Annotated in this window: 46 protein-coding genes (2 of these 46 cut by a window edge); 37 read left to right on the forward strand and 9 right to left on the reverse strand. The window is 39.2% G+C overall.

All coding sequences use genetic code 11. From position 1 onward, the window contains the following. Together pyrB and BLS20_RS08040 are read right to left on the reverse strand one after the other, a co-directional pair. Positions 1-124: the 5' end (the start) of an aspartate carbamoyltransferase gene (gene pyrB / locus BLS20_RS08035; protein WP_090173856.1), read on the reverse strand. The gene continues 797 nt to the left of window position 1, outside the view; 124 of the gene's 921 nt are visible here — the first part of the coding sequence; it begins with the start codon at positions 122-124; its stop codon lies off the left edge, out of view. A gap of 80 nt (positions 125-204) precedes the next feature. Beyond that, the gene (locus tag BLS20_RS08040; RefSeq protein WP_090173857.1) at positions 205-1488 is read right to left on the reverse strand and encodes a class II aldolase/adducin family protein; all 1284 of its coding nucleotides are present in this window, start codon (positions 1486-1488) and stop codon (positions 205-207) included. Between the two features lie 77 nt (positions 1489-1565). On the opposite strand from BLS20_RS08040, the gene BLS20_RS08045 reads away from it, so the two are divergent. Next, positions 1566-2849 carry a chloride channel protein gene (locus tag BLS20_RS08045; RefSeq protein WP_242870550.1) on the forward strand — a complete coding sequence of 428 codons (1284 nt, stop codon included), beginning with the start codon at positions 1566-1568 and terminating at the stop codon, positions 2847-2849. A gap of 49 nt (positions 2850-2898) precedes the next feature. Here the strand turns inward: BLS20_RS08045 and BLS20_RS08050 are convergent, their stop codons facing one another. The 3 genes from BLS20_RS08050 to BLS20_RS08060 form a co-directional block, all read right to left on the reverse strand. Then, on the reverse strand, positions 2899-3720 hold the full coding sequence (locus BLS20_RS08050; RefSeq protein WP_176762342.1) for a hypothetical protein: 822 nt from the start codon (positions 3718-3720) through the stop codon (positions 2899-2901). Between the two features lie 93 nt (positions 3721-3813). Next, on the reverse strand, positions 3814-4485 hold the full coding sequence (locus BLS20_RS08055; protein WP_143010242.1) for a DUF6320 domain-containing protein: 672 nt from the start codon (positions 4483-4485) through the stop codon (positions 3814-3816). After that, a complete protein-coding gene (locus tag BLS20_RS08060; protein WP_242870551.1) occupies positions 4478-6007 on the reverse strand; it encodes a hypothetical protein in 1530 nt (509 codons plus the stop codon). Before BLS20_RS08060 ends, BLS20_RS08055 begins: the two co-directional genes overlap by 8 nt. Before the next feature lie 190 nt (positions 6008-6197). Between BLS20_RS08060 and BLS20_RS08065 the strand changes: the two genes are divergently transcribed. The 7 genes from BLS20_RS08065 to BLS20_RS08095 all read left to right on the forward strand — a co-directional run bounded on the left by BLS20_RS08065 (position 6198) and on the right by BLS20_RS08095 (position 18144). Further along, a complete protein-coding gene (locus BLS20_RS08065; RefSeq protein WP_090173860.1) occupies positions 6198-9536 on the forward strand; it encodes a PD-(D/E)XK nuclease family protein in 3339 nt (1112 codons plus the stop codon). Further along, entirely contained in the window at positions 9517-13158 is a 3642-nt protein-coding gene (gene addA, locus BLS20_RS08070) for a helicase-exonuclease AddAB subunit AddA (RefSeq protein ID WP_090173861.1), read from the forward strand. Before BLS20_RS08065 ends, addA begins: the two co-directional genes overlap by 20 nt. A gap of 28 nt (positions 13159-13186) precedes the next feature. Beyond that, the gene (locus BLS20_RS08075) at positions 13187-13756 is read left to right on the forward strand and encodes a Maf family protein (protein ID WP_090173862.1); all 570 of its coding nucleotides are present in this window, start codon (positions 13187-13189) and stop codon (positions 13754-13756) included. A 60-nt stretch (positions 13757-13816) separates the two neighbouring features. Then, on the forward strand, positions 13817-14077 hold the full coding sequence (locus BLS20_RS08080; RefSeq protein ID WP_090173863.1) for a glyoxalase: 261 nt from the start codon (positions 13817-13819) through the stop codon (positions 14075-14077). A 20-nt stretch (positions 14078-14097) separates the two neighbouring features. After that, complete coding sequence (locus BLS20_RS08085; protein ID WP_090173864.1) at positions 14098-15075, forward strand: peptidylprolyl isomerase; 978 nt, start codon at positions 14098-14100, stop codon at positions 15073-15075. 92 nt (positions 15076-15167) lie between these two features. Continuing rightward, on the forward strand, positions 15168-16316 hold the full coding sequence (locus tag BLS20_RS08090; protein ID WP_090173865.1) for a hypothetical protein: 1149 nt from the start codon (positions 15168-15170) through the stop codon (positions 16314-16316). 499 nt (positions 16317-16815) lie between these two features. Then, positions 16816-18144 carry an MFS transporter gene (locus BLS20_RS08095; protein ID WP_090173866.1) on the forward strand — a complete coding sequence of 443 codons (1329 nt, stop codon included), beginning with the start codon at positions 16816-16818 and terminating at the stop codon, positions 18142-18144. 106 nt (positions 18145-18250) lie between these two features. On the opposite strand, the gene htpG is transcribed toward BLS20_RS08095, so the two are convergent. Next, positions 18251-20296, reverse strand: a complete 2046-nt coding sequence (gene htpG, locus BLS20_RS08100; RefSeq protein WP_090173867.1) for a molecular chaperone HtpG — start codon at positions 20294-20296, stop codon at positions 18251-18253. A 198-nt stretch (positions 20297-20494) separates the two neighbouring features. Here htpG and BLS20_RS08105 point away from each other — a divergent pair, with 198 nt between their 5' ends. The 7 genes from BLS20_RS08105 (at position 20495) to BLS20_RS08135 (ending at position 28019) form a co-directional block, all read left to right on the forward strand. Further along, positions 20495-21625, forward strand: coding sequence for a glycosyltransferase (locus tag BLS20_RS08105; protein ID WP_176762343.1), 1131 nt, complete (start codon positions 20495-20497; stop codon positions 21623-21625). Between the two features lie 13 nt (positions 21626-21638). Further along, positions 21639-22634 carry a glycosyltransferase gene (locus tag BLS20_RS08110; RefSeq protein WP_090173869.1) on the forward strand — a complete coding sequence of 332 codons (996 nt, stop codon included), beginning with the start codon at positions 21639-21641 and terminating at the stop codon, positions 22632-22634. After that, entirely contained in the window at positions 22627-23685 is a 1059-nt protein-coding gene (locus BLS20_RS08115) for a glycosyltransferase family 2 protein (RefSeq protein ID WP_090173870.1), read from the forward strand. Before BLS20_RS08110 ends, BLS20_RS08115 begins: the two co-directional genes overlap by 8 nt. Before the next feature lies 1 nt (position 23686). Next, a complete protein-coding gene (locus tag BLS20_RS08120; protein WP_176762344.1) occupies positions 23687-24802 on the forward strand; it encodes a glycosyltransferase family 1 protein in 1116 nt (371 codons plus the stop codon). Next, positions 24792-25718 carry a glycosyltransferase family 2 protein gene (locus BLS20_RS08125; RefSeq protein ID WP_242870552.1) on the forward strand — a complete coding sequence of 309 codons (927 nt, stop codon included), beginning with the start codon at positions 24792-24794 and terminating at the stop codon, positions 25716-25718. The genes BLS20_RS08120 and BLS20_RS08125 overlap by 11 nt, the downstream gene beginning before the upstream one ends. Positions 25719-25991: 273 nt before the next feature. Then, positions 25992-26765 carry an SDR family oxidoreductase gene (locus BLS20_RS08130; protein WP_090173871.1) on the forward strand — a complete coding sequence of 258 codons (774 nt, stop codon included), beginning with the start codon at positions 25992-25994 and terminating at the stop codon, positions 26763-26765. 357 nt (positions 26766-27122) lie between these two features. Then, complete coding sequence (locus BLS20_RS08135) at positions 27123-28019, forward strand: hypothetical protein (protein WP_090173872.1); 897 nt, start codon at positions 27123-27125, stop codon at positions 28017-28019. An 83-nt stretch (positions 28020-28102) separates the two neighbouring features. Here BLS20_RS08135 and BLS20_RS08140 read toward each other — a convergent pair whose 3' ends face one another. Beyond that, the gene (locus tag BLS20_RS08140; RefSeq protein WP_090173873.1) at positions 28103-29494 is read right to left on the reverse strand and encodes a hypothetical protein; all 1392 of its coding nucleotides are present in this window, start codon (positions 29492-29494) and stop codon (positions 28103-28105) included. A gap of 105 nt (positions 29495-29599) precedes the next feature. Between BLS20_RS08140 and BLS20_RS08145 the strand changes: the two genes are divergently transcribed. Both BLS20_RS08145 and BLS20_RS08150 read left to right on the forward strand, forming a co-directional pair. Next, the gene (locus BLS20_RS08145; protein ID WP_090173874.1) at positions 29600-30880 is read left to right on the forward strand and encodes an O-acetylhomoserine aminocarboxypropyltransferase/cysteine synthase family protein; all 1281 of its coding nucleotides are present in this window, start codon (positions 29600-29602) and stop codon (positions 30878-30880) included. 172 nt (positions 30881-31052) lie between these two features. Next, on the forward strand, positions 31053-32705 hold the full coding sequence (locus BLS20_RS08150) for a Na+/H+ antiporter NhaC family protein (protein WP_176762345.1): 1653 nt from the start codon (positions 31053-31055) through the stop codon (positions 32703-32705). Between the two features lie 50 nt (positions 32706-32755). Here BLS20_RS08150 and BLS20_RS08155 read toward each other — a convergent pair whose 3' ends face one another. After that, on the reverse strand, positions 32756-33649 hold the full coding sequence (locus BLS20_RS08155) for a DMT family transporter (RefSeq protein ID WP_090173875.1): 894 nt from the start codon (positions 33647-33649) through the stop codon (positions 32756-32758). Between the two features lie 285 nt (positions 33650-33934). Between BLS20_RS08155 and lysA the strand changes: the two genes are divergently transcribed. The 8 genes from lysA to BLS20_RS08195 all read left to right on the forward strand — a co-directional run bounded on the left by lysA (position 33935) and on the right by BLS20_RS08195 (position 41845). After that, on the forward strand, positions 33935-35239 hold the full coding sequence (lysA, locus tag BLS20_RS08160; RefSeq protein WP_090173876.1) for a diaminopimelate decarboxylase: 1305 nt from the start codon (positions 33935-33937) through the stop codon (positions 35237-35239). Positions 35240-35278: 39 nt separating this feature from the next. After that, positions 35279-35836, forward strand: a complete 558-nt coding sequence (locus BLS20_RS08165) for a TetR/AcrR family transcriptional regulator (RefSeq protein ID WP_090173877.1) — start codon at positions 35279-35281, stop codon at positions 35834-35836. A 188-nt stretch (positions 35837-36024) separates the two neighbouring features. Next, entirely contained in the window at positions 36025-36237 is a 213-nt protein-coding gene (locus BLS20_RS08170) for a FeoA family protein (protein WP_090173878.1), read from the forward strand. A 13-nt stretch (positions 36238-36250) separates the two neighbouring features. Next, positions 36251-36472 (forward strand): FeoA family protein, encoded by a 222-nt coding sequence (locus tag BLS20_RS08175; protein WP_090173879.1) that lies wholly within the window; start codon positions 36251-36253, stop codon positions 36470-36472. 41 nt (positions 36473-36513) lie between these two features. After that, a complete protein-coding gene (feoB, locus tag BLS20_RS08180; RefSeq protein ID WP_090173880.1) occupies positions 36514-38796 on the forward strand; it encodes a ferrous iron transport protein B in 2283 nt (760 codons plus the stop codon). Between the two features lie 17 nt (positions 38797-38813). Next, positions 38814-39212, forward strand: coding sequence for a cation transporter (locus BLS20_RS13930; protein ID WP_242870553.1), 399 nt, complete (start codon positions 38814-38816; stop codon positions 39210-39212). A gap of 114 nt (positions 39213-39326) precedes the next feature. After that, positions 39327-40673 carry a glutathionylspermidine synthase family protein gene (locus tag BLS20_RS08190; RefSeq protein WP_090173881.1) on the forward strand — a complete coding sequence of 449 codons (1347 nt, stop codon included), beginning with the start codon at positions 39327-39329 and terminating at the stop codon, positions 40671-40673. A gap of 119 nt (positions 40674-40792) precedes the next feature. Beyond that, on the forward strand, positions 40793-41845 hold the full coding sequence (locus tag BLS20_RS08195; RefSeq protein ID WP_090173882.1) for a zinc-dependent alcohol dehydrogenase: 1053 nt from the start codon (positions 40793-40795) through the stop codon (positions 41843-41845). A gap of 52 nt (positions 41846-41897) precedes the next feature. Here the strand turns inward: BLS20_RS08195 and BLS20_RS08200 are convergent, their stop codons facing one another. Next, positions 41898-43097: a helix-turn-helix domain-containing protein gene (locus BLS20_RS08200; RefSeq protein WP_090173883.1), complete on the reverse strand. Its 1200-nt coding sequence runs from the start codon at positions 43095-43097 to the stop codon at positions 41898-41900. A gap of 180 nt (positions 43098-43277) precedes the next feature. Between BLS20_RS08200 and BLS20_RS08205 the strand changes: the two genes are divergently transcribed. The 12 genes from BLS20_RS08205 to BLS20_RS08260 all read left to right on the forward strand — a co-directional run. Beyond that, on the forward strand, positions 43278-44681 hold the full coding sequence (locus BLS20_RS08205) for a hypothetical protein (RefSeq protein WP_090173884.1): 1404 nt from the start codon (positions 43278-43280) through the stop codon (positions 44679-44681). A gap of 121 nt (positions 44682-44802) precedes the next feature. Beyond that, complete coding sequence (locus tag BLS20_RS08210) at positions 44803-45600, forward strand: carbon-nitrogen hydrolase family protein (protein ID WP_176762346.1); 798 nt, start codon at positions 44803-44805, stop codon at positions 45598-45600. Between the two features lie 17 nt (positions 45601-45617). Then, positions 45618-47312: a phospho-sugar mutase gene (locus BLS20_RS08215; RefSeq protein WP_090173886.1), complete on the forward strand. Its 1695-nt coding sequence runs from the start codon at positions 45618-45620 to the stop codon at positions 47310-47312. 22 nt (positions 47313-47334) lie between these two features. Continuing rightward, positions 47335-48723 (forward strand): AmmeMemoRadiSam system protein A, encoded by a 1389-nt coding sequence (gene amrA, locus BLS20_RS08220; protein ID WP_090173887.1) that lies wholly within the window; start codon positions 47335-47337, stop codon positions 48721-48723. A 9-nt stretch (positions 48724-48732) separates the two neighbouring features. Continuing rightward, positions 48733-49593, forward strand: a complete 861-nt coding sequence (gene amrS / locus BLS20_RS08225; protein ID WP_090173888.1) for an AmmeMemoRadiSam system radical SAM enzyme — start codon at positions 48733-48735, stop codon at positions 49591-49593. 47 nt (positions 49594-49640) lie between these two features. Continuing rightward, entirely contained in the window at positions 49641-50810 is a 1170-nt protein-coding gene (locus BLS20_RS08230) for a GGDEF domain-containing protein (protein WP_090173889.1), read from the forward strand. A 113-nt stretch (positions 50811-50923) separates the two neighbouring features. Next, positions 50924-52426 carry a leucine-rich repeat domain-containing protein gene (locus BLS20_RS08235; RefSeq protein WP_090173890.1) on the forward strand — a complete coding sequence of 501 codons (1503 nt, stop codon included), beginning with the start codon at positions 50924-50926 and terminating at the stop codon, positions 52424-52426. Between the two features lie 12 nt (positions 52427-52438). Then, positions 52439-53779, forward strand: coding sequence for a vWA domain-containing protein (locus BLS20_RS08240; RefSeq protein ID WP_090173891.1), 1341 nt, complete (start codon positions 52439-52441; stop codon positions 53777-53779). Further along, complete coding sequence (locus BLS20_RS08245) at positions 53769-55280, forward strand: ATP-binding protein (RefSeq protein ID WP_090173892.1); 1512 nt, start codon at positions 53769-53771, stop codon at positions 55278-55280. Before BLS20_RS08240 ends, BLS20_RS08245 begins: the two co-directional genes overlap by 11 nt. A gap of 12 nt (positions 55281-55292) precedes the next feature. Next, positions 55293-56504, forward strand: a complete 1212-nt coding sequence (locus BLS20_RS08250; protein WP_090173893.1) for a MalY/PatB family protein — start codon at positions 55293-55295, stop codon at positions 56502-56504. Next, positions 56501-56929 (forward strand): potassium channel family protein, encoded by a 429-nt coding sequence (locus tag BLS20_RS08255; protein ID WP_090173894.1) that lies wholly within the window; start codon positions 56501-56503, stop codon positions 56927-56929. Before BLS20_RS08250 ends, BLS20_RS08255 begins: the two co-directional genes overlap by 4 nt. Positions 56930-57023: 94 nt before the next feature. Continuing rightward, positions 57024-57671: the 5' portion of a molybdopterin molybdotransferase MoeA gene (locus BLS20_RS08260; protein ID WP_090173895.1), read on the forward strand. 615 nt of this gene lie beyond the right edge of the window; only the first 648 of its 1263 coding nucleotides appear in the window; its start codon is at positions 57024-57026; the stop codon falls past the right edge of the window.

Raw genomic sequence — 57671 nt, forward strand, 5'->3', positions numbered from 1 at the left:
CAAGCTTCTTGCCTTCACAGGCGTGTGCGTATTTAGCCGGATTGTTTTCGATATCATTTGCCAAATCTAAGAGCTGGTCAAGTTCTTCGGTAGACAAATCCATCGGACTCATTAAATGTCGCATGTTAGTCCTCCTAATATATGTACTTATTTATCTTATTCAATTTTAATATACCCACCATTCATTTTCAATAAACGAATGGGCTAGCGGATATGAAATTTGTCACGAAGTTCTTGAATCTGATGATGGTTGATTTCAACAATTTCACCAAGAGAGCGTGCGCTTAAGATGGCTTTTGCAGAGTATTCGGCAACTTCGAGACGATCAAAAGCGCGAAGCAGTGTAGGACCGACGGCAACGGCAGCATCATTTTTGAGAAGCAAGAGTGTTTCGTCATGGTTCATACAAGCAGCTACCTTTTGCGGTTTGGCAAAATAACTGTCAAAGTCGTATTCGGACAAATCTTGCAATACCATGTAACTTTCCGGAATCAGACGCGTATTCATTGGGGTGTCGGTTACCGCAAAGGCCATGAGAGATTGTGGTTGTCCGATCAAAATACTTTTGACTTCGGGATGCTTTTTATAGATTTCCATGTGAAGACAAGCGTATTCGTCGGCAATTTTATTTTCTTCTATACATAAGTCGGATACATAAATCAAATCCTGCGGCTCTATGGTCATGCGATCGACATCCTTTGGTGTTAGGACAAAAGATGTTTCATCTAGACGGATAGAAGCAGAGCCCCAGGCTCCGCAGATGAGTTTTTGTCGATAAGCGCGATGGAGAAAATCGCAGATTTGATTGCGGGCATCCATTTCCTTAGAAGAAAGTGGTGGTTTTATGGTGCCTGTAAATATGCGAACCGCTTGTTTGTTGGCAAGTTCGTGGTTCATAGGATGGTTGAGTTTGCCAAGCGTTAAGCCGCGTCGCTCAATTTCAGCACCAAATTCTAATGCTTCAAATTTTAAATAGGCATCCTCCATGGAAGTACCGCCGGCAACAAGACCATGATTTTCAAGAATCGTAATGTCACAGCCTTTTTTAAACTGTGCGGCGATAATTTCACCGAGCTCATCGCTTCCGGTCAAAGCGTAATCAGCCATAGTGACAACGCCGCACTTGTTATAGACGGCAGGAAAAAGATCCGTGGAAGGAATACGACGGACAACACTAAATGCAATTAAAGCAGGAGAGTGTGCATGAAGAACAGCATTAAAATCCGGATTGGCTTCATAGATTTTTCGATGAAAGGATAGTTCGCTAGATGGTTTATGTATCCCGTCTATTGTACCGTCGGGATGGACACAGACAATGTCGCGTCGCGTTAAAGAACCTTTATCATATCCACCGGGAGTTATGTAGATATCTCCGTTTGTATCTTTTATAGACAGGTTACCACCTGAAGTAGTTGTAAGATTAGCCTCGTAGATACGAGACATATAGGCGACCAACTGGTCAGCCGGATGCATATATGTTATTTGCATAAAGAACCTCCAAAAAATACTTTTTTTCAGTATATCCCAGTGCGAAAAACTTGTAAAGAAAAGGGGAATTTGGTAGCATGAAATTTATGGAAGAAAAAGCAAAATATTTTATTGATAACTTGAGCAAGGGATCTGTCCGCCGTTTTAAAATGATGATAAAGTGGATGATACTTGCATTGATTTGCGGAGTCGGGATAGGATTTGTTGGAATTGCTTTTTTGTATAGCGTTCGGCAAGTCACGGATTTTCGAATGGCACATGGCTGGATCATCTGGCTTTTGCCATTTTGTGGTCTATTGATTATGCTGATTTATGATAAATTTGCAAATGATGATCATGACAGAGGAACTAATCTGGTGCTTATGGCAATTTTGACAGAAGAAAAGATTCCACTGAATATGACACCGATTATATTTGTGTCTACCATACTTACGCATTTGTTTGGAGGTTCTGCGGGACGGGAAGGAGCTGCTTTACAAATAGGAGGAAGTCTCGGTGAATTTTTCGGACGGTTGCTACGCTTTGATGAGGCGGATCGCAAGATTGCCATTATGTGTGGCATGAGCGCTGCATTTTCTGCGCTTTTGGGAACTCCGCTTGCAGCGACAATCTTTGCCATGGAAGTGGTGACGGTTGGAATAATGCAATATACGGCGCTTGTGCCATGTGCCATTTCAGCATTAACAGCGCATTACCTGGCAGTGCATTTTGGGTTTGAATCCATGCATTTTACAATTACGGATATTCCGGGGGCATCGATTCCGACTTTTATTATAATTGGAATTTTGGGGATTCTTTGTGCAGTGCTTAGTATGGTATTTTGTTCCTTGTTGCAGCAATCACATACCGTGTTTGTAAATGTGATAAAAAGAAAATATCGAAGGATTTTTTTGGGGGGGCTTGTAATTGCAGTTCTTACCTGGCTCATTGGCAATCAGGATTATAATGGTGCAGGTGTCGAAGTGATAGCAAGAGCACTGCAAGGAGATGTGGTGTGGTATGTGTTCATTCTTAAAATTATTTTTACGGTTATTACCCTTAGCGCCGGATATAAAGGGGGAGAAATTATACCGACACTGTATGTTGGAGCAACCTTTGGATGTGCATTTGGTACAATTACCGGATTTTCGCCGACGCTTAGTGCCGCTGTTGCAATGGGAGCAGTATTTTGCGGAGTTACCAATTCGCCAATTACGTCTATTTTGATTTGTTTTGAATTATTTGGATTAGAAGCATTGCCATATTATCTGATTGCAATTGCAATCAGTTATATGCTAAGCGGGTATTTTGGATTATACCGGGCGCAGAAGTTTGTTTATTCGAAATATAAAGCAGATTATTTGCAAGATCGAAAGAAATAAAGAAAAGGACAATGGGATGTGTAAGGTATTGCCTTAACAACCATTGTCCTTATTTTGTATGGATTACGCGAAACAGCGTTTCGGTCATAGCCAGAAGGCTGGTTCGCTCTGTTGTGTGTATAACGAGAGGAATTCCGTCAGGGGTGGCTCTTTGAATATATGGGTAGAGATAAGCGTTTCTGGCATCATCAAGACCGTCCATCGCAAGGTAGGCCCGGTGAAAGAACACTTCGCGAAATATTTCTTCCATTTTGTCTTGAATGATTTCCGGCTTAATCTTTTGAAAATTGATATAAACCGTGTCATGTTCTAGATTTCGGCAAGCAGCTTTTAAGGTTTCGAAGAAATGAAAATCCCCAATCAGCCAGATATTGTCTCGAGGAATCATTTCATGGAATAAGGAAACCGAGGAAAGCGGCATATCAGAGGCGGGATAATGTGTCTTCGCGCGAAGAATCTCACCGTAGGAGCGAAAGTCTGTGCTAGGCAAATCAGAGCCGCATAGGTATTCGATAAAACGATTATCCATTGTGAATTCAGCATCAAAAAATGGCATAGCATTGCGATTTCCTTCAAATACACGACATAAATAATCAAAGGTCTTTTTCATTTCCGGAAAAGTCGGCGATGTGTTGCCGGAAAACAAATAAGCATTTCGGACAGTGCAGGCATGACCGGTTGCAAATTTTAGGTAATCAGCGAGTTTTGGAAAAAGTCGCATAGCGATAACGGCACTAAGCGCGTCGCAAGCAGCCCGGTCTCCTTCAAAAATGCGATTAAAGATGTGCCCGATTCGCTCCGGTACAATTGGAAATGCACGTGCCATGAGCGTTTTGGCTTCTGTATTCAGTTCGTCGCATGCCGGTTTCATATCAGGTTGAACGAATAAAATACTGTCAATGATGACCTGAGTGAAACGCAGAAATTCAAATTCACCAATTCGCAATAAAAGACACCTCGATAATTAGTTTACGTGAAATCTTCGGGATAACTCGGCATTAGAACGAGGCCCTCCGATAATTAATGTACCAATAAAAAGGATTCCGGATGCAATTAAAGCAAAGAGTGCAAGCGGAAGAATATGGGTTAAATTCACAATATAAAAGAGAAGCGGAATAACACTTAAGGCTATAAGCAAAATCTCCATAACCATATATTCTTGATAATAGCGTCGATTAATCAGCATTAAAACCAGCATTATGACATCCAATACCACAATTGCGCTCGGAAGGATGTAAGCTAAAGACCAGCCTTTAAAACCGAAGATATAATCAATTACAATGATAAAGGCAACGCCCCATAAGGTCTGGTAGACCATCTTGGCTTTCAAGGAAAAATGTGAATCCGTGGATAATGCCAGGGTCAAAAAGCCGTAAATAAATGCGGCGGATGTAATGACAGACCATCGTACAGTGCCGTTGGCTTGCAGATTAATCAGTACAAATAAAGCATCACAGACACAAGCTAAAAAGACATAAAGCCGTATGACAAAATTCATCTTTTTATGTTTTTCTTTAATGTTCGGATAGACGTTATCTACCTTTTCACCGGGAATCGGTTCTAATATCTGATGGCATAACGGACAGATATTGGTATCATCTAAAATCACAACATTACATTTTATACATTTAGCCATAATAAACACCATTACTTTCTATTTTGATTTCAAGACCTTCTTGTGCAAGCTTTCGAAAGAAACCGCGCTGAATCGCAACGTCTGTCAATTTGGAACTGAAACAGACTGAGAGCCGATCTTCAAATGAAGAGATACAGGCTTTAATATCCTGACCATAAGAGCGTGATAAGAAGCAGTAGTAATCATCAATATATTGTCGATAATCTTCTTTCACTTTTAAGGAACCGACGTTGGTAATGGTTGTGGAGTTCTTACGAGCAGCAGCTTTATAGGCAGCACGAATGCCCATATTTTTAAATACTAATGGTATCGTTCTAAGAATCATAATCTTTTCGTTACCAACGGCAAAGGAAAAGATTTCTTCCAAATGATCTTTGTTAAGCTGAGAACGAAGAGATTCCTTTGTTGCAGCTACAATTTCTTCAAAGGTATATTCGCGATTTTCCACCGGTTTAAACTTTGCTGAAATCATTACAAAGAAATTCTTTGTGGTTTCAGAATTAAAATATGGACGAAGATCTACCGGTACTCCGGCTGTAATCGGATGTCGCGAAGGCAGTGTATGCATATATTCATGATACACACTGTAAAAAAAGGTTGCGACAACAAGCTCGTTTATCGTACAACCATATTTTTTTGAAACTTTTTTGAACTGATGGATATCCATCATGCCACGAAGAATTCCCATCTTAGAGCCCTTCATAAGAGGTCCTTTGATGAGATAGGCGGTTTCGTTTGCGTAACCTTTTAAGTTGTAATGCCGATAGTTTTTTTCATAGCTGTCCTCGGTATTTAGGGACGTTTCGCTAGATAAGCCCTGTCCGTGGCGAAATACCAGATCCGGATGTGCAAAGTTGAGATACTGATAAGTCAGTTCACGCAGAAAGTTTAAGGCACCACTTCCGTCTGTCAGTACATGGAAGACTTCAAGATTGATTCGGCACTTGTAGTAGGTCAGTCGGAACAGATAGTCACGGTTAGAGTTTGGTGCAAAGTACTGACAAGGGTATTCACTTTCTTCCCGAATCGGAGGATAGCGTTTTGGATTTTCTTCAAAATAATACCAAAAGAACCCCTGGCGTAAAACAGAATGAAAATTCTGAAACCATGGTAACAATTTATGAAGTGCTTTTTCTAGATACAACGGTTCAATTTCTTCTTTTAAAACAATGCACATACGATATACATTAGTCATATCTTCACCGGCAATAACCGGGAACAGATGAGCGGTATTATCAAGCTTATCCCATTTGGCATATGGCTGCGTTGAATTGGGATAGGAAGCACGTATAGCCTCGTCTGTTTCCATCCGGATTTCTTTTTTCTTTTTCTTTTTTACCGCTTTTTTTTGATTTTTGATTTCTAGTTTTTCTTGGTGTAGAGCTTCTTTTTGTGCATAGCCGGGACGGGCTTGCTTGCGCTCTAATTTATCTTGTTTTTTTATTGCTTTTGCATGGATTTTGGCTTCTTTACGAGCCGCTTTTTCATGAATCTTTGCAATTTTTAATTCTTCTTTTGTCATATTATAAGTCACCTTTTCGACTCGTTTCGATGTTTCACCGGAACGTTTAACAAAATCATATATTGTTAAAAATAGTCAATTTCTACTAAAAATTATATCGCATCAAGGGGGCAATAATCAACCCTTACCACAGGTGCATTTTCGCAGTCTTATGGTACAATAAATATACTATGAAAAAGGGAGAGGTACTATGGCATTACAATTTGTTCTTGGAAGGGCAGGCAGTGGAAAATCGGCTTTTATGTATCGAAGGTTTTTAGAGGAAGCAAAGCAAAGTCCCAAGCAGCAATATCTGGTAATTGTACCGGAGCAGTTTACGTTGCAGACGCAAAAGGATCTGGTGGCCATGCAGCCGGAACATGCCATCTTGAATCTGGATATATTGAGTTTTGAAAGATTGGCATATCGCGTATTTGAAGAGTTGGGAGTGGTATCCGAAGAGATTTTAAGTGAAACAGGCAAAAGTCTGCTTCTTAGAAGTGTTGCAATGGAACAGGAAAAACATCTTAAGATGCTGGCTTCTAATGTGCAACAGATGGGATTTATAGAAGAATTAAAGTCGATCTTGTCGGAACTGATGCAATATGAGGTTACGTCGGAAGCCTTACTTCAAATCAGTGAAAGCCGCAGTGATGCTGCCGGCATGAAAGTGCATGATATTGCCGTGTTATATGGCGCATTCAAAGAGAAACTGAGGGAAAAACACTATATGGCGTCGGAGGAAATGCTCACGAAGCTGGCTATGCGCATCGAAGAGTCTAAAATTCTTCGGGATGCGATTGTTTTGTTGGATGGCTATACGGGATTTACGCCGGTACAGATGCAGGTGCTAGGACCGATATTATCATTAAGTAAAAAAGTATATTGTACCTTTACCACCGATACGGATCAACCACTATATGTGCAGCCAAAACAGCATGAATTGTTTTATTTATCAGGAAAATCCATTCTTGCGCTGAAGAAACTGGCAGAAGAAACCGGTTGTGAGATAGAAGATGCGATTCTTATGGAGGATGGGGCAAGTAAGCGTTATGAGAATGCACCTGAGTTGTCTCATCTTGAGACGAATCTGTTTCGAAAAAAAGCGCAGGTATATACGGATAAATGCGATAATATCCGCATTGTAGCACTAAATACCCCGCAGGAAGAGATACGATATGTGGCACGTAAGGTGAAGCAGATGGTGGAGCTAGAAGGCTACCGATATCGGGATTTTGCAGTGATTTCGGCAGATATGCAAAGCCATGGTCCTTATTGCAGAAACATATTTGAAGAGTATGAGATACCGTATTTTCTAGATCAAAAGCAAACGCTTCTTAAAATGCAGTTTGTTGAAGTAATAAGAAGTGTTCTCGAAATGATAGAGAAAAATTTTTCGCGTGAAAGCGTGGTTCGATATCTAAAGAGTGGTTATAGCGGATTTTCGAATGAAGATACACAGATTTTGGAAAATTATATTCGTGCAAATGGAATTTATTCTTATAGTAACTGGACAAAAAAATGGATACGAATGCAAAAGAATATGACGCAAGAACAGCTTGCATACCTAAATGTTTTAAGAGAACGTTTGGTTGAAGATACCGAGCAGGTTCGAAAGATAGTGGGAAGTGCCAAAGAAACCGTTAGGGCGAAAATGACGGCGTTATATCAGTTTACAAGGGAACGCAATATGCCACAGAAACTAAAAGAGTGGGAGCTGTATTTTGCGCAGCACAAGGAACGCCAGCTAGAACGGGAATACGCACAGGTCTACACAAGTGTGATGCAGCTGTTTGAAAAGATGGTAACCCTGATGGGAGATGAGTGTGTAAAAGTATCCGACTTGGCTAAGATTCTAGATGCCGGTTTTGCCTCGGAAAAGATGGGGATGATTCCGGCAGGCGTTGATCATGTTATGATTGGAGATATTGAAAGAAGCCGTCTTAGTGCGATTAAAGTTGTCTTTTTTATAGGAGTAAATGATGGCCTTGTTCCCAAAGGTGTAAAAACATCCGGACTGCTTAATGGGCAGGATCGAAAGATGCTATCGGATTATAAGATTGAACTTGCACCGGGAGAGCAAGAGCAGGCATTTGTACAACGCTTCTATCTGTATATGGCTTTGACCAAACCGATGAAGAAACTGTTTCTTACATATGCGCTAGTAGACAGTTCCTCAAAAGCGATGCAAAAATCCTATCTGATACAGATGATTTTAAATATGTTCCCGAATCGAAAGGTGGAAAGTGCACAAGAAGAACTTATAAATCGAATTCTGACAAAGGAAAATGCTTTTGAAGAATTGCTAAAAGAACTTGAAGCGGCCAAGACAATTCCGGATGATGAGGTGCTTTGGGCCTTGAATGCTTATTTTAAAGAGGATGAAGTGTATAAAGAGCGTTTGTATAAGGCGTTGAAGGGGAAGGATTTTTATTATACCCAAGAGGATTTAGATAAGGATTTGGCACGTGCATTATACGATAAGAAGATGAATTTGAGCATAACGCGTCTAGAACAATTTGCCGGATGTGCATTCCGTCATTTTTTGAGTTATGGTTTGCGGCTAAAGGAAAGAGAGCAGCTCGAATTCGATGCGCTGGATTTTGGTAATATTTTGCATAAAGCGCTGGAAATATATTTTAAGGAGCTTAAGAAGGAACAAAGGTTTTCTTTTGATTTACTTGAAGAGGAAAAGACAAGACGGATTACGGAAAGCTTTGAAGCTGCTTTGGAAGGTCAGGATAACCAGGCTTTGGATGAAACCAATCGCGCATCTTATATGAGAGAGCGGATGCAGCGGATTTTGAAACGGTCAATATGGATAATTGAAAAACAGACACAAGAGTCACTGATGAGACCGGAAGAATTTGAGATGACATTTTCGCATGAAGATGGGCTTGATGCGACGAAGATTGATTTGAATTCGGGAGAACGACTGCAGCTGATTGGTAAAATCGATCGAATTGATGTACGTGAAGATGAGGGAAATGTATCCGTACAGGTGGTAGATTATAAGACGGGAGCAGCATCTTTTCATTTATTGAATCTGATTTATGGCTTGAATCTGCAGCTTCCGGTTTATCTAAAAGCTGCTCAGGAGATGATGGAACAAAGGTATGGAGAGAGAAAAATGGTGCACGCATTAGCCGCATACTATTTTTCTGTTAAGGACCCGATTGTCAAAATGCCGATTCAGGCTACACAAGAGGAAATTGAACAGAAAATCCTAGATGAGGAAAAATTATCCGGCCTTGATTTTACAAAGATAAAATTCAAAAAGGAAGATCCATCGCAGCTTATTATGGACTATTTAGAATACAAGATTGCGCAGCTTGGCGACGGGATTATGGGCGGTCAGATAAAGGCCAATCCTTATGAAATCGGGACGGATCATGCTTGTACGTACTGCATCTATAAGAGTGTATGCGGATTTGATGAGAAGCTTGCGGGATGTCAAAGTCGCATCTTAGAGAGTTCGAATAGAAGAAAGGATGAAGTGTTTTTGGATTGGATGAGAGGAGAGTTAGACGATGGCGATAAAATGGAATGATGATCAGCTTCATGCAATGAACGATCAAGGGCGCAGTATTTTGGTATCGGCGGCAGCAGGTTCTGGTAAGACCGCTGTATTGTCAAATCGAATCCTAAACAGACTAAAAGATCAAGATCATCCGGTAGATGTAGATGAGTTTTTGGTGCTGACCTATACAAGAGCAGCAGCAGCGGAGATGAAAGAGCGTATTCATAAACTGATAAGTGAAGAGATAGAACATCAACCGGAAAATGAACATTTAAGAAGACAATTGTCCTTGATTAATAATGCGCAGATTTCAACGATAGACAGTTTTTGCACGCAGGTACTTCGTAATTATTTTCATCTGATTAATCTAGACCCGGCTTTTCGTATCGGAGAAGAAGCGGAACTGCTTTTGTTGGAAGAAGAGGCGCTTGCGGAGATTCTAGAAGAAAAATATACCGAAAAAGACGAGCGCTTTTTGCATTTTATGGAAGCTTATGCACCGAATAAGAAGGAATTGCCGGTTGAGAAGATGATCAAAGATTTATATAAGTTTTCACAAAGTCATCCTTATCCGGAACAATACTTAAAGCAGTGTGCGGACAATTTTAATATTACGGACAAAGAAAAATTGTCTAAGCAAGAATGGATGAAGTTCGTAGATGCGATTACCAAATCATACATAGAAGGAGCTCTTGAAGAATTACAGGAAGCGATTGTGCTTGCGTCTGATCCATGTGGTCCGAACAAATACCTTGAGAATTTGAATGCAGAATATGATGCAATATTGAAAATTAAGGATGAGAAGGATTATTTTGAGAGAGTTCAGCGTTTTGAACAGGTAGAGTTTCATAATCTGCCTAGAATTACCAAAAAAGATGAAGTGGACGAGGGCCTGAAAGAGCGGGTTAAGGCACTTCGTGAGGATGTTAAGAAAAAAATAAAAGAAAAAATTAAAGATTATGCAATTTCGGCGGAGGAAGAAGTTGCAGCACTCAAGGTATGTAAAGAGTATGCGGATGAACTGATACATCTTACGATGCAATATGCAAAACGTTTTTTTGAAAAGAAACAAGAAAAAAACATTCTTGATTTTTCGGATGTGGAACATCTGGCATTGAAGGTGCTAAGAAACGAGCAGGGACATCATGAAATTACAGATGCGGCAAGAGAACTGTCGCAAAACTATGTAGAAATTATGGTGGACGAATACCAAGATAGCAATTATGTACAAGAGGCAATTTTGACAGCAATAGCGAGAACCGATGAGCAGGGGATTGCAGTAAATATGTTTATGGTGGGAGATATTAAGCAAAGTATCTACCGGTTTCGAATGGCACGTCCGGAATTGTTTGCGGAAAAATATTCCAGATTTACGCTAGAAGAGTCAAAAGAGCAAAAAATCTTATTAAAACAAAATTATCGCAGTAGAGATGAGGTTGTAGATACTACAAATTGTATCTTTGAAGCGATTATGCACGCGGATCTTGGAAAGGTTGAGTACGATAAGTCTGCAAGATTGGTAAGAGGAAGTCAGTTTGTTTTGCCGGAGCATGAAAAGGACTTTAAAAGCGAAATTCTGCTTGTTGATCCAAATGAACAAGAAGGAAATATCAAAGAAGAGGATTCTCGTCTTGAGGCAAGGATGATTGCTACAAGAATCCAACAGATGGTTGGAACACTTAAGATTACAGATGCTGATACAAAAGAGCTTCGTCCGGCTAAGTACCGGGATATTGTTTTGCTGAGTCGTTCATTGAGAAATAGTACAGAAATAATAGAAGAGCTCGAAGATTATGGAATTCCGGTAAAATGTGTCCAAAAACAAGGATTGTTGGATTCTAGAGAGGTTCGGTTGATATTAAATCTTCTTTCGGTAATTGACAATCGAAGACAGGATATTGCCCTGGCTAGTGTGCTATATTCCCCAATTGTTGGCTTAAGCGAGCAGGAACTGGCGATGATTCGTATAGCGGATCAAGAAGAGACGTTTTATGAAGCAGTCTTTGCTTATGCTAAGGAAGGAGAGGATGAGAACTTAAGAGAAAAGCTAAAAAGCTTTTTGCAATTATTAGATGAGTATACAAGAAAGTGTGAATATCTGTCACTTCGGGAATTGATTGAAGAAATCTATTCTTCCACCGGTTATTTGAATTATGCAGCGATGCTTCCGGCAGGGGAACAAAGAAAAGCCAATTTGTTACTGCTTGTTGAGAAGGCAGCCGCATATGAAAAAGAGGGGTATAAAAGCTTATATCGATTTATTCATTATTTATCGGAGCTTAAGAAAAACAAGGTTAACATTGACGAAGCTGATTTAGGGGAGATTGAGGAAGATGTCGTAACACTGATGACCATTCATAAGAGTAAAGGGCTTGAATTTCCAATCGTATTTGTATGTAACATGGGGCGAAAAATAAATACACAAGATGAAAAAGGCAGTCTTCTTATGCATGCCGATTATGGAATCGGTATGAATATGATTGATGTGGAAAGAAGAGTAAAGGCAGATACCTTAATGAAAAAGGCACTGGCAGATGCTGTTCATAACGATAATCATGGAGAAGAGATGCGAGTGTTATATGTTGCACTTACAAGAGCAAAGGATAAGCTTGTTATGACCGGAGTCTACAAAAAGTGTGAGGAAATGCTAGAACATCAACAATATAATGCAACACCTTCTTATTATAGTAGATATAAAGCTGCTTGTTATCTGGATTGGGTGATACCGGTTTTGAATGGAAAGGATCATCTGGTAGATATCACAGTCTATGATCCGAATCGCTTAGAGTCCCGTTCAAGAGTAGTAGAAAAACGGGGAAATGTTTTAAGGATTATCAATAAGCCTTTTGATGAGAAGGTGAAAGAGGAAATCGAAAGACGTCTTTTATGGAAATATCCATATGAGAAGGAGATGGTTTTGCCAACGAAAGTATCGGTATCGGAGTTAAAACATTTGGATATCGAAAAAGCAGTCGAGGAGAATGAACAGCCGCCTAGAATGGAGTACGCACAAGAAATATCCAAAAGGCAGGAATATTATGTTCCTTCATTTATTAAAGAAACGCAGGAGGCGCCGGAAGGAGCGTTATACGGAACTGCGGTGCATCGCTTTATGGAGTTGTTTGATTTTACAAGTGAGTATGCGGATGGGGATGAACATGATGAGAATTGGAAGCGACAGCGAAGCCGATATCTAGAGCAGTGTAAGGAAGAATTTGTCAAATCAGGCAGGATGCTGCAAGAAGATGCTGATCGTCTTATCCTTTCAAGGCTAGAATCGTTCTTCGACAGTGAGGCATGTGCACGTATGCATAAAGCGGCTCAAAAAGGACTTTTATTCAAAGAAAAGCCTTTTGTTATGGGAATTGAAGCCGGGGAGGTAGAGAGTTTCCCGAATATTGGTCACGTCGATTCTAAAGAACTGGTTCTTATGCAAGGAATTATTGATGTCTATTGGGAAGAAGAAGATTACGTTGTTCTATTGGATTATAAGACAGACTATGTAGAGTCAAAGGAAGATTTGATTAAGAAATATTTCGGCCAATTAGACAATTATAAAAAAGCGTTGGAACGAACGCTTGCTAAACCGGTCAAAGAGAAAATCTTATATTCTTTTTGCCTGGAAAAAGAAATCAGCTTAGACGAAGCATAAATATATTGTAGAATAGAGGAAAGATAAAATGCGAATCATATTAGCATCCGGCTCTCCAAGAAGACGAGAACTTCTTGGAGAAATTGGAGTAGAGTTTGAAGTTAGAAAAGCGGTAGGAGAAGAAAAGACAAGTGCGACTTCGCCAAAAGAGATGGTGAAGGAATTGGCTGAGCAAAAAGCGCAGGAGGTACGCCGGACGATTCAAGATGAAGATGCTTTGATTATTGCAGCGGATACGGTTGTGGCGATGGATCATCAGGTGCTTGGAAAACCAAAAGATGAAATGCAGGCGAGAAAGATGATGGAGATGTTGAGCGGAAGAACGCATCAGGTATATACGGGAGTGGTATGTCTTTATCAGGAGCAAAGGGTGTGTTTTGCGGAAAAGACTGAGGTTTCTTTATATAAGATGACAAAAGATGAAATCGAAGAATATATAAAAACGTCATCGCCTTATGATAAAGCCGGAGGTTATGGAATTCAGGAAAGCTTTGGAATGAAATACATTTGCGGGATTCAAGGAGATTATTATAATGTAGTGGGTTTACCGGTGGCGCGTTTGTATCAGGAACTTAAAACAATTGGAATTGACTTGTAACATGATTTCGTACATACTAGGATAGTCGGGATGAATTAAAATCAGTTGGAGGCGTATTACATGAACTATGATCAGGCAGTATTGCAGACATTTTTGGATCAGCAGCTTCAATTGTTACCGGAAAAAATTGCATATGATTTAGAAGAGGCAGATGCGTTTTTGTCGGACTGTTTTGCAGTTGTTGTTAAGAATATCAAAGAAGTACAACAGTATTTTGAGGATGAGGGCTTAGATATTTCGCAGATGTCGCTTGCCGATTTAGAGCAGGCACAAGAAGTATTCAAGATAGCAGATGGACGTTATCTGATTGTAGAAACTTAAATAAATTGGAGTTAGAAAAGATGAAAAAGATAATGGTGTTAGCAGCGACAATGGCTGTTACTGCGTCTATGATATGTGGCTGCAGTAGTGTAAATAAAGATGCAGCGAATGGTTCAGGAAGCGGCAAAAGCATTTTTAAGATTGATCATCAAAGCTGCAGCGTTTCGCAGGCGCGTATTTATTTGCTGAATTATCAAAATATTTACGGAAAAATGTATGAAATGGATGTGACGACGCAAGAGGATAAGGTAGAATCTTTTGAAAGTTATATCAAGGAGATGACATTATCACAATTAGCGCAGACAGTGGCGATGGCACAGTTGGCACAAGAGCGGGAATTGTCTTTGAGCGAGCAGACTCTAGAGAGCATCTCAAATGCAGCAGAAGCTTATTATGAGAGTCTTACGGACGAAGAGATTAATTATACAAGTGCAACAAAAGCGCAGATTGAAGAGATGTATCAGCAATATGCTTTGGCTAATTTGCTTTATTCAAGCCTCACGGAATCTGTAAGTGAAGAAGTTAGTGATAATGAAGCAAGAGTGATGAAGATTCATCAGATTTATGTAACCGATGAAGAAACGGCGAATACGGTAAGCAAGAAACTAGAGGCCGGCGGGGATTTTGATTCAGTGGCTGCAACTTATACACAAGCAGATAGTGTTTCTTTAGAAGTGCGACGGGGAGATCTTCCACAGGAAGTAGAAGATGTTGCATTTGAGATGGAAGATGGAGATACGTCTTCTATGATTGAAACTTCCGCTGGGTATTATTTTGTTTACTGTGAGAATCATTATCTGAAAGAGGAAACGGATAATAATAAACAACTTGTTGTACAAGAAAGAAAAACAGAAGCATTTGAGAGTGAGTATCATTCATATTTGAGTAGCGTAACGACGAAATTGAATGAATCAGTGTGGGACCAGGTGGAAATGGTAACCGGAGATGGTTACGAGTCGAATAGTTTTTTTACAACATATTCGGAATATTGCGAATAAATAACAGATGTTTATCACGTAGTAAACACATAAAGTCTTTACAATATGTAAAGATGTTTGCAGATGAATGAAAAATCAGGAGGAATTTTTTTGTGAAAACACTTTATATTCACATTGGAACACCTAAGACAGGTACAACAGCAATTCAAAATTTTTGTCATAATAACGAGGAGGTATTACACAAAAAAGGGTATGATTATCCTATTTTATATACCTATTACGGCAGAGCAAAAGTGCGTAATGCACAGTTTTTGCATTTGACCATTTATAATCGAGATACGACAGACAAAAAAGACAGAGATATTGCAGAAGAAAATAGACGTATTACAGAAGGCATGCAGACAATTGCAAGTCTTTTTGAGACCTATCATAATATTATATTATCGGATGAGGGGTTATGGAAAGCAACTCAAAAAAGAAGAGCATCTCTATGGGAAGAGTTAAAAGAACATGGAGAAAAGCATGGTTATCAGGTTAAAGTTATTGTCTATTTAAGACGACAAGATGAGTTCGTAGAAAGCTGGTATAATCAGCGAATCAAGCATGAACTAGAGCAAAATAACACTTTGACCTGGGAAGAATATTCCAGGGATAAAGAAAAAAATTGCAGCCCTGATTATTATCAAAGAATAAAGGCAATTGAGCGTGTCTTGGGAAAGGAAAATATTATTGTTCGAAGATATAATTTTGCCGAATTTAAAAATGGAATGATTCAGGCAGATTTTCTAGATGCAATTGGCTTAGAATGGACCGATGAATATGAAATCATAGAAACGGATAAAAACAGAAATGATCGTTTACAGGGAAATGCTTTGGAATTTAAACGAATTATAAATCAAATGAAGGATTTATCCAGGGCAGAATCTAGAATGTTTGAAAAGATACTTCTTGAGTTGTCTGAACAGTGGGGCAAGCAATATCCATGCAGAGCAATGAATCAGCAAGAAGCCATGGAATTTATGAAAGAATTTGAAAGTGACAATCAAAAGCTTGCAGAAGAATATATAAATGATGGGAAACCATTATTTACAGATCGCTATAAAGATAATCCTAAATGGGATGAGAATAATCCTTATGTGTTAGAAAATTTGTTGCAATTCATCTGTACGATGCAGGTAGAGATGATGCGAAATAAAAAAAGATTCCAGGAGGAAGAACTTCCGAGTGAGATTGACAGAAGGATTCGAAATAACAGATTTACGGCCAGAGTAAAACGTGTCAAAAAAAGAATACTAAAATAAAGGTGATTTTACAAAGAAGAATGAAACTAGAGAAATCCCCCACCACTAAATGTAGGTGGAGGATTTCTTTTTTTTGGTAAAAAAGTACAAGATTGTGGATAGAAAATTGGAATGGTTTAATACAATTTTTGTATAAGGTTTCCTAGTGCTTTCTTATAAAAAAACAAGAAAATTGGTAATGTTGAATAAGAAAATCATTTTGTCATTATGAAAAACATACATAAAAACTTTCGGAAAGAAAAAAAGTTGAATAAAAATATTTTGACTAAAATAAAGTAGATAAGACGAACTAATCCGCAAAACGGATTACTGGCATTTGGCTATGGTTGACAAAAATATAAAGATTTCGTTAAAATCACTATATAAATAGTAGTCTATAAAAGATGGATAGGGACTATTTACTATAAAGCAGAAGAAGTAACTGCTTTATTCTTCCCAAAAGTGCATGATTGTATACAGTGTACTTTTGCGGAATTCGTATTATTTAGGAGGTATATAAATGGAAGGACAAAAGAAAACAGCGGCCTTTAATCTAGGCGCAAAGGGACTTGTGATTGTAATCCTCGGATTCGTCTCATGTTATTTGTATTCAGCACTTACTTCAGATTCGTTGAATGTAACGGTTAAAGTTTTTGGAGGAATGGGACTGGATACCAACTTTATTTATGCATTATCATCAATTGCAACGATTCTTGGAATCGTAGGTTCGATTCTGTTTGGTAAGCTGATGTCAATGGCAACGGCTTCTAAAGTTTGGGGTATTGTAATGATCTTGACAGCAGTGTTTGCATTTATCTGGTCAAGAACAGCAGGAATTGCAATCGGTGGAAATGTAGCAATCGCATCGGCAGTATATGCAATCGGTTATTTTGTATGTTATGTACTTGCACTGGTTTCTGCCATGCTTTTAAGTTATCAGGTAATTGGTAACTGGTTCCCTCGTAAGAGAGGAGTGGCAATCGGTATTGCGACTGCAGGTTATCCGGTATCAGCAGCTACAACAACAACACTTTGCGGTAAGTTAGCTTCTAATATCAGTAATTTCTATATTGTGATGGCAGTTATTGCATTGATTGTTGGTATTATTGTACTGTTATTCTCAAGAGATTTCCCTGAAGATAAGGGATGCTATCCGGACAATGATCACAACTTTGATTTTGAAGCAGCAAAAGCGCAGCATCTTAAGAATCTTGAATATCTTAAGACTTCAAAGTGGACAGTAGGAAAATGTCTGACGACAGGTCGTATGTGGATTATGTGGGTTACCGTTGGTATCGGTGGATTCTTATCAATGGGTATTATGTCTAACTTCTATGGCAAGTTCACTGAGCAGGGTTACCAGCCGGAACAGATTTTTGCAATGCTTGGTATTGCAGGTGTGATTGCAATTCCGGGATCAGCTTTCATCGGATGGCTTGATGTTAAGCTTGGAACAAAGAAGACAACGGTGCTTATTAATGTACTTGCTGCAGTGGCAATTGCATTTAACCTTACACAGACGCATGCACTTCATTATGTTTCACTTCCGATTCTTGCTTTAATGCTTGGTGGTTCTTCTAATATGATGGTATCTTGTACAATGGGTATCTGGGGACGTTATGACTTTGAAAATGCATTCCGTGTTATTCAGCCACTCAACGCAATTATGACAGGTATTGGTATTACGGTAGTAGGTATCGTAGGAACAAACTTTGGATATTTGAATGCTTATAAGTTGCTTATGGTAATGGCAATTATTGCAGTAATCTTTGCTCTGATTTTGAAAGTTGAATTCATCGATGATGATGTACGTCGCTTGAATGAGCAGGGTATGAGTAACGAAGAATAAAAAAAGAACTGTAAAAGCAGATTTCAATTAGATCTAAAAGACTCATGCGTGAGTCAGAGAACATAAAAATAGGGAATTGTGGAGAAATACCACAATTCCCTGTTTTTTATTTGTCTGCAAGTTCTAACATAATCTCATTGCTGCGTTGCACGAATTTGGTCAGTGCTTCCGGAGCAAGAGGTTTATTGGCCAGGATAGCGAGGTCATAAAGTTGTTCACAGAACATGTTGGTCTTAGGTCCATCAACATGATCAAGTAGGTAATGAACCAGCTTGTTGTTGATATTTAATACCAATGTTTCCGGAGCTGCAAACATTCCCATGTCCATGCCATCAGATGCATAATACTTCATCATCTGTTCCATACGAATCATATCTTCAGAAAGAACAATCATAGACGAGATATTTTCGTCTTTTAATTTCTCGACTTTGACATCGAGTTGTTCTTTACCAAGTGCATTTTGGAAAAGTCCGGTTAAAGTTTCGGTATATTCTTTTAGTTCTTCTTCCGGAATTTCTTCTTTCATATCTTCGGTCAAATCGGAATCAATACGCATGAAGCGAATCTTTTCGTTTCGTTGTTCAAGCTTTGTAATAAAACTTGAATCAATGGATTGATCTAAGATTAAGGCATCTTTACCGCTTTCTTTAAATAAATTGATGTACTGGCTTTGCTGGTTGCGGTCAGTTACATAATAAACCGGTTTACGATTATCCTTTGGAGCCTCATCTGTGTTGCTATCGGTAGAATCATCCGTTGTATCTTCCGAATCTTCTACGGTCAGACACTCAGGCAGGGTAAGATATTGATCTTCTAGATTCTTAAACAAAATATAATCATTCATTTTGTCGCAGAATTTATCATCTTTAATACAACCAAATTTGATGAAAGGACTTATGTCATCCCAGAACTTTTCATAAGATTCCTTTTCGGTTTTACACATTCCGACAAGTTTGTCCGCAACTTTTTTGGAAATGTAATCAGAAATTTTGGTTACAAATCCATCATTTTGAAGTGCGCTACGTGATACGTTCAAAGGAAGGTCCGGACAATCAATGACACCTTTTAACAGCATTAAGTATTCCGGAATGACTTCTTTGATGTTGTCAGCGATAAATACCTGATTGTTGTAAAGTTTAATGGTTCCTTCAATAGAATCGTATTCGGTATTGATTTTAGGGAAATAAAGAATTCCTTTTAAATTAAACGGATAATCCATATTAAGATGAATCCAGAATAAAGGTTCCTTAAAATCATTAAATACCTTGCGATAGAAGGATTTGTAATCTTCATCCGAGCAATCATTTGGATGTTTTGTCCACAACGGGGTAGTGTCGTTGATGGCAACAGGACGTTTTTCAATTTTTAGCTTTTCTTGTTTAGGAGAAATCTCAACAATTTCTTTCTCGCCGTTTTCATTTTCACGTTCCTCAGTCTTCGCTTCTTCGATAATGGTTTCAACGACGATATCGTCTTCAAGCTTATCTTCCGGAAGAATTGTTTCATATTCTGTCTCTGCCGTAACGTCGTCTAGATAGATTGGAAGAGGCATGAAGGAACAATATTTATCAAGAACTTCTTTCGCACGGTATTTGTTGCAAAATTCCAGGCAATCTTCGTTCAAATATAGTGTGATTTCTGTTCCGATTGTTTGCTTGTCGGAATCAGACATATCAAATTCAGTTCCGCCATCGCAGGACCAATGAACGGCTTTCGCCTCATCCTGGTAAGAAAGTGTATCGATGGTTACTTCGTCTGCTACCATAAATGCAGAATAGAATCCAAGACCAAAGTGTCCGATAATCTGTTCCTCATTAGCCTTGTCTTTGTATTTCTCAAGGAAGTCCGTAGCTCCGGAAAATGCAATTTGATTGATGTATTCATCCACTTCCTCGGCTGTCATTCCAAGACCATTATCGATAATTTTGATTGTTTTATCGGTAGGATTAAGTTCGACCTTGACTTGCGGTTTGTAATCATCCGGAAGAGTATATTCTCCCATAATATCAAGTTTTTTTAATTTTGTAATCGCATCACAGGCATTGGAAACCAATTCGCGGTAGAAGATATCGTGATCAGAATATAACCACTTTTTGATGACCGGGAATATATTCTCGCTTGTAATGGATAAGGATCCATGTTTATTTGCCATATTGTTATCACTCCTGACTGTAATTTTTTTATCTGAAAGTATCTTAATACTGCCAAAATAAAAAGTCAATAGAAAATTAGCACTCCAATCAAATGAGTGCTAACAATATGAGACGAAAGTCATTTTGTATAGATAAAAAAGACTATAAATGGTAAAATGATAAGTAAGCATAATATTAGGGAGAGATGTTTAGGAAATATGAAGAAGATAAAAATTGTTTACATTCTTCATGGATTGGCAAGAGGTGGAATCGAAAGCTTTGTTATTGGTGTGATGAAACATTTGCCTTTCGAGGAATATGATATCTCACTGATTATGGCAGTTGACAAGGGGGCTAAGCAGCAGCGTGAAGACGAAGTAGAAGCACTTGGTGTAAAAATATACCGAACTAATGACCTAGATGGGATTCGTAATATTATGGCACATTACATCAGGCTTAAGAAGCTGTTGATAGAAACAGGTCCCTATGATGTGGTGCATGCGAATATGGATTTATTTAACGGGGTTAATCTAAGAGCAGCCAAAAAAGCAGGAATTCCCATTAGGATTTGTCATGCACATATTCCGCAGAGCCAAAATGCACAAAATATCGGGAAACCTTTTGTTGTTAAGATGTATCAAAAAACAATGCGCCGGTTGATTCGAAAGAATGCCACAATAAAACTTGGTTGTAGCGCGAGTGCGAATGAGTATTTCTACGGTAGTAAATGGCAGTTTATAGATAATTGTAAAGTTGTTTATAATGGAATTGATGTTGGAGAGTATCGGGGGAATCATATGGATAAGAAAGCATTTTTGATGGAAAATCATCTTCCGGTTGGTAAAACGTATATTGTTACGGTCGGAAGAATGTCAGCGGTCAAGAATCCGTTGTTTGCAATTGATGTGATGTATGAATTGCATCAGTTAAATCCAAATTATCATTATATCTGGGTTGGAGACGGAGAGATGCGAGCGCAGGTAAAACAACGCATTGAAGAAAAAAAGATGCAGGATTATGTATGGCTTTTGGGCGTTCGAAATGATATTGCCGATATATTGCATGCCTGTGATTGCTTTTTAATGACATCGATATTTGAAGCATTTGCCACTGCGTTAGTAGAGGCGCAGGTATCCGGAGTGCCATGTATTTGTTCGGATACGATTCCGCGTGATGCCGATCTTGGTCGATGCGTTTATATTTCGTTAAAGGCCGGAGAGAAAACATGGGCAAAAAAAATCAATGAAGTGCTACAACAGAGAAAGTTGCCACCGCTTTTGGAAGAAAAGATGAAGCAGATGGATGTAACGAAAGTGGTACAGCAATTAGAACAATATTATAAGAAATAATTAGGGAGAAAAGATGGAACAGAATACACAAGTAAAAGTATCGGTCATTGTACCAATTTATAACGGGGAAAAATATTTAAAAAGATGTGTGGACAGTATCTGCAATCAGACACTTAAGGAAATCGAAATTCTATTGGTAGATGATGGCAGTATGGATGAGTCCTTGAAGATCTGTGAGGAATATGAAGCTAAGGATGATCGCATTAAAGTCATCAGGCAAGAGCATATCGGAGTTGCAGAAGCCAGAAACAAAGGAATGCGCCTTGCGAGTGGTATTTATATAGGCTTTGTAGATTGTGATGATTATATCTATCCGCAAATGTTTGAGACACTTTATCGGATTTGTGAAGAGAAAAACTCTTCGGTTGCAATGTGCGGAGCAAAAAAGACAACGAATGTCAGAATTCCATCTATCGAATATGAGTATCGAACGCAGGATGTGGAAATGATTTCTGCAACCGATTATTTAAAGATGATGTATGCGGACGGAAGTGTTGACTGGAAATATCTGGCGGTTTGGAATTGCATTTACAAAAAAGAGGCGATAAAAAATCTGGAATTTCAAAGTGATATTGCATTTGAATTTGGAATCTTTAATCTTGAATTTTTCCTGAACCAAAAAGAAGTGCCGGTCATTAATCAGGAGTTTTATCTTTGGTTTCAATTCAGTGACTCGTCTTCAAAAGTACAATCAAAAATAAATAATTTAAGACGATTGGCACCTTATATCCAGATGATGAAAACATGTGAAAAGAATTGTCCGCAGGTCTATCCGCATGTGCTAGAGAAAGTGGCAAAGGTTGTTTTGGCAATCATGTATGAGGCAAAGGGCTTTCCGGAGTATAAAGAGGTATTGCAGGATATGAAGTCGTATCGGGAAGATGTAATCAAACGATATAAAGAAAATAAAATGGTATCACAAAAAAGCAGACGTCGTTTTATCTTCCTATTAAAGCATAGAGGAATTTACAATATGTATCGTGACAGAATGGAAAGAAAGTATGGATAAAAAAGTAAGCATTATTGTGCCAAATTATAATAATGGTCCGTTTTTAGAGCAATGCCTTGACAGCTTGATTAGACAGACTTATCACAATATTGAAATCATTTGTGTGGATGGAGGCTCCACGGATCAAAGCAAAGATATTTTTCAAAAATACCAAAGCCTCGATGAACGTATTAGATACCTGGAGGTATTGCAACAAAGTGTATCGGTTTCTAGAAATGCCGGTCTGTCAGAGGCAACTGGAGATTATGTCATGTTTGTTGATGCAGATGATTGGACCGACGAAAGAACCGTGGAAAAAGCATTATCCGTCATGGAACAAGAACAGGCCGATATTGTGATGTGGTCTTATGTGCGTGAGTTTAAAGATCATTCGTTAGAAAAGAAAATATTTGATTTTGATTATCGGGTGTTTGAAAAAGAGCAGGTACAAGAAAAAATTCATCGGCGTTTTATTGGGCTGATTGGAGAAGAACTTGCGCATGTTGAAAGCGCAGATGCGCTGTGCCCGGTTTGGGGGAAACTCTATAAAAGAGAATTGATTACAAAGCATGATATTTCGTTTGTTGATATTCGTGAAATTGGAACATATGAAGATGGGATGTTCAATCTCTTTGTCACAGGGTATGCGCAAAAGATTGTTTATATGCAAGAATATTTTTATCATTATCGAAAGGATAATGTTGCATCGATTACCTCAAGTTACAAACCGGAGTTGTTTTCACAATGGCAGAAACTTTTTCAGATTATGAAAGAATATATAAAGATGCATCATTTGCCGGCTCAATATGAAATCGCTCGCAAGAACCGAATTGCGCTAAGCCTTTTAGGACAGGGATTGAACCTGATGGCAGGAAATCTTTCGAAAGCAGAAAAGATGGAAAAAATAAGAGCTATTTTGGCATTGCCACAATATCAGGAGGCATATGAACAGTTGGATTATTCGTATTTTCCACTACATTGGAAAATCTTTTATACAGCAGGAAAGAAACAAAATGCGAGAAGAGTTTATTTGCTGCTTAGTATCATTCAAAAGAAGATAGGAAGTGGTTAGAATGAAAGGGCCGATTCGAATTTTAAATATGTTCACAATCATGAACCGCGGCGGAGCGGAAACGATGGTGATGAACTATTATCGAAATATAGATAGAAGTAAGATTCAGTTTGATTTTTTGGTGCATCGTTCACAACGAGGAGCTTATGATGATGAAATTGAAGCTCTTGGTGGAAAAATCTATCGAATGATTCCGATTTATCCGAAAAATTTTAAAGCATATCAAAAGATGTTAGAAGAGTTTTTCAAAGAGCACAAGGAATACAAGATTATTCATTCGCATATGTCGGAGCTTGGTTATTTTGCTTTTGCAGAAGCCGAAAAACAGGGAGTTAAGATCCGAATCTGTCATGCGCATAATGCACCTCATGGTTGGGATATCAAGATGATTATGCGAAATCGTTTTAAGAAAAAGATGATGCCGCATATTACGCATATGTTTACTTGCGGAGAGGAAGCAGCAAACTGGCTTTATGGAAAAGAGCACCGCAAGGAATTTATTCATATGAATAATGCCATTGATGCACAAAAGTTTCGTTATAATCCGCAAAAGGCTGCAAGCGTAAGAAAAAGTCTGGGCTTAATGCCGAATCAGCTGGTTGTAGGTCATGTGGGAAGATTTAATAAACAAAAAAATCATACCTATTTGATCGAAATTTTTAAAGAAGTGGTTCGATTACGGAGTGATGCGGTGCTTTTGCTGGTGGGAGTCGGATATTTGATGGAACGGATTAAAGCACAGGTCGAGGAAAATAAGCTGACAGATCATGTTCGATTTTTGGGGAGCAGAGATGATGTAAATGACTTGATGCAGATATTTGATGTGTTTTTGTTTCCATCGCTTTTTGAGGGATTTCCGGTTACGATGGTAGAAGCACAGGCGGGAGGCAATTTGTGTATGATTTCAAAAGAGCAGCCTAAAGAAAGTGCCATTACGCCAAATGTGCGTAGAATATCCCTGCAGGAATCCCCGCGTGATTGGGCAAAGAAGATTGTTAAAGAGGTTACGCAATATCAAAAAACGGATACTTATGAAATGATTTGTAAGGCCGGATATGATATTCATGAAAATGTGAAAAAGTTAGAGGAGTTTTATTGTAAAGCCTATGAAGAGTAATCGTAATGAAATGAAACCGGATTCTGTTACACTGACCGTGTTTACCCCGGCATATAACAGAGCACACACATTAAATCGATGTTACGAAAGCTTGAAAAGACAAACGTGTGATGATTTTTTGTGGCTGATTATCGATGATGGATCTACGGATCATACAAAGGAACTGGTAGAAGAGTGGATGAGTCTTGATTTACCATTTGAGATTCGTTACGAATATAAGGAAAATGGCGGTATGCATACGGCTCATAACCGTGCCTATCAATTGATTGATACAGAGCTTAACGTATGCATTGATTCCGATGATTATATGAGTGATGATGCGGTTGAGCTGATTGTAAATTTCTGGAAAGAAAATGGAAGCAAGAAGTATTCCGGGATAATAGCGCTTGATACGGATTTTGCGGGAAATGTCATTGGTAAAAGACTGGAAAATGATCGAAAGTCAACGACGCTTTGTGGCTATTATGCAAGAGGCGGAAGCGGAGATAAGAAATTGATTTATCGAACGCAGGTCATGAAACAATTTCCGGAATATCCGGTATTTCCGAGCGAAAAATATGTTTCATTGGGATATAAATATTTATTGGCAGATCAAGAATATGAACTTTTGATCATGGATAAACCGGTGTGCCTTGTAGAGTATCAGGCAGACGGTTCTTCGAATAATATGTATAAGCAATATCTGAATAATCCTAAGGGATTTGCCTTTATGCGTAAGGTGGATATGCGTTATGATAAAGGCTTGAAAAGGAAGTTTATGACCTGTGTGCATTATGTGTCCAGCAGTCAGATTAGCGGTAATTCCGATTTTATTAAAGAGTCACCAAGGAAATTTATGACAATTCTTGCAATTCCGGCAGGGCGATTGTTGACAAGATATATAAGAAAAAAAGTAGCGCAGGGAATTAACGCATAAGGAAAAGAATGCGATGTAGCAGTTTGAACAAAAAACTGAGCAGAAAACCGGAATTAGTCACATGGAACAGAAAATGCAAGAGACGAACGAAAATTAATTTGACAAACAATATGGTCTGGAATTGTGCATATTGCCCTAAAGCAAGGTGAGAAAAAAGTAACTATTGAACAAAAGTGACAAATGGACTACAATGATTCTCAGATGGAAAGATATCATTACAAAACTTGAATAAAAAGTTTATTCACAAGCAAAGTTTTAGGAGGTATTACTATCATGAAGAATTATTTTGATTTAAAAGGAAAAGTTGCACTTGTGACAGGATGCTCAGGCGGATTGGGCGTACAGATGGCAAAGGCACTGGCGAATCAAGGTGCTACAATTGTACCGATTGCACGTCGTCTTGAAAAGTTGCAGGAAGTTGCCAAGATGCTGACAGATGAATTTGGCGTAGAAGCTTATCCGATTCAGTGTGATATCACGGACACAGAACGGGTAGATGCTGTAGTAGATGAAATTATTGATAAATTTGGACATATTGATATTGTAATCAATAACGCAGGAACGGGAGCAGTTGCACCGGCAGAAGATATAACAGATGCACAGTTTGATAACGAGATGCAGATTGATTTATTTGGAACATTTAAGGTCGCTAGAGCAGTTGCGAAAAAGGCAATGATTCCGCAAAAATATGGCCGTGTAATTAATATTGCATCCATGTACGGTCTTGTTGGAAATAAGATTGCAGGATCGGCTCCGTATCATGCAGCAAAGGGTGGTGTTGTTAACCTGACAAGAGCATTGGCTTCTGAATGGGGTAAGTATGGTATCACCGTAAATGCTATTTGCCCGGGTTATTTTTATACACCGCTGACAAAGGAAACACTGGATTCTGATTTCTTCCAGCAAAATGCGAAGACCATGATTCCATTGGAACGATATGGTAATGAGGGAGAACTTGATACAGCAGCAATCTTCCTTGCATCAGAAGCTTCGTCATATGTAAACGGAATTATGGTTCCGGTAGATGGCGGATATACCTGTATGTAATTATTGAGAATATAGGGGACTGTACATCATGGGATGAGAGATGTGCAGTCTCTTTTTTTTTAATAGGAAATTGCTCTGCATTTCCTATTAAACAAAAAACGCTCCACTAAGGATGCGCACTCGCGCGAGATGAAAATGTTGCATTCTGCAACCGCGCTCGGCGCGAGCATGTCGCAAGCGACATGCTTTGTTCTTTTGTAATTTCTATAAGCATAGATGTTTTTTGCAAAAAAAAGAAAAAAGTTAACAAATTTTTAACTATTGTTTCAATTTGGAGTATTTCTGGAAGCTGATGGGGAAAGTGCTAAAATAATAATAGATTTGATACAATCTATTGTTGTGAGGAGGATTAGAAATATGAAAACAAGCATAAAAAAATGCATTGCCATTGCAGCTGCATGCGCAATTGGTATCACGATGTTTCCTGCTGGGGCACAGGCAGCAACACATGTAAAAAAAGTTGGTCGTGTGGACAGCGGGTCAATGGCGTTTAAAGAAGACGTCACACATGATGGAAAGAAAGATAAGATTACAATCTATCCATCTGTGTCGGATGAAATCATAAACAAGTTTCTGGTGCAGGTTAATGGGAAGACGGCACTTACGGTGAAGAATCTAGAAGAAAGTTTTAGTATATATGTTCGCTATATTAAGACCTCAAAATCAAGAGAATTTATTCAGCTTTATACAACCGGAGCCAGCGATTATGTTGAATATAATTGTATCTATCGATATGACAACTCAACCGGTAAGTTTAAGAAGGTCGTAAATCTGCAAAATGTATTTAATGGAATCCTTAAAGTTACGGATGTTACTACAGCTAAGAAGGATAAGATTACAGTAGCGGCTTATGCACAACCACAGACAACAGCAGGGTTGAATCTGACGTTAACCTACAAATATAAAAAAGGGAAGATGAAGCTGGTTTCTAAAACTTCAACCAGTGTGGAAAGCGCAGTTGGAGATTTTAGTGTCGAGGATGGATATGCTTCGTACTTTAAACAATCAAAATATGTATGCTCTAAGGATTTGACATTTAAGACAAAAGCAGGTGGTTCTACGGTAGCATTCAAAGCAACAAAAGATTCGGTAGTAAAAATAAAGAAAGTAAAATATAAAAATAAAAAATTATATGGACAGTTTTCCATGAATGGAAAGAAAGGTTGGATCTTGCTTTACACAGAGAAGATGCCTTATTATTACGAAGAAGGAGAAGGCTATTTTTATGGAGTATTATACCGAATGGCTGGATAACTTAAGGCCATGCTAAGGGAAGCGTTTTGGAAAGTAATGTAAACAAGGATATGGGCTGTTGCAGCGGTGCAACAGCCCATTAATTATTTGAAGTCAGATGTTTTGAAATTTTTATAAGTAGGAGCACCCTTGGTCATGCATAGATAGGTGCGATAACGCATCGCTTCGGTTTTAAGATATTTGTTTTTGACAGAAGATGAGACGGCCAGTTTGGTGCTTGGACCGATACCATAATCAAAAGGAATCCACAAAACCTTACCATCAGAATTTTTGACGCGAACAACCGTCCAGGCATGATTAAAGTATGCGCATTTATCTACATATATGCCAAGTTGCTTAAAGGTCAGTTCTTCATAGGAAGCATAATGAATACATTTGCCGGTGGCTTTGTTGCGATAGAGATATTTCATCCCTTTTGCACCCATATCATAAGTGCCTTTGTGAAGTCGATAAAGCATGCCATATGCAGGGCGCGTTGTATTACAGGCAAAGTAACCGCTATCCGCAATTGCCCAGATCTTCATAGCATTGCTTAGCCGGTAAAAGTCGCTTTGTGCGACAAGAATAGAAGTTTGATTGGTAAGCATGAGAGTATGAGCATTTGGGTCGGACAGGTTTGATTTTTTTGCAGATTTTTTATTGTCGATTGTAGAATAATAAGTTTCATACCAGAATGATTTGTTTGTAAATAAGCTTTTTACTTTTTTTATCTTTTTGAATTCACGAAAGCTTTTGAGGGTGACAAAAACCGTGTTATCATCTGAAACCGTAATCTTTTTGATGATGACAGAAAGATCTATTTTTTTTAACAAGGATTTATACGTCTTGCGATTCGAGCGGGCCAGTGTAGCAGCATTGGTTTTGATAGATTGATTTTCAATAATGACCGTCATATCTTCATCTGCATATTGTCCAATCAAACTGTCATTATAGTTGTAATCTAGCCAGATGCTGATCATATCATATGCTGTTCGAAGCATTCTGGTTGTCTCTTTTGGATAAGCATAATAATCCTGAGCGATTAAAGCGGTTGCATCATTTGTATATTTGGCTCGTTCTGTTGTATAGAGTTTTTTTATGAATTTGACACTATACTTATATAAAGAAGCTTGAGCAGAAGAGATGGAATAGGTTGTACGTTTTCCTTTCGTTTTTACAAACGAGTAGTGGAAGATAACTCCCTGGCCATTTGTTTTTTTGATTTTTCGTTGGAGCTTTGCGATTAGTTTGGCTGAGGCGGTCTGTTTGCCCTTGACTTTTAAGGTGACAGATTTTTCCTGCATAAGCAAAGTGTCAATTTGCAAAGCTGCCGCATCGATGTTTTGAGCATTTACGCTAACCGTTTGGACTTGTGCGCCGTCACATACAATCGGGTGCGTATAAGCTGTCAGTAATGTTACCGTGAGGCATAGGCTTATCAGGAAAGCCGTAATTTTTATGAATGTTCGTTTCCTAAAATTTGATTCTAATCTCATGCGACCTATTATATCAGATTTTTATCATGTTACACTATACGAATATTGCATTTTTCAGCCGGTATGTTATGATGTCATCAATGGTTTAACCAAAAGGAGGACATTATGAGACAGGAAACAAAATGTATAGAGGCAGGTTACCAGCCAAAGAATGGGGAATCACGTATGATTCCAATCGTTCAAAGTACAACATTTAAATATGATACAAGCGAAGATATGGGTAAATTGTTCGACCTTGAAGCAGAGGGATATTTTTATACCAGACTTCAAAATCCAACCAATGACATGGTGGCAGCTAAGCTTGCAGCGTTAGAAGGCGGTTCGGCTGCAATGCTGACTTCTTCCGGACAAGCGGCAAACTTTTTTGCAGTATTTAATATTGCACAGGCCGGCGATCATATCATTGCGTCCACATCGATTTATGGCGGGACATTCAACTTGTTTAATGTAACAATGCGTCGTATGGGAATTGATTTTACATTTGTAAATCCGGATTGTACAAATGAAGAATTAGAAGCAGCATTTAAGCCTAATACAAAAGCTGTATTTGGTGAAACAATTGCGAATCCGGCATTGATTGTATTTGATATAGAACGATTTGCTGATGTAGCACATAAGCATGGAGTGCCACTTATTGTGGATAATACATTTGCAACACCGATTAATTGCAGACCGTTTGAGTGGGGAGCGGACATTGTAACGCATTCAACAACAAAATATTTAGATGGTCATGATGCTACAGTAGGTGGAGCGATTATTGATTCCGGTAAGTTTGACTGGATGGCACACAAAGAAAAGTTTCCGGGATTATGTACACCGGATGAATCTTATCATGGCATTACTTATGTTGAAAAATTTGGAAATGAAAAAGCATTTATCACAAAGGCAACAGCACAGCTGATGCGAGATTTGGGATCGATTCCATCACCAATGAATAGTTATTTGTTAAATCTTGGAATTGAATCATTGGCTGTTCGAATCCAAAGACATTGTGAAAATGCACAGAAGGTTGCGGAATTTTTGGAAAGCAATCCTGCCGTTTCTTATGTTACTTATCCGGGTCTGAAAAATGATCGTTATTATGAATTGGCTCAAAAATATCTGCCAAATGGTTCTTGTGGTGTCATTTCATTTGGCGTAAAAGGCGGCAGAAAAGGAGCCGAAGAATTCATGAAACATCTAAAACTTGCGATTATCGCAACGCATGTAGCGGATGCGCATACTTGTGTTCTTCATCCAGCGTCCTCAACACACAGACAGATGACAGATGAGGAATTGCTTGCAGGTGGTGTGAATCCGGACATGATTCGTTTTTCTGTAGGAATTGAAAATGTTGAGGATATTATCGAAGATCTTTCACAGGCATTAGAAAAAAGCCAATTATAACTCAGTCGGAGAAATCCCCCACCTCACTAAGCGTTAGCGTAGGTGGGTCTTGATACGGGAGCGATGATGTGAAGATGCATCATCGCTCCCTTTTTACGCGTAGCCGGTGTTGCAAGATGTGGTATAGATATGTAAAATGGAAAAAGTGAATAAAAATGAGAGGAAAATTGATATGAAATCAAAATCTAACCAAAGACAAATAATGAAAAAGTTGCTACCACTTAGCTTGTGGGCAGTTTATTTTTGCATGGTTTTTCCGAAGATTGCTTTGGCAGCACCGGGAGATGAACTGCCGACACCGAATCTGTTTGGAACATTTTGGGCATTGCTTCCGCCGCTGGTGGCAATTGTGCTTGCCCTCATCACAAAAGAAGTATATTCTTCGCTTGTGATTGGTATTATTGTAGGTGGTGTACTGGCTTCGAATGGTATATTTGAAGTTGGAATGCGTAACGTATTGGAAAATGGTATCGTTCCGGTATTGGCTGATAGTTATAATGTCGGAATCTTGATGTTCCTTGTGATTTTGGGAGCAATTGTGGCGATGATGAATAAATCCGGAGGAGCGGCAGCATTTGGACGCTGGGCATTTAGACATATTAAACGTCGTCAGGGTGCGGAGTGTTTATCCGTAGTGCTTGGAATGTTAATCTTTATTGATGACTATTTCAACTGCCTTACAGTTGGTTCGGTTATGAGACCGATAACAGACAAGTTTGGCGTATCAAGAGCAAAGCTTTCTTATATTATAGATGCGACGGCAGCACCGATTTGTATCATTGCGCCGATTTCATCTTGGGCAGCAGCAGTAACCGGTAATGTGCCGGAAGACCAGAATGGCTTTTTGATATTTTTGCAGGCGATTCCATATAATTATTATGCTTTGCTTACAATTGTTATGCTGTTTTTCATTATTTTCAGTCGTGTTGATTATGGTAGGATGAGAATTCACGAGAATCATGCAGCACATGGCGATCTTTTTACAGAAGGACAAAGAGTTGTACCGGAAGATAACGAGGAGAAGGATAATAGTCGAGCTATTGTGATGGATATGCTGTTGCCGGTATTTGTCTTAATAGTTCTTTGTGTTTTAGGTATGATTTATACAGGTGGATTCTTTGCCGGTGAAGGTATTATAAATGCATTTGCAAACTGTGATGCATCCTTAGGTCTTGTAGTGGGAAGTTTCTTTGCGATAATTTTTGCCATTATCTATTACATGGCCAGAAGAAGCATGAAGTTTACAGAATGTATGGGTTGTCTTATTGAAGGGTTTAAGGCGATGGTTCCGGCTATTTTGATTTTGACATTTGCCTGGAGTTTGAAAGGAATTACGACAACACTTGGAGCAAGAGAGTTCGTTGGAGAACTTATGAGCAACGCACCGGCCAGTCTGGCGATTTTTATTCCGGTAATTGTATTTTTGGTAGGTGTGGGACTTGCTTTTTCAACCGGTACATCATGGGGAACATTTGGTATTTTGATTCCAATTGTTGTTGCAATCTTCCCGGATGATCCGAAGATGATGGTGATTGCAATTTCGGCTTGTATGGCAGGCGCTGTATGCGGCGATCATTGCTCTCCGATTTCCGATACTACGATTATGGCATCTGCAGGTGCGCAGTGTAATCATATTAATCATGTCAATACGCAATTGCCTTATGCGCTGACGGTGGCAGGAGTATCGGCGGTAACATATATTTTTGCAGGATTTATAAAAAATCCAATCATCTGTCTGATTATCGGTGTAGTACTTATGCTTGCTGTTCTTATGGTAATTAGAAAGAAAGTTGGCGTTAATGAGGAAGTAGAATTAAAGCGTTAACGCTTCATAAACACAAGATGGGATTTCTTCAATAAAGATAAAGCATTCGATTACAAACGGCGTAATCGAATGCTTTTTTTTGAGATCATTCGCATCAGAGGCATTTCGGATAGGATAAATGCCAGGACAACAATGCCGCCGCCTATAGCGAACTGCCAGTACATCTTTTCGTTTAATACTAAAATTCCCATGATGGATGTAAAAACGCATTCAAAAGAAAGCAGTACTCCGCTGGTCGTTGTAGAGACACGTTTCATTCCGAATATACACAAGAAGAATGGAATGACGGAGCAGCCGATGGCAAGATACAAAAGACCGCCAAATTGTCCCGGAGTAATCGAGATATGGTAATCTTGTACAAGCAAAGAACAAAGCGTTGCCAAAATTGCAGTTGTGGTAATCTGAATGAGATTTAATAAACCACCGTCATAGCGTCTTGAATACTTGGCAGATATGACGATATATGCAGCATAATCCGCTGCACAGGCCACACAATAAAGATCTCCAATCTGAAAGCCGTCAAGATTACCGCCTAAAATAAAGCAGATGCCAATCATGCAGACTACAGCAACCAAAATATCATTTACGCCCGGCTTTTTTCTTCGTATTATCCAATAGGCAAGCGGTAATAAGATAATATAAGAAGCAATCAAAAATGAGGAACGCGAAGTTGTAGTATATTGCAGTCCGATTGTAAATGTTATAAATTGACCAAATAAAAATAGTCCCATCCAAAAACCGGCAATAAGCATGTCTTTCTTTATTTTTTTCAAACGTTTTGCATAGATGATGATGGTTGCAACAGCAGCTAGAACATATCGCGCTGCCAAAAGAAAGCAAGGCGGGATATCTTCAATCAATTGTTTGACAAAGATGCTGGCGGTTGCCCATAAAAAAGCGGAAATCAACAGTGCGATGATTCCCAATGATTTCTGGTTATTCATAAAGAGGGCTCCTGTCGTTTACATATAGTGTTTCTACTTTATTATTAAGTGAATGATTTGTCAATTGAAAGATGCTGTTTTCCGAAACAAAAAAGCCTGGATAAGCTAAGGCTTAAAAGTTGACATTCCTAACTGGGTAGATATAATTAGGGTAATGATATTAGTAGAAACAAACAAGAATCCGCTGAGGGATTTAGAGTTTTAAGAATATCAGATGACACCATATCATTTCATTGATTCGGGACAAAACACAGGAAAATAAAAGGGTAGAGGAGAACTAATACAATGAATCAAGATGTCAAAGAAATAAAAAATAATACATTGTTTTTCGATGGCTGTGATACTACGAAACTTGCGGCAACCTATGGAACACCATTATATGTAATGTCATATACGGATATTAAGAATCGTCTGCAGGAATTAAAGCAGGATTTTACCGATCGATATCCGGGCGCGCGTATTGCATATGCTTCTAAAGCATTTTGTACAGAAGCGATGTATGAAATATTGAAGCAGGAGGGGGCATGTATTGATGTTGTATCCGGAGGCGAATTGTTTGCGGCGCAGAAAGTGAATTTTCCGGCAGAATATGTAGAATTTAACGGAAATAATAAAACGCCTGCGGAGATTGATCAGGCTGTGGAATATGGAGTTGGACGAATCATTCTAGATGGTCTTCAGGAAGTGGCACTTATCGAAGAGGCTTGTAAGAAATATGATAAGAAGATGAATATCATGATTCGTATTACACCGGGAGTCGCAGCAAGTACACATGATTATATTGTGACCGGCAAGAAAGATTCGAAGTTCGGTATTCCATTGGATGAAGAGGTATTTATGCCTATTGTAAAAAGTGTAATCGACAGTCAATATCTGGAATTTGTAGGATTGCATATGCATATAGGATCACAGCTTTTTGAAAATGAAGCGTTTTTAGAAGCACTCGATGTTTTGATGGATTGGGCGAAAAAGATTAAGGATACCTATGGAGCTGTGATAAGAGAAGTAAATTTTGGCGGCGGATTTGGTGTCACATATACAGATGAAGAAAGAAAGCCATATCGCTTTTTCTTAGATCCTTTAATGGAACGTCTAAAAAAACGGGCGGATGAGATGGAAATCGAGTGTCCGGCTGCAGTGATTGAACCGGGACGATCCATGGTTGCAGAAGCGGGAATTACCTTATATACCATTGGCCAGATTAAAGAAATTAAAGGACTACGCAAATATATCTCCGTAGATGGTGGTATGGGTGATAATATTCGAGTGGCGTTGTATCAGGCAGAGTATACCGGTGTCCTTGCCAATAAAGCAGAAGAAACACCGGATGAGGTTGTCACGGTGTGCGGAAAGTATTGCGAGTCCGGAGATATCATATTACATGATTTTAAGGTACCGCATTCTGTTGAAATGGGAGATTTACTGGCAACTTATTCTACTGGAGCTTATGGTTATTCCATGGCATCGAATTATAACAATAATCCGATTCCGGGGGTAGTAATGGTAAAAGAAGGAAAGAGCGATTGGATTGTAAAACCACAGACATATGAGCAGATCATGCAAAACAATAGGATCCCAGAGTTTCTGTAGTAAAGATAGTAAAAATCAGCAAAGACAAAAGAGGGGCATATGACCAAAAAGAGTATGGATAAGCGAGCTGTCAGGTCGCGCTTAAATATTAAAGATACATTTATTGATTTGATGCAGAATGAAAAATACGGAAATATTACGGTAACAAGTATTTGCAATGAAGCACAGATCAGTCGCAGCACTTTTTATCAGCATTATAGAGGAATCCCTGAAGTGTTAGATGAAGTGCTAAAAGATGTATTTGCACATGTTTCTTCATTTCGAAAGTCGGCAGATATAAAACAGGATACTTCTAAAAGTGCCATGCCACTTTGTGAATTTATCAGACAGAATCCGAAATACCAGAATATATTGACAAATCCAGAACTGTTGAATCAGGTTGTAAATCAATTTTTGGCAATTGAGGTAAGACCTAAGTTGGGAAAATTAGAACAGCAGATGCATATGTCAAGAATGCAGATAGAAGCAATTTACGTATTTCGCTTCACGGGATGTCTTAATGTGATTCGGCAAAATATGAATAAGACCGATAATGAGTGGCAGAAAATACGACAGGCAATAGATCAAAATATCGCATCAGGATTAGTATGTGAATAGCGAAAAACGGGTATATTTATTGAAATATGCCCGTTTTTGGTAAAAAAGCAAAAAAACAATACAACATAACAAAAAGTGTATGATAGAAAACAAAAAACGAAGTGATGTACGAGAAAAAAGAGAGATGGACTAGTATAATGAACTTCGTGTTAGAGATAATTAACAAAATTTAGAAAAGGATGTGTAGAATGCCAGTTACAATGATTGAAACAGGGAAAAGCGTCATGATTGTGAGAATTACAGGGTCGGATGACATTCGTCAACATTTATCCGAACTTGGATTTGTGGCAGGTGAGATGATCACTGTAATAAGCAATGCGAGAGGGAATTTGATTTTGCAGGTGAAGGATGCAAGAATCGCAGTTGACGAAACAATGGCCCGTAGAATCATGGTTGGCTAGAAAGGAAAATGCGATGAAGACATTGAAAGACATCAAGGTTGGAGAATCATGCAAGGTGATTAAACTCCATGGAGAAGGACCGGTGAAACGCCGTATCATGGATATGGGAATCACCAAAGGCGTTGAAATCAATGTGAGAAAAGTAGCACCATTGGGGGATCCTATTGAGTTGAATATTCGTGGTTATGAATTATCAATTCGAAAAAATGATGCAGAAATGATAGAGGTAGAATAGGGTTTTGGTTCTATCCTACATGAAAGGAGATATAACAGATTATGGCTATTAAGATAGCACTCGCAGGTAATCCAAACTGTGGTAAAACAACATTATTTAATTCTTTGACAGGCTCGAATCAGTATGTAGGTAACTGGCCGGGTGTAACTGTTGAGAAGAAAGAGGGTAAGTTAAAAGGAAACAAGGAAGTCATTATCCAAGACCTTCCGGGTATTTATTCTCTTTCACCATATACATTAGAAGAAGTAGTATCAAGAACTTATCTGGTTAATGAGAAACCGGATGCCATCTTAAATATTGTAGATGGTACGAATATCGAACGTAACTTATATCTTACAACACAGCTGATTGAACTTGGTATTCCGGTTGTCATGGCAGTAAACATGATGGATTTGGTACGTAAAAAAGGCGATAAGATTAATGTCAAGAAATTATCTGAGCAGCTTGGATGTGAGGTTATTGAGATTTCAGCATTAAAGGGAGAGAGCGTAACACAGGCAGCGGAATTGGCTGTGAAGGCAGCTAAGAAAAAGCATGTGACTGCACCGGTTACATTTTCGGCTGAAATTGAGACAGCGATCGATCAGATTGCAGCACAGATTGATGGTCTTGTAGATGCAAGTCTTTTGCGTTGGTATTCCATCAAGTTGTTTGAGCGTGATGCGAAAGTGTTAGAAAGTCTTTCTTTAAATACTCAAAAAGCAAATGCTCTGGAGAAAATTGTTTCAGATGTAGAAAAATCTCAGGATGATGATTCAGAATCAATTATCACCAATGAAAGATATACTTATATTACGAACGTTTGCACTGATGCAGTTGAAAAGAAAGGAAAGAAGAGCGATCTTACAGTTTCCGATAAGATTGATAAGATTGTAACCAATCGTATTTTGGGTATTCCGATCTTTGTTGGAATTATGTTCCTTGTTTATGCAATTTCTATGGGCGGATGGGTTGTATCCATCGGTACTATGGCAACAGATTTTACAAATGATGTAATCTTTGGTGAATGGGTGCCTGGAGCAATTGATGCCTTATTTGCAGGCGCTGGCGTTGCAGATACATCCGTTGTATACGGAGTTGTGCAAGACGGTATTGTAGCCGGTGTTGGAGCAGTTCTTGGATTCGTACCACAGATGCTCGTATTATTCTTGTTATTGGCAATCCTTGAAGATATTGGATACATGAGCCGTGTCGCATTTGTTATGGACCGAATCTTCCGTCAGTTTGGATTGTCCGGAAAGTCCTTTATTCCGATGCTTGTAGCTACCGGATGCGGAGTTCCTGGTGTTATGGCTTCTCGTACAATTGAAAACGAGAGAGATCGTAAGATGACAGTCATGACAACAACATTTATGCCATGCGGTGCTAAGATGCCAATCATTGGTTTGATCGCAGGTGCATTATTTGGCGGAAGTGCATTGATTGCAGTTTCAGCATATTTTATCGGAATCGCTTCAATTGTTTTAACCGGTATCATCTTAAAGAAATTTAAGGCATTCGCAGGAGAACCGGCACCTTTCGTTATGGAACTTCCTGCATACCACTTACCACCTGTAGGAAACGTACTTCGTGCTATGTGGGAACGTGGTTGGTCATTTATTAAGAGAGCAGGTAGCGTTATTGTGCTTGCAACAATTGTAATCTGGTTCTTGTCAAACTTTGGTTTTGTAAACGGTCAATTCGGTAATGTGAATACCTTATACGAAGATCCGGCAGTGGCAACAGAAAGCTATGTGCAGTCCGTTGCGGATGATATGAACGTTTCAGTAGATGAAGTTAATGCAATGGATTCATCTATCTTAGCTGCAATCGGACAGAAAGTATCCGTAATCTTTGTACCACAGGGTCTTAATTCTTGGAAACCAACCGTAGCTACTGTTACAGGACTTATTGCAAAGGAAAATGTAGTAGGTACATTTGGAGTTCTTTACAACTATGATGATTCTACGGAAGAACTTGGAGAAAATGGTGAGCAGATTTGGGCTGCTGTAGCTGCAGATTATACCGCAGCATCTGCATTTGCATTTATGTGCTTCAATCTTTTATGCGCACCTTGCTTTGCGGCAATCGGAGCAATCAAAAGAGAGATGAACAATGCAAAATGGACTTGGGCAACCATCGGATTCCAGTGCTTATGGGCATATGTAATTGCGTTAATTGCTTACAGAGTTGGAGGATTGTTCAGCGGTGATGTAGCATTTAACGGTTGGACAATTGTTGGAATTGTTCTGATTGTAGGTATTATCGTTCTTCTTGTAAGAAAAGGATATAAGCCGGATGAGTCTACTCGTAGTATTACATCAGTAGAAGCAGCAGTGAACTAATTGCTAAAGGAGCAGTTATGGGTGAAATAATAGCTTGGGCTGTGGTTATTGCATTGGTGGCAGTGTGCATCAGAGCATTGGTGAAGAGTCACAAGTCCGGGACTTGCGCCGGATGCTCATCTTGTGAAGGTGGATGCAGTCACTGTGCACATTCCACCAATAACCTTGCAAGTCATAATGGAGAACACAAATCGATGATAAAAAATACAGTACAGGTTGATGGTATGATGTGTAGCATGTGTGAAGCACATGTTGCGGAAGCAATACGAAAAGCGGTGCCACAGGCAAAAAAAGTCAAGGCGAAACATCGCAAGGGACTTGTAACTTTTAGTACGGAAGAACAGGTTGAAGAATCTGTTATTAGAGATGCAATCGCCCAAATTGGCTATGATTACAAAGGCTTTTTTGCAAAGTAAAACTTCACATGTAATAAGAGGATATGGAGGCGTATAACCTCCATATCTTTTTTTGTACAGTTAAAGTATGATAAAATAAAAATAAAGTTGCACATCTGATTGGAGGAAACGTAAATGAAACAAGAACGAAATGAATATCTTAAGATTATTCGTGATTTAAAAGGCGATGCAAAGGGAAAAGAGTTGGCAAAAGAGTATATCGATCATTCAGATGGTCATTGTTATGGAATTATGGCACCGATTTCCTTTGTCCCGACATTTTATACGGCGAAGGAACTGGAGTTTTTTAAGAAGGTATGTACGATGACACATACAATCTTAAGTAAAGTCATTAAACATTATATTGCTCATCCGGAATATCGAAAGCTGTTTTGTTTTTCGAAAGAAGTAGAAGAGCTAATTCTTTTGCCGTGTGGATATGAGGAAATGCTTCCTATGAGCAGATTTGACTTTTTTTTAAGTGAAGATGATTTGAGTTTTAAATTTTGCGAATTTAATGCAGATGGAACAGCGGCAATGTCAAGAACTAATTTGGGATGTGAAGCGGTAATGCTTTCAGACAGTTTTAAAGAATTTTCCAAACATCATAAAATATCCCGATTTGATATTTTTGATTCGTGGGTGGATGAGATGATGAAGACATATCGCAGTGATAAGAATGCAATTGCACATCCAAATGTGCTGATTACGGACTTTGAGGATGCTGTCACAATGAGCGATATTACAAGGTTCTTAGAAGCATTTAAGAAAAAAGGATATAATGTTCGTTTTGTAGATACAAGAAAGCTGGCATTTGATGGAGAATATCTGACAGATCCGACAGATGGAACCAGATTTCACGTGGTTTACAGACGACTGGTAACAAGTGATATTGTTGCACATAAAGAGGAATGCAAGGCATTTATTGATGCTGTTGCACAGGAAAAGGTATGTATTATCGGTCATTTTAGAACTACGGTAACACATTCTAAGATGATTAATATCGCACTTTTGGATGAACAGACGAAAGCGATTATGAATCAGGAAGAGTGGGAATTTATTCAAGAACATATCTTGCCGACTTTTCGTCTTAGAAGTGATAATAAGGAATTGGATATTGCACAGGTACAAGACAATCCGTCCGAATGGATCTTAAAGCCTGAGGATGATTATGATGCAAAAGGAGTTTATGCGGGAATTAATTATACACAGGAAGAATGGAAAGAGATTGTAAAGCAAAATATTGACAATGATTATGTTGCAATGGAGTTTTATAATCCGCCGTTGGCCAAAATATATCCAATCCGCCCACTTCCTTATACACCGGATCTTATGGAGCCGGAAGAGTGGCATTCTATGACGGGAATATATTCTTATAATGGGAATTTTTACGGATTCTTTTCGCGCATGGGAAAAGAAGGCGTTATTTCCGAAAGCCATGATGGGGTAAGCATCCCGTCCTTTGGTGTGGATTTGGATTAGAATGTAGCAGATTTTATAACTTTTTTAACAGGAAATCTCCTATTAACGAGTCATTATCTGTGCCATAATTGATTTATCAGAAGAAACTATAAAAGGATAAAGAAACGAGGTATATGAGTATGAAAACTATTTATGCAGAGGCACAAGCTGATGGCTCGGTTGAATTAAAAGAAAAAGAAATAAATGGACCGGGTAAAGGAGAAGTATTATTAAAAGCGAAATATAGTGCTATGAGTCCGGGAACAGAGTGTGGACTTTTACACAATGCTATTGTTCCACTTCCAACAGGAATTGGATATGCAATGGCTGCAGAAGTAATTGAAGTAGGAGAAGGCGTTGAAGAATTCAAAGTCGGCGATCATGTTGTGGCAACGGTAGAACATGCGCAGTACGTAGTAACGTCAGAACTTAACTGTACACTTTGCCCGGAAGGCGTTGACTTAAAGCAGGCAGCTTTTTGGAATCTTGGCCATACAGGAATGTATGCACTTCGTCGTTCTAAAATAGAGATGGGCGAGCCTTGTGCTGTTCTTGGACAGGGATTCGTAGGAGCAATAACAGCACAGTGCGCAAGACTTGCAGGTGCATGCCCGGTAATTGTAACGGATTTGGATCAGGGACGTTTGGATGCGGCTAAGACAATGGGCGTTGATTATGCAATTAATACAAAGGAGGATCCTAAGGGACTTGAGAAAGTTGTAGAAGAATTAGGACTTGATGGACTTCCGGTAATTTATGAAGCAACCGGCGCAAGAGGACCGCTTATGCAGGCAGCTCAACTTGTAAGTGAAAGAGGTCGCGTGGTAATGATTTCACAGGTACATGGACAGGAGATGCCACCGATTGATGATCCGATTATGCAAAAAGGTGCCAGCTTGATTGGTACTTATGTAAATTCTAAGCCATATAAGCTGAAAAGAGCAGACCTTCTGATTGAGGGAACCTGGCCACCTGTTATGGGTAAAAAATTAAATGCATATAAGAATGCCGATGTTTGGACTTCTGATGAAGATATCAAGGTATTTTTAAATATGATTAAATATGGAAAGCTTGATATTACTCCGCTTATCAGTCATGAGTTTAAATATACAGATATTCCAAAAGCATATGCTGAGCATGTGTTCCCGGATGTAGATCCGGCAGTAACCGGTGGATTGATTGCATGGGAATAATCCTTTCAATAAAAGAGGATACAGCCTTTGAGGGCTGTACCCTCTTTTTCTGTCATACGATATGAGCCTTGCTTTGGATTTTCTTTTTATATCTTGTAGGTGGTTCGCCATATACTTCTTTAAATACATTTGTAAAGTTGCGTGCGTTAGAATATCCAACGGCTTCGGAAATCTTCATGATGGAGTAGTCGGTATTGAGAACCAGATCAAGTGCATGTTCCATTCGTATTTTCTTAAGATAGTCAGTATAATTGCATCCCACTTCTTTTTTGAACATATGACTAAAGTAATTAGGACTGACACAGGCGATGTCGGATAGAATCTCAACAGATAACTCTTCCATATAATTTTCTCGAATATAGGTTTTTACTTTTTCAATGATGGACGAGCCGGATAAGCGACCACTGCTATATATGTTAGGCAAAAAGCGCGCATAGTAATCATGGACATGTTGTTTTAGCTCATCAAAAGTAATGGAATTTAATACTTTTTCTTGCAAGGAGTCTTGTAGAAAGTAAAAGTCACCTTCAAATAATTTGTATTTTTGGAGGCTGGAGGTTAACGAACCTGTCATATTCATAGTTCGCATACGAACCGCAAAATGATTTCCAAAATGAATCTTGCTGATGATATCAACAAGATGATCAATCTTATCGAGAGCACTATCGTCTTTGATTAAGATGGCATGTAAGGCTTCATTATAGAATCGGTCAAAGTCTTCTTGAGACAGATTGTAGGCTTGCTTTACATCTTGAAAATCAATTAAGGATTTTGGCTCAAAGAAATAAAGGCGGTAGGCATAACGCGCCGTTGTAAGCGAATTATGAACCTGACGAAGCGTTTTTGCCCGAAGTCCTATGCCTATATAGATCGGGATTTCAAGTTCATTTGAAAGTCGTTTTTGCAAAGGGGTAATATAGTTAGTTACAAAAGTAGAAAGTTCATCAAGCGAAAAAACCCCGAGCATGGTAATCATAAATTGAGAATATTCAATCATAAACCCCATTTTTTTGTTTCGAAATTCTTCCACAAGTTCATTGTAAAGCGTAAAGAGAAGGAGCGTTGTTTTGAGATAGGAGCGTTCCATGGAATCGCTATAAATATCCCGAAGATAGCCAAAGCTAATTCCTACAGCAAAATGTTTTGTGAAATCAATCTGTTCAATTTGAGAAGAATAATCAGTATCGCAGCTGAGATTTTGATTGAAGGATGTAAATAGATTGGTATTAATCAAATCTGATTTATTCAACAATTCGTGCGTCCTCCTGTTAAGACCATAATAGTTCTTAACTATTATAGAGAGTCAGGGTGAAAAAAACAACAGATTTCTACTGTTTTTTGACAGAAAAAGACGTATAAATCGGCTGAAATTAATGACATAATAATTGCATAAAGAAACTATAAAATATTTAGCGACAAAGGAGTATCAACTATGGAATTAACTAAAGTGAAAGGTGTTTATAAAAGTCACCCGGAGCGCCGTGAAAGTAAAAATCTGGCAACGATGGCAGAAATTATTGAAGCTGTAAATGGAATTTTGAATCCAAATGGACCTAAGATTAACTGGTTCGCTCCGGCAGAGGATGCAGTTGCTGCCGTTCATTTTAAAGATGGTAAGTATGATGAGAAGACTTCAAATCCGGATGTTGTATATGGCGGAGAAGTCAGCGATAAAGAAGTAAAAGATCTCAAAGTAGTAGCCTATGATGGAAATAGAGGCGCGATTTATGCAGAAGGAGCAGGAACAGATGTAACGGTAGACGGTGCATACATTTCCCTGCAAGGAGATGGAACAGGAATTGGTGGCCCTGCAAGTGGAGCATCTGCAAAATACAATGCTAAGCTTACCATTAAGAATGCTATCATTGATACGGTTGGAAGAACACGTTATTCAACAGCAGCAGAAGAAGGCGCTGTATTAAAGGTATATGATTCTGTAATCTGGTCACACGGAATTCCATTTGGAGAAGGCATTGAAAAGCCGACCGCATTGATGTCTACACCTCCAGGAGCATTAGAGATGGACGGAAATACCCGTACGCATTGTTCGATGTCTAATTCCTTGAGTTATTTCTACAACTCAAAGATTATCTGTGATGGTTGGGCAGCGCTGTCTACCGAATCTTCAGAAGGATTTGTATATCTTGAAGCAAATGATTGCGATATTGTATGTACAAAAGATGGTTATGGAGCATATGCCGATCCGGGTTGTCATGATTTCTTTAATGATTGTAATTTTGACATGGCTCGTATGGCAGCTATTATTGCAGGAAATTCCGATATGACATTTAACGATTGTAATTGTAATTGTGGAACCTATTTCGCACTTAGCCATTGCGTAAATGGTTGGCCGGAAGAAGTAGGTGAAATAACCGTAAATGGAGGAACCATTAAGTCAAAGAAGGAAGCATTTTTGATTAAGAGTCATAACTTTATTATGGATATGTGTGACGTAGATATCATGTCTGAATCCGGTGTTCTCGTACATACGATTGTGAATGATGACCCTTGTGCAACCAAGGCAGAAGACCCATATGGAGTCAATGTATTGATGACAGACATGGATGTTACAGGTGATCTTGTACATGAAGATACAACTCGTGAGATGTGGGTAGAGCTTAATAGCACTGTTCTTACAGGAGCAATTAAGAATGCAAATCTTACAATTGATGAAGGTAGTAAATGGATTGCGACAGGAGACTCTGACGTTGTATTTATGAATGATATTTCTCCTGCACAGATTGATGCAAAAGAAGGCGTTACCATTCATGCAAAAGGAGCTGAGGCTTATGCTGCAGATCTTGCAAGTGGTGGAAAGCTTGTCGTAACAGTATAAATCAGTTGAGTCTTGACAATGATATATCTCCTTAAGAAAAAATTCCGGAAGCAAGTTGGGCTTCCGGGATTTTTTTGTTTTTCAAAATAGAGTATACTGTAGCTATACAAGGAGGGCTATGATGAAGGCAATAATAGCGGTTGCGCAGATAGATTCCGGCGCAGATATACAACAAAATATCAGTAAAATGTGTGCCATGACAAAAGAAGCTAAGCAAAATGGTGCCGATTTGATTCTATTTCCGGAACATGCGGATGATTTAGGAACAGGAATGCGAAAAAGGGCGCAAGGACTTGATGGCAAGCTGATTGAAACCATGGCAAAATGTGCTGCCGAGCATGAAATCTATCTGCATCTTGGAAGCTTTGCGCAAAAGAGTGATTGTGACAAGCCATACAATACAAGTGTATTATTTGACCGCAGAGGAAATGTGATAGCATCCTATCAAAAAACACATTTATTCGAAGTGGATATGAAAGGAAAAACCAGCGTAAAAGAATCGGATACGGTAAGCGCGGGCAATGAAATCGTGGTTGTGGATACCGATTTTGCCAGGATTGGAATGGCAATCTGTTATGACCTTCGGTTCCCGCAATTATTTTATAAAATGGCAAAACAGGGTGCACAAATAATCTGCCTGCCGGCTAATTTTACCTATGATACAGGGAAGGCACATTGGGAGATTTTGTTGCGGGCAAGAGCAATTGAAACAACCTGTTATATTGCAGCTGCCGATCAAATTGGTCAAAAGCCGGAGTTTAGAGCATATGGACATTCTATGATAATAGATCCATGGGGAGATAAACTTGCCGAGGCAACAGATGAGGAAAGTATTATTTATGCGGAATATGATACAGACAGGATGAGAGAGATTCGAAGTTCAATGCCATCGCTTGATAATGCGAGAGAAGATCTTTAGAAAAAGGAGAACATAAAATGGTATATCAAGAACAATATATAGAATGGATGAAACAATTGAAGGCAGATGATCCGCTGAAAGAAGAACTGATCAGGATTTGGGAGGATGAAAAAGAAAAAAAAGAGCGTTTTTATAAGGAGCTTTCTTTTGGGACGGCCGGTCTTCGGGGAAAAGTCGGAGCTGGAACCAATCGTATGAATGTATATACTGTGGGACGTGCCACGCAAGGAATTGCACAATATATTGGAGCACATGGAGAAGAAGCGAGAAAACGAGGCGTTGTAATCGCACATGACCCGCGGCATTTTTCAAGAGAATTCAGTGAACTTGTGGCTGGCATACTGGCAGCTAATGATATTGTGGCATACACATTTACGTCGCTTCGGCCAACACCGGAGCTTGCATATATGGTAACAAGATTAGAGGCAATTGCTGGAATTAATATTACGGCATCGCACAATCCAAAGGAATACAACGGATACAAGGTATATTGGGAAGACGGTTGCCAGGTACCTTCCAAAATCGCCGATGAAATGACCGGTTATATCAATAAGGTGGATCTGTTTCATGGGGTGAAGCATTGTGATTATGCACAAGGAATAAGAGAAGGTAAGATTATTGTTTTGGGAGAGGAATATGATGAAGAATATCTTAAGAAGATAGAATCGCTTGCTATTCATGAGAAAGAAGAGCTGGATCTTACCATCCCGCTGGTATATACACCGCTCAATGGTTGTGGATCTGTATTGTTTCGCCGGATGCTTGATGATCGGGGATTTGTGAATTATAAGATTGTTCCTGAGCAGGAGATGCCCGATCCGGACTTCACAACGGTGGGATATCCCAATCCTGAGGATGCAAAAGCATTTGCACTAAGTGAGAAATATGCGAAGCAGTTTGGAGCGGAAGTGATTATGGCAACCGATCCGGATGCAGACAGATTTGCGATAGAAATTCGAAATCACGATGGGCAGTACATACCACTTAATGGAAATCAGACCGGTTATCTTCTTGTGAATTATATCCTAGAAGGGCATAAAAGCGCAGGAACACTGCCGGTGAAAGGTGCAATGGTAAAGTCAATTGTCACGTCAACGCTTTCAACCGTTATGGCACAAGATTACGGGGTGGAGATGTTCGAGACTCTGACCGGATTTAAGAATATCTGCGGAAAGATTTCAATGCTTCATAAGATGGGATATACCTATCTTTTTGGCTATGAAGAATCTGTAGGATATGCAGCCTGCGAAGAAATCAGGGATAAGGATGGAATTTCGGCAGGGATGCTGATTGCAGAAGCAGCAGCTTATTATCGCAAGCATAATAAGACCTTGTGGGACGTGCTGATGGAGATTTATGAGCGCTATGGATATTATGCAGAAGATGAGCCGAACATTGTTTTGGAAGGAATTGCAGGAGCCGAGAGAATCGGAAGAATGATGGCCTGGTTTAGGGAAAACACCCCAAGTAAGGTTTGTGGCATAAAGGTGACAAAAGTGATTGATTACCAAAAAGGATATGAGGACCTAGAACCACATAATGCCATTCGGGTATTTTTGGAAAATGAATCCTGGTTTGCAATTCGTCCAAGTGGAACAGAGCCAAAGATTAAATTTTATTTTTATTCAAAGGCGGATAATGCTAAGGCTGCGAAGGAAATCAATCACCGTATTCAAGAAGAAATCTTTAAACTGATTAAATCTGTAGATTAGAAGGTAATATGGAGGGGTTACGATGGCTGTATTGGGTGGTATTATGGTGCCGCATCCACCACTGATTGTACCGGAAGTTGGAGGCGGAAAGGAACAGATTATTGAAAAGACAACACAGGCTTATAAGAAGGCAGCAGATTTTATAAGGGAACTAGAGCCTGAGACGATTGTTTTGATTTCGCCGCATACGATTATGTATTCGGATTATCTGCATATCTCGCCGGGATATCAAGCGAGTGGGAACCTTGCACAGTTTGGGGCACCGGATGTCAGCATGCAGGTAGAATATGATGCGGATTTGTCTAATCGTCTTTGCGAACTGGCAGAGGATGCTTTGATTCCGGCAGGATATGAGGGGGAACGAGATAAAAGCCTTGATCATGGAACGATGGTGCCGCTTTATTTTATCCGAAAGGTATATGCACAATTTCGGCTGGTTCGAATGGGAATTTCCGGTATTTCGTTATATGAACATTATCGAATGGGAATGCTGATTAGGCAGGCGGCGCAGGAGCTTGATAGAAGAGTTGCAATTGTAGCGAGTGGGGATTTGTCTCATAAGTTAAAAGCGTCGGGGCCTTATGGGTTTGATCCGTCAGGACCGGTCTATGATCAGAAAATCATGGAGGTTATGGGAAAGGCGGATTTTCGAAGTCTACTGGAATTTGATTCGAAATTATTAGAAAAGGCTGCAGAGTGCGGACATCGCTCCTTTGTTATTATGGGAGGAGCTTTTGACAAAATGTTGGTGGAGACGATACGTTATTCTCACGAAGATGTTACCGGTGTTGGATATGGCATCTGTACGTATCGAGTCAAAAAGGCAGATGATACGCGCAATTTTTTAGAGCAATATGACAAACACCGAAGGGAGAGGGTGCAACAAAAGATGCAGACAGAAGATGAGTATGTATCGTTGGCAAGAAGAACAGTTGAAAATTATATAGCAGGAGAAAAAAGGATTACGGTTCCGAGTGGACTTCCCTCTAGGATGTATGAGCAACGAGCCGGGGTGTTTGTTTCGATTCATAGTGCGGGGCAGCTTAGAGGTTGCATAGGAACTATTGCGCCGACAACGGATTCAGTTGCGGAAGAAATTATACAAAATGCAATCAGCGCTTCCACAAAAGATCCGCGGTTTTCTCCGATACGTGAGGATGAGCTTTTGGATCTTGAGTACTCGGTAGATGTATTGGGCGAAGCGCAGGATATTTCCTCACCGGATGAGCTGGATGTCAAAAAATATGGGGTAATCGTGACAAAGGGGTTAAAACGGGGGCTTTTGCTTCCGGACCTTGAAGGCGTAAAAACGGTGCAGCAACAGATTGCAATTGCAAAACAAAAGGCAGGTATTGGTGAGTTAGAGCGTAATGTACAATTACAACGTTTTGAAGTTGTTAGACATCATTAGGGGAAGAAGATGGATAGGTTAAATCATAAGACGATAGCTGTTTGCCCGGTATGCTTTCGACATTGCAGATTAAGAGAAGGGCAGGTCGGCTTTTGTCATGCAAGAAGATGTAAAGAAGGACAGGTTATTGCAGATAATTATGGCAAGATTACTGCGCTTGCGCTAGATCCAATTGAGAAAAAACCATTAAACAGATTTTATCCGGGAAGCCGGATTGTTTCGGTGGGAAGTTATGGCTGTAATCTGGCATGCCCTTTTTGCCAAAATTATGAGATTTCATTTGCCAAAATGAAAGAACCAAAGGCAGTGAAAACCAAATCTCTTTCGCCTAAGATGCTTTTAGAGATTGCCAAAGAGCAAACGGTTCATGGAAATATAGGAGTCGCTTTTACGTATAATGAACCACTGGTATGGTATGAATATGTAAGAGATTGTGCTAAATTACTCAAAGAAGAGAATCTGAAAACGGTGCTGGTGACAAATGGAACCGCAACGTGCGAAGTATTAGAAGAATTACTTCCTTACATTGACGCTATGAATATTGACTTAAAAGGATTTCGCAAAGAATATTATGAATATGTTGGCGGTAATCTTGCGCAGACAATGAAATTTATAGAACGAGCGGTAACACAATGTCATGTAGAATTAACAACTTTAATTGTGCCCGGAAAAAACGATTCGGAAACTGAAATGCGGGAAATGACAAAATGGATATCGACTCTTCCGTCAGGAAATGAAATTCCCTATCATATTTCAAGGTATTTTCCAAGGCATAAAGAAACTACGCCGCCAACGTTAGTGGAAACTATTTATAAACTGACAGAAATAGCAAAAGAGAGACTTATTTATGTGTATAATGGAAATTGTTAAATAATATTGTCGTAGGTATAATATTGCTATATAATAACGTATAATAAATGAACAGCATAAAAAAGGGGGATAATATGACAACCATTATTATAACGGCAGAGGTTGTTAGTGCTTTGTTCTTGGTAATTATATTGATGGGCAGCTATTTGGGGAGAGGTGAATCTAGTTCTAAGAAAAGAACAAGTTATTTTCAGCATATGGCAATCTGGACAATTGTTTCACTACTTACAGATGCGATTAGTTATGCTTTGGAAGGAAAAAGCGTTCCGGATGGAATCATATTTGGCTTTACTTTGGTCGCGTTTCTTTTGCTTAATGTATTAATTTGGATATTTGCAAGATATGCTTCAGCGATTATTACAGAGAAGGGACATTTGTTTTTAAATTTCGATCTGGTGATATTGGGACTGTGCATTGCGGATGTGGTATTTGAGATTGTTGCATCCTTTGCAGGAAAGCTTTTTTTCGTGCAAGATCATAAAGTAGTATATGGTTCGTGGCAGGGACTGTTTCTGGTATTTCCTATTGTCTGTGTTGTGATTATTTTGGGAACACTAATATATCACAATAAGGCAATCGGGAAAAAGAGCTGTATGGTGTTATGTTCTTATATGATATGGCCCTTTTTGGCCTTGTTTGTGGAGCATTTTATATTAGGGTTTGATGTTACTTATGTAGGAATATCGCTGTCTGTTATGATGGTTCATGTCTTTATGCAGGACAATATTATAACTGAAATCAAGATGCGAGAAGAAATTCTTACGGAGGTATCGGCAATGGATACCTTGACAGGTCTTTATAATAGAAGAAGTTATGAGAAGTTCCTAAAAGCAATGGATTCAGAACTTGAAGTAGGAGTTATTTTTTGTGACATTAATGGTCTAAAGTATGCCAATGATAACTATGGACACGAGGCAGGAGATCGGTTGATTTGTAGTTTTGCCGAAGTGTTGAAAGAGCGATTTGAGGCGCAGGGAATCTTTCGAATATCGGGAGATGAATTTGTGATTTTTTCCTTATCTACGGTTAAGCGTAAGTTCGATGACGATGTGAGACGATTAAAGGCAGATGTTGTGCAACATGATGGAATCGCATCAATTGGATGGGCGTATGGTTCGAGCGATCAGATTGAAGATTTGATTAAGGCTTCGGAAAGGATTATGTACCAGGATAAAGAACAATACTATAGAACAAGGCGTATCAGCAAAAGACGATAGGCGTTTCGAGATGAAAAATATAAGTTATAATGGGAGAAGATGTGGGGATGACATCTTCTCCTTTTTTTCATGGTAAGGTATAATAAAGCCTGTGAAAGATAGAGGTATTAAGAGTGTATAAGTATAGTATTGATTCGGAAAATAAGGCGTTGATAACAGGATATAGCGGAAGGGAAAAGAATATAGTGATTCCTTCCATGCTTGATGGACATCCGGTGATTGGCATTATGGAAAGTGCTTTTTGGGGGGCGGATGAACTTGAGCAGGTGGTGATGCCGCCGAGTATTAGGAGTCTTTGTCGGCGCGCATTTCGGGAATGCGCTCATTTGCAAAGGGTTGAGTTCTCGGAAAACATAACAAATCTGCCGGCTAATACATTTACAGAATGTTATATGCTTAGAGAATTAAAGCTTCCGAATTGTTTGAGTAGCTGTGATCACGCGGCATTTGAAGATTCGCCGATTTCAAGAATCGAAATTGGAAGCTTAGTTACACAGGTGGCTTTGGAATTGTTGCTGGCAAATGCTTCTACGCTTGAAGAGATTGTCGTAGAAGAAGGGAATAACGTGTATTGCACAGATGATAGTGCCTTGTATGAAGAAAGAACGCAAGAAAAGGTACTTTTGTTTTGTTATGCACAAAAATACAGAAGGACAAGCGGGTATGAGAAAGCGACATATAGCATTTTGGACGGGACAGCCAAGATTGCAAAAGAAGCATTTAAAAACTGTTACAATTTGACACAGGTTATCTTGCCACAGTCTTTAAAGAACATTGGGGAGTATGCATTTAAAGGGACTGCAATTGAGACATTTTTCTTGCCGTCTAACGTCGAAGAAGTGGAAACAGAAGCATTTTTGACGGGGAGTGTCTTTTTGAAAAAAAGAAGAATGCTGAAACAAATCTTAGTGGCAATGGATAATCCGTTCTATAAAGCGAAAGATGATTTTTTGTTGCGCGTAAGAGAGGATGGAACCTATGCGATAGCAGTTTACTTTGGAGATGAAATGGAGGTAGTGATACCGGAGGGAATAAAAGAAATCATGGATGGCGCATTTGTAAAAAGCAATCTTCGCAAAATAACAATACCAACATGCGTGGAAATGATAGGGAAGCATGCATTTGATGGTTGTAAGAAACTAGTGCTGGTCAATATGAATGATAAGACCTGGTATATTCCAAAGACAACTAGAGGGATGGACTACATCGTTTCCGAGGTTCGAGAGGAATATATCTTATGTATCAAGATATGTGAAGATGGACATAGATTTGATGAAGAACGCTATGATGCTTTGTTTGAGAGTCTAGAGCTTGTAACGGACAGAGTGCTTGTAGCGGTGAATCGCCTAAAGACGGGGGAAGGCATCAAGGACGCAGTGAAACGGAAATATCTTCAGTACCTAAAGGAGCATGCCTGGCAAAGCGTTGTGACGGTTGCAGATTATGATGAGTTAAAAGGTCTGGATCTGCTGGCGGATTTTGGCATAATCGGACTACATAATGTTGATGAATGGATCGCTTTGGCAAATAAAGAAAAAAAGTCGGCACTGCAAAGCTATCTGATGGAACTTAAGAATACCCGATATGGATGTATTCAGACAGATTACGAATTATAGGAGAAAAGATGCATGAAGACACTTGTGCAGGCGCAGCAGCTTGCAATTAAGATTTTGAATAATTCAAGAAATGAGCTTATGCTTACCTTTCGATTCTTGGATCTTGCTCTTGGCAAATTAAAATATCTTCATGGAATGTATGAAGGAATCGGCACGGATGGAAGATATTTGTATTACGAACCGCAGGAAGTATTTCGGGTTTATAAAGAAAGTAGCAGCAGATGTAATCATCTTTTTCTACATATGGTTTTGCATTGTATTTTCTATCATCCGTTTGTGAAAGAAGATACTAAGCCGGATTTGTGGAATCTTGCTTGTGATATTGCGGTAGAAGGAATTATCAGTGAACTTTCTTTGTCTCAATTGGAAGTGGATGGAGAAGAGGAAATACGAGGCAAGCTGGAGTCTTTAAAAGAGCGTTATGGAACATTGACGGCTGGGCGTTTGTATCGCCAATTCGTAACAAAAGGATTGGCACTAGAAGAATATGAGAGATTAAGAATGCTGTTTGAGTTTGATTCGCATGAGTCGTGGTATGGTTCAAAGTCCCAAAACTCACAGCAGGAAAAAACGCAATCTAAGGAGCAGAGCCGAGAAGAACTTTTTGAGGATTGGCAGCAAATCAGTGAGCGGGTGAAGGTAGATATGGAAACGGTCTCGAAAGAATGGAGTGACCGGTCAGACAATCTTGTCCGAAATATGAATGAGGTTCACAAAGAACATTATGATTATGAACAGTTTTTAAAAAAGTTTGCCGTGATGGTGGAGGAGATGAAGGTCAGCCAGGAGGAATTTGATTATATCTTTTATACCTACGGAATGGAACTTTATGAAGATGTACCGCTGATTGAACCCCTAGAGTATAGTGAAAACAAGAAGATTACAGAGTTTGTCATTGCAATTGACACCTCCGGTTCGGTAGAGGGGGAACTGGTAAAGCGCTTTGTTACAAAGACTTATAATATCTTATCACAGCAATCAAATTTTCATCGCAAAGTGAATATACATATTATTCAGTGTGATGCCAAAATACAGCGGGATGATAAGATTACATCGGATGAAGAATTTGAACATTACATAGAGGGGCTTTTGCTACAAGGATTTGGTGGGACAGATTTTAGACCGGTTTTTGCCTATGTGGATGAGCTGATTGCAACAGGAGAACTTACGAATCTCAAAGGAATGATATATTTTACAGATGGGAAAGGTGTTTATCCCAAGACAAAGCCGCGTTATGATACGGCATTTGTATTTGTCGATGATACGGCACAAGCACCTAAGGTGCCGGTTTGGGCTATGAAAGTGGTGCTTACGCCGCAAGAAATACGGGAAGGATCAAAATATGAACATTAAAGAAGCAAAAGAACAGATTAAGAATGCCATTTTAGCATATATAACAAAGGATGAATTTGGACAATATAAGATTCCCATAGAACGGCAAAGACCAGTATTTTTGATTGGAGCACCGGGAATTGGAAAGACCGCGGTTATGGAACAAATTGCACAGGAGATGAACCTGGGGCTGGTGTCTTATTCGATGACCCATCATACAAGGCAGAGTGCTCTGGGATTGCCATTTATAAAGAAAGAAGAATATGAAGGGCAGGAATATCGAATCTCGGAGTATACGATGAGTGAAATTCTAGCCTCTGTTTATAAACTAAAGAAAGAGACGGGTTACGAAGAAGGCATTTTGTTTTTGGACGAAATAAACTGTGTGTCAGAGACGCTTGCGCCCTCTATGTTGCAGTTTCTTCAGTATAAGACGTTTGGGACACATCATTTGCCACAGGGATGGATTGTCGTAACGGCCGGCAATCCGCCTGAATATAATCGTTCGGTTCGAGAATATGATATTGTAACATGGGATCGATTAAAAAGAATTGATGTAGAACCTGACTTTGATGCCTGGAAAGAATATGCTTATAAAAAGGGCATCCATGGGGCAATTATGTCTTTTTTGGAAATCAAAAAGCAGTTTTTTTATGTGGTAGAAGTAACGGCGGAGAAAAAAGAATTTGTGACCGCGCGAGGCTGGGAAGATTTATCAGAGATGATGAAGCTTTATGAGGAAAATGCGATTGACATTGACTTAAAATTGATGGAGCAATATATTCAAAATCCACAGATTGCAAAAGAGTTTTCCATATATTATGACTTATATCGGAAGTATCAAAGTGATTATCAGATACAGGATATTCTGGCAGGATGCGAAGGAGAGGACATTCGAACAAGAGCTGCCAGGGCTGCTTTGGATGAGAGACTGTCGCTTTTAGGATTGCTTCTTGATACCGTTGATCAGTCCATGAAGGAGTTCATGATAAAAGACGCAGCCATCTTAGAGAATCTGCGTATCTTGAAGTTTATTAAGGCCAATTTGTCTACAGAATTTACTTCTTATACGGAAATACTTGGCAATTATATAAAAGAAGAAGATAAGAAATTGTCAATCGGGAAAAGAGCCGGTTCGTTATCGAAGGAAGCAGAATATGCCGGACTATATACGGTGCAATTTTTAGAGAAGATGCAAGCTGAGCTGAAAGCGAGAAGGGTTTCTAACAATAAAGAAGCATTTGCATATATCAAGTCATCTTATGATCAAGAGGTCGAAGAGCACAAGATAAAGATTAATAGGATAAAAGACAATCTTACACATCTTTTTGCATTTGTGGAAAAGGTATACGGACGCGACCATGAGATGCTGATTGTAGTAAGCGAGCTTACGGTTCGATATTATTGCTCACAGTTCATTTCAAAATGTGGATGCGAGGAGTATTTTAAAAATAATGATGAACTGATGTTTTATGAAAAAAGGCAGCAGCTTTTAGAACAGATTGATGAGCTTGGACAGTAAGGAATGATTCGAATGAAGTATGATTTTACAACAATTTTAGAACGAAAAGGACATGATGCGATTGCTTATGATGGGGTCGGGAAAAATAAGTGGGGCATTGAGCCAAAACCTCCAAAGGATGGTTATGAATTTATTCCGATGTGGGTGGCCGATATGTGCTTTGCCACAGCTCCCTCGGTTGTTTCGGCAATGAAAAGAAGGCTTGAGCATCCCACTTTTGGTTATTTTGAGGCATCTAAAGAATATTATGAAGCTATTATAAAGTGGCATAAAAGCCGGTATGGGATTGCGGATCTTAGTGCTTTGGAAATTGGTTATGAAAATGGAATGCATGGGCTTATCAACTCAGTGATTGAGGCATTTTCGAAAAAAGGGGATGCAATTTTGCTTCATTCACCATATTATGTTGCGTTTTTGGGAGATATTAAGCATAAACAACGAAAGTGTGTGTGTTCACAGCTTTACCAGGATGAGGCGGGAATTTATCGGATGGACTATAAGGATATGGACCGTAAGATAAAGGAGCATAACATTCATCTGGCAATTTTGTGTTCTCCGCATAATCCGACAGGACGAGTATGGACGAAGGAAGAGCTCGAACAAGCTATGCAGGTGTTTGAGAAGAATGATTGTTATGTCATATCGGATGAAATCTGGGCAGATATTATATATAAAGGGAGTCGTCACATCCCAACCCAGAGTGTTAATGCATGGGCAAAAGAACATGTAATTGCGGGCTATGCACCAAGTAAGACCTTTAACATGGCCGGACTGATAGGAAGTTATCATGTGATTTATAATGAAACATTGAGAAATCAGCTTAGGCGTTATGAAGCATCTCTTTCGTATAATGAGATGAATGTTATGAGTATGCATGCTTTGATTGGCGCATATTCAACAGAAGGAGAGAAGTGGCGACAAGAATTGCTGGAGGTTTTAGAAGAGAATTGCCGGTATGCGTATGATTTTGTTCAAATGAATCTAAAGGGTGTTAAGACTAAGATGCCGCAAGGAACTTATATGCTGTTTCTAGATTGTACAGAGTATTGTATAGGTTCAGGCAAAACCTTAGATCAGGTCATTTGTGACGGATGGGAAGTTGGAATTGGCTGGGAAGATGGAAGATTGTTTGGGGGAGCGTGTCACATTCGCTTGAATCTGGCACTGCCACATGCGCTGGAAGTGGAAGCATTTAATAGGATGAGAGAACTGGTATTTGTATGAAAAGAAGAAAGAAGATTATCAGACAGGTTTTAAAAAATACGGGTGTAGTTAAGATATTTGTTGTATTTTTGATTGTGTTTTTCTTGCTTGCATTTGTGTTGTATTTGCTAGAGGCAGATATGGATACATATGGAGATTCGTTGTGGTTTTGTTTTTCTGTGGTTACCACAATCGGTCTTGGAGATTTTGTGGCACAGACAGCAATCGGAAGAGTATTAACCGTTGTGTTGTCCGCATACTCCATTGTTATTATTGCGCTGATTACGGCGGTGATTACCAATTATTATATTGAGGCAATTCGGCTAAGGAGAAATGAGAGCATTGCAGAATTTGTTGATGATTTGCAGCATCTTGATCAGCTTTCCCAAGAAGAACTTCGTGAAATTTCAAAAAAAGTCAGCGAATGGGATAGAAAAAGAAAATAAGTACGGTTTTGTTTGGTATTGTTGAGAATTGCAAGAATATGTGATAGATTAATATTTGATGCGACTGGAAAAATAGGAATCGGAGGGGTTATTTATGAGAGATCATTCGAATCACCGACAGGTGAATAAACAAGAAGCAGTGCGAATTATTACAGAAAATTGTAGATTCACGCCAGAAAGTGAGTCAGTACCTATACAAGAAGCAATTGGAAGAATTCTTGCACAGGATGTCTGTGCAAACTGGGATAATCCCAATACGCTGACTTGCAGGATGGATTCTGTGGCGGTGCATTGGGCGGATTTTGAACATGGGATGCCGGATACGTCTGATTGGGTGCGCGGCAAGCAGTGGGAATTTGCCAATACCGGCGTTGCAATGCCACAAGGATTTGATACGGCAATCGTTGTTGAGCATGTTGTATTTTCGGAAAATGATACTAAGATTTCATTCGATGCGCTTCCATCCGGAAAGTATGCAGGAACCTCTGCGGCGGGAAGCAAGATGAAAAAGGGCGATCTGTTAGTGGAAAAAGGGACCAAAATTACGCCGCTTATTGCAGCGCATATTGTAAGCGGTAATCATACTCATGTGCAGGTCGTAAAAAAGCCAAAGGTATTATTTATGCCGACCGGTAATGAACTGGTGCCGGTGGGAGGCGAGATTCCAAAAGGAAAAAATATTGAAAGCAATTCCTATATGATTGCCGCTAAGATTGAGCAGTGGGGCGGAGAACCAATGGTT

Origin of the sequence: Eubacterium oxidoreducens (assembly GCF_900104415.1) — a bacterium.
In the GTDB taxonomy this organism is placed as follows: domain Bacteria; phylum Bacillota; class Clostridia; order Lachnospirales; family Lachnospiraceae; genus Eubacterium_C; species Eubacterium_C oxidoreducens.

Coding starts and splice junctions, on each gene's coding strand:
- BLS20_RS08055 (WP_143010242.1), bottom strand. CDS start 4,485: ATGGCTAAATGTATAAAATGTAATGTTGTGATTTTAGATGATACCAAT.
- amrS (WP_090173888.1), top strand. CDS start 48,733: ATGGATAGGTTAAATCATAAGACGATAGCTGTTTGCCCGGTATGCTTT.
- BLS20_RS08175 (WP_090173879.1), top strand. CDS start 36,251: ATGAAGACATTGAAAGACATCAAGGTTGGAGAATCATGCAAGGTGATT.
- BLS20_RS08195 (WP_090173882.1), top strand. CDS start 40,793: ATGAAAACTATTTATGCAGAGGCACAAGCTGATGGCTCGGTTGAATTA.
- BLS20_RS08115 (WP_090173870.1), top strand. CDS start 22,627: ATGGATAAAAAAGTAAGCATTATTGTGCCAAATTATAATAATGGTCCG.
- BLS20_RS08250 (WP_090173893.1), top strand. CDS start 55,293: ATGAAGTATGATTTTACAACAATTTTAGAACGAAAAGGACATGATGCG.
- BLS20_RS08095 (WP_090173866.1), top strand. CDS start 16,816: ATGGAAGGACAAAAGAAAACAGCGGCCTTTAATCTAGGCGCAAAGGGA.
- BLS20_RS08075 (WP_090173862.1), top strand. CDS start 13,187: ATGCGAATCATATTAGCATCCGGCTCTCCAAGAAGACGAGAACTTCTT.
- amrA (WP_090173887.1), top strand. CDS start 47,335: ATGGCTGTATTGGGTGGTATTATGGTGCCGCATCCACCACTGATTGTA.
- BLS20_RS08165 (WP_090173877.1), top strand. CDS start 35,279: ATGACCAAAAAGAGTATGGATAAGCGAGCTGTCAGGTCGCGCTTAAAT.
- BLS20_RS08065 (WP_090173860.1), top strand. CDS start 6,198: ATGGCATTACAATTTGTTCTTGGAAGGGCAGGCAGTGGAAAATCGGCT.
- feoB (WP_090173880.1), top strand. CDS start 36,514: ATGGCTATTAAGATAGCACTCGCAGGTAATCCAAACTGTGGTAAAACA.
- BLS20_RS08240 (WP_090173891.1), top strand. CDS start 52,439: ATGAAGACACTTGTGCAGGCGCAGCAGCTTGCAATTAAGATTTTGAAT.
- BLS20_RS08210 (WP_176762346.1), top strand. CDS start 44,803: ATGAAGGCAATAATAGCGGTTGCGCAGATAGATTCCGGCGCAGATATA.
- BLS20_RS08045 (WP_242870550.1), top strand. CDS start 1,566: ATGAAATTTATGGAAGAAAAAGCAAAATATTTTATTGATAACTTGAGC.
- BLS20_RS08125 (WP_242870552.1), top strand. CDS start 24,792: ATGAAGAGTAATCGTAATGAAATGAAACCGGATTCTGTTACACTGACC.
- BLS20_RS08105 (WP_176762343.1), top strand. CDS start 20,495: ATGAAGAAGATAAAAATTGTTTACATTCTTCATGGATTGGCAAGAGGT.
- BLS20_RS08135 (WP_090173872.1), top strand. CDS start 27,123: ATGAAAACAAGCATAAAAAAATGCATTGCCATTGCAGCTGCATGCGCA.
- addA (WP_090173861.1), top strand. CDS start 9,517: ATGGCGATAAAATGGAATGATGATCAGCTTCATGCAATGAACGATCAA.
- BLS20_RS08060 (WP_242870551.1), bottom strand. CDS start 6,007: ATGACAAAAGAAGAATTAAAAATTGCAAAGATTCATGAAAAAGCGGCT.
- BLS20_RS08215 (WP_090173886.1), top strand. CDS start 45,618: ATGGTATATCAAGAACAATATATAGAATGGATGAAACAATTGAAGGCA.
- BLS20_RS08110 (WP_090173869.1), top strand. CDS start 21,639: ATGGAACAGAATACACAAGTAAAAGTATCGGTCATTGTACCAATTTAT.
- lysA (WP_090173876.1), top strand. CDS start 33,935: ATGAATCAAGATGTCAAAGAAATAAAAAATAATACATTGTTTTTCGAT.
- BLS20_RS08145 (WP_090173874.1), top strand. CDS start 29,600: ATGAGACAGGAAACAAAATGTATAGAGGCAGGTTACCAGCCAAAGAAT.
- htpG (WP_090173867.1), bottom strand. CDS start 20,296: ATGGCAAATAAACATGGATCCTTATCCATTACAAGCGAGAATATATTC.
- BLS20_RS08085 (WP_090173864.1), top strand. CDS start 14,098: ATGAAAAAGATAATGGTGTTAGCAGCGACAATGGCTGTTACTGCGTCT.
- BLS20_RS08120 (WP_176762344.1), top strand. CDS start 23,687: ATGAAAGGGCCGATTCGAATTTTAAATATGTTCACAATCATGAACCGC.
- BLS20_RS08255 (WP_090173894.1), top strand. CDS start 56,501: ATGAAAAGAAGAAAGAAGATTATCAGACAGGTTTTAAAAAATACGGGT.
- BLS20_RS08155 (WP_090173875.1), bottom strand. CDS start 33,649: ATGAATAACCAGAAATCATTGGGAATCATCGCACTGTTGATTTCCGCT.
- BLS20_RS08130 (WP_090173871.1), top strand. CDS start 25,992: ATGAAGAATTATTTTGATTTAAAAGGAAAAGTTGCACTTGTGACAGGA.
- BLS20_RS08050 (WP_176762342.1), bottom strand. CDS start 3,720: ATGAAACCGGCATGCGACGAACTGAATACAGAAGCCAAAACGCTCATG.
- BLS20_RS08040 (WP_090173857.1), bottom strand. CDS start 1,488: ATGCAAATAACATATATGCATCCGGCTGACCAGTTGGTCGCCTATATG.
- BLS20_RS08205 (WP_090173884.1), top strand. CDS start 43,278: ATGGAATTAACTAAAGTGAAAGGTGTTTATAAAAGTCACCCGGAGCGC.
- BLS20_RS08150 (WP_176762345.1), top strand. CDS start 31,053: ATGAAATCAAAATCTAACCAAAGACAAATAATGAAAAAGTTGCTACCA.
- BLS20_RS08140 (WP_090173873.1), bottom strand. CDS start 29,494: ATGAGATTAGAATCAAATTTTAGGAAACGAACATTCATAAAAATTACG.
- BLS20_RS08190 (WP_090173881.1), top strand. CDS start 39,327: ATGAAACAAGAACGAAATGAATATCTTAAGATTATTCGTGATTTAAAA.
- BLS20_RS08245 (WP_090173892.1), top strand. CDS start 53,769: ATGAACATTAAAGAAGCAAAAGAACAGATTAAGAATGCCATTTTAGCA.
- BLS20_RS08230 (WP_090173889.1), top strand. CDS start 49,641: ATGAACAGCATAAAAAAGGGGGATAATATGACAACCATTATTATAACG.
- BLS20_RS13930 (WP_242870553.1), top strand. CDS start 38,814: ATGGGTGAAATAATAGCTTGGGCTGTGGTTATTGCATTGGTGGCAGTG.
- BLS20_RS08080 (WP_090173863.1), top strand. CDS start 13,817: ATGAACTATGATCAGGCAGTATTGCAGACATTTTTGGATCAGCAGCTT.
- BLS20_RS08170 (WP_090173878.1), top strand. CDS start 36,025: ATGCCAGTTACAATGATTGAAACAGGGAAAAGCGTCATGATTGTGAGA.